Annotated in this window: 45 protein-coding genes and 1 pseudogene; 30 read left to right on the forward strand and 16 right to left on the reverse strand. The window is 74.9% G+C overall.

All coding sequences use genetic code 11. The annotated features are described in order from the left end of the window. Positions 1-462 precede the first annotated feature (462 nt). The 15 genes from ACFUK0_RS20265 (at position 463) to hypE (ending at position 15,530) form a co-directional block, all read left to right on the forward strand. Positions 463-2,184 carry a hydrogenase maturation protein gene (locus ACFUK0_RS20265; RefSeq protein WP_380252066.1) on the forward strand — a complete coding sequence of 574 codons (1,722 nt, stop codon included), beginning with the start codon at positions 463-465 and terminating at the stop codon, positions 2,182-2,184. 140 nt (positions 2,185-2,324) lie between these two features. Further along, the gene (locus tag ACFUK0_RS20270) at positions 2,325-3,407 is read left to right on the forward strand and encodes a hydrogenase expression protein HypE (protein ID WP_380252068.1); all 1,083 of its coding nucleotides are present in this window, start codon (positions 2,325-2,327) and stop codon (positions 3,405-3,407) included. 75 nt (positions 3,408-3,482) lie between these two features. Further along, on the forward strand, positions 3,483-5,267 hold the full coding sequence (locus ACFUK0_RS20275; protein WP_380252070.1) for a nickel-dependent hydrogenase large subunit: 1,785 nt from the start codon (positions 3,483-3,485) through the stop codon (positions 5,265-5,267). Beyond that, a complete protein-coding gene (locus ACFUK0_RS20280) occupies positions 5,264-5,824 on the forward strand; it encodes a hypothetical protein (RefSeq protein WP_380252072.1) in 561 nt (186 codons plus the stop codon). The genes ACFUK0_RS20275 and ACFUK0_RS20280 overlap by 4 nt, the downstream gene beginning before the upstream one ends. Beyond that, on the forward strand, positions 5,821-6,468 hold the full coding sequence (locus tag ACFUK0_RS20285; RefSeq protein ID WP_380252074.1) for a DUF5947 family protein: 648 nt from the start codon (positions 5,821-5,823) through the stop codon (positions 6,466-6,468). Before ACFUK0_RS20280 ends, ACFUK0_RS20285 begins: the two co-directional genes overlap by 4 nt. Continuing rightward, complete coding sequence (locus tag ACFUK0_RS20290) at positions 6,465-7,181, forward strand: DUF6084 family protein (RefSeq protein ID WP_380252076.1); 717 nt, start codon at positions 6,465-6,467, stop codon at positions 7,179-7,181. Before ACFUK0_RS20285 ends, ACFUK0_RS20290 begins: the two co-directional genes overlap by 4 nt. Then, a complete protein-coding gene (locus ACFUK0_RS20295; RefSeq protein WP_380252078.1) occupies positions 7,178-8,578 on the forward strand; it encodes a hypothetical protein in 1,401 nt (466 codons plus the stop codon). Before ACFUK0_RS20290 ends, ACFUK0_RS20295 begins: the two co-directional genes overlap by 4 nt. Further along, positions 8,575-9,168 (forward strand): hydrogenase maturation protease, encoded by a 594-nt coding sequence (locus ACFUK0_RS20300; RefSeq protein WP_380252080.1) that lies wholly within the window; start codon positions 8,575-8,577, stop codon positions 9,166-9,168. The genes ACFUK0_RS20295 and ACFUK0_RS20300 overlap by 4 nt, the downstream gene beginning before the upstream one ends. After that, the gene (locus ACFUK0_RS20305; protein ID WP_380252082.1) at positions 9,153-9,254 is read left to right on the forward strand and encodes a DUF6893 family small protein; all 102 of its coding nucleotides are present in this window, start codon (positions 9,153-9,155) and stop codon (positions 9,252-9,254) included. The genes ACFUK0_RS20300 and ACFUK0_RS20305 overlap by 16 nt, the downstream gene beginning before the upstream one ends. 177 nt (positions 9,255-9,431) lie before the next feature. Beyond that, positions 9,432-9,812: a hydrogenase maturation nickel metallochaperone HypA gene (gene hypA, locus ACFUK0_RS20310; protein ID WP_380252084.1), complete on the forward strand. Its 381-nt coding sequence runs from the start codon at positions 9,432-9,434 to the stop codon at positions 9,810-9,812. Between the two features lie 4 nt (positions 9,813-9,816). Continuing rightward, positions 9,817-10,563 (forward strand): hydrogenase nickel incorporation protein HypB, encoded by a 747-nt coding sequence (hypB, locus tag ACFUK0_RS20315; RefSeq protein ID WP_380252086.1) that lies wholly within the window; start codon positions 9,817-9,819, stop codon positions 10,561-10,563. Next, positions 10,560-12,986: a carbamoyltransferase HypF gene (gene hypF / locus ACFUK0_RS20320; protein WP_380252088.1), complete on the forward strand. Its 2,427-nt coding sequence runs from the start codon at positions 10,560-10,562 to the stop codon at positions 12,984-12,986. The genes hypB and hypF overlap by 4 nt, the downstream gene beginning before the upstream one ends. A gap of 39 nt (positions 12,987-13,025) precedes the next feature. Beyond that, the gene (locus tag ACFUK0_RS20325) at positions 13,026-13,325 is read left to right on the forward strand and encodes a HypC/HybG/HupF family hydrogenase formation chaperone (RefSeq protein WP_380252090.1); all 300 of its coding nucleotides are present in this window, start codon (positions 13,026-13,028) and stop codon (positions 13,323-13,325) included. Further along, the gene (hypD, locus tag ACFUK0_RS20330; RefSeq protein ID WP_380252092.1) at positions 13,322-14,449 is read left to right on the forward strand and encodes a hydrogenase formation protein HypD; all 1,128 of its coding nucleotides are present in this window, start codon (positions 13,322-13,324) and stop codon (positions 14,447-14,449) included. The genes ACFUK0_RS20325 and hypD overlap by 4 nt, the downstream gene beginning before the upstream one ends. After that, complete coding sequence (gene hypE, locus ACFUK0_RS20335; protein WP_380252094.1) at positions 14,442-15,530, forward strand: hydrogenase expression/formation protein HypE; 1,089 nt, start codon at positions 14,442-14,444, stop codon at positions 15,528-15,530. Before hypD ends, hypE begins: the two co-directional genes overlap by 8 nt. 103 nt (positions 15,531-15,633) lie before the next feature. Here the strand turns inward: hypE and ACFUK0_RS20340 are convergent, their stop codons facing one another. Beyond that, on the reverse strand, positions 15,634-16,254 hold the full coding sequence (locus tag ACFUK0_RS20340; protein WP_380252096.1) for a sigma-70 family RNA polymerase sigma factor: 621 nt from the start codon (positions 16,252-16,254) through the stop codon (positions 15,634-15,636). A gap of 125 nt (positions 16,255-16,379) precedes the next feature. Continuing rightward, complete coding sequence (locus tag ACFUK0_RS20345; protein WP_380252098.1) at positions 16,380-17,144, reverse strand: hypothetical protein; 765 nt, start codon at positions 17,142-17,144, stop codon at positions 16,380-16,382. 279 nt (positions 17,145-17,423) lie between these two features. On the opposite strand from ACFUK0_RS20345, the gene ACFUK0_RS20350 reads away from it, so the two are divergent. From ACFUK0_RS20350 to ACFUK0_RS20360, 3 genes are all read left to right on the forward strand, one after another. Further along, positions 17,424-18,170, forward strand: a complete 747-nt coding sequence (locus ACFUK0_RS20350; RefSeq protein WP_380252100.1) for a DUF1775 domain-containing protein — start codon at positions 17,424-17,426, stop codon at positions 18,168-18,170. Between the two features lie 152 nt (positions 18,171-18,322). After that, positions 18,323-19,210, forward strand: a complete 888-nt coding sequence (locus ACFUK0_RS20355) for a GNAT family N-acetyltransferase (protein ID WP_380252102.1) — start codon at positions 18,323-18,325, stop codon at positions 19,208-19,210. Between the two features lie 100 nt (positions 19,211-19,310). Further along, positions 19,311-19,970: an NADPH-dependent F420 reductase gene (locus ACFUK0_RS20360; protein ID WP_380252104.1), complete on the forward strand. Its 660-nt coding sequence runs from the start codon at positions 19,311-19,313 to the stop codon at positions 19,968-19,970. A 279-nt stretch (positions 19,971-20,249) separates the two neighbouring features. On the opposite strand, the gene ACFUK0_RS20365 is transcribed toward ACFUK0_RS20360, so the two are convergent. Beyond that, positions 20,250-20,852, reverse strand: a complete 603-nt coding sequence (locus ACFUK0_RS20365) for a signal peptidase II (RefSeq protein ID WP_380252105.1) — start codon at positions 20,850-20,852, stop codon at positions 20,250-20,252. A gap of 285 nt (positions 20,853-21,137) precedes the next feature. Between ACFUK0_RS20365 and ACFUK0_RS20370 the strand changes: the two genes are divergently transcribed. From ACFUK0_RS20370 to ACFUK0_RS20385, 4 genes and pseudogenes are all read left to right on the forward strand, one after another. Then, positions 21,138-21,629 (forward strand): HPP family protein, encoded by a 492-nt coding sequence (locus ACFUK0_RS20370; RefSeq protein WP_380252107.1) that lies wholly within the window; start codon positions 21,138-21,140, stop codon positions 21,627-21,629. A gap of 193 nt (positions 21,630-21,822) precedes the next feature. After that, positions 21,823-21,978: pseudogene (locus ACFUK0_RS20375) on the forward strand (IS701 family transposase); the annotation flags it as partial. Positions 21,979-22,234: 256 nt separating this feature from the next. After that, positions 22,235-22,936: a YciI family protein gene (locus ACFUK0_RS20380; protein ID WP_380252109.1), complete on the forward strand. Its 702-nt coding sequence runs from the start codon at positions 22,235-22,237 to the stop codon at positions 22,934-22,936. Next, entirely contained in the window at positions 22,933-24,165 is a 1,233-nt protein-coding gene (locus tag ACFUK0_RS20385) for an RNA polymerase sigma factor (RefSeq protein ID WP_380252111.1), read from the forward strand. The genes ACFUK0_RS20380 and ACFUK0_RS20385 overlap by 4 nt, the downstream gene beginning before the upstream one ends. A 106-nt stretch (positions 24,166-24,271) precedes the next feature. Here the strand turns inward: ACFUK0_RS20385 and ACFUK0_RS20390 are convergent, their stop codons facing one another. From ACFUK0_RS20390 to ACFUK0_RS20405, 4 genes are all read right to left on the reverse strand, one after another. Beyond that, a complete protein-coding gene (locus ACFUK0_RS20390; protein ID WP_380252113.1) occupies positions 24,272-25,315 on the reverse strand; it encodes an NAD(P)-dependent alcohol dehydrogenase in 1,044 nt (347 codons plus the stop codon). After that, the gene (locus tag ACFUK0_RS20395) at positions 25,312-26,232 is read right to left on the reverse strand and encodes a helix-turn-helix transcriptional regulator (protein WP_380252115.1); all 921 of its coding nucleotides are present in this window, start codon (positions 26,230-26,232) and stop codon (positions 25,312-25,314) included. The genes ACFUK0_RS20390 and ACFUK0_RS20395 overlap by 4 nt, the downstream gene beginning before the upstream one ends. A 117-nt stretch (positions 26,233-26,349) precedes the next feature. Then, positions 26,350-28,407: a TerD family protein gene (locus tag ACFUK0_RS20400; RefSeq protein ID WP_380252117.1), complete on the reverse strand. Its 2,058-nt coding sequence runs from the start codon at positions 28,405-28,407 to the stop codon at positions 26,350-26,352. 213 nt (positions 28,408-28,620) lie between these two features. Beyond that, on the reverse strand, positions 28,621-29,658 hold the full coding sequence (locus ACFUK0_RS20405) for an NUDIX domain-containing protein (RefSeq protein WP_380252119.1): 1,038 nt from the start codon (positions 29,656-29,658) through the stop codon (positions 28,621-28,623). A gap of 296 nt (positions 29,659-29,954) precedes the next feature. Here ACFUK0_RS20405 and ACFUK0_RS20410 point away from each other — a divergent pair, with 296 nt between their 5' ends. The 4 genes from ACFUK0_RS20410 (at position 29,955) to ACFUK0_RS20425 (ending at position 33,924) form a co-directional block, all read left to right on the forward strand. Next, complete coding sequence (locus tag ACFUK0_RS20410; protein WP_380252121.1) at positions 29,955-30,932, forward strand: ATP-binding cassette domain-containing protein; 978 nt, start codon at positions 29,955-29,957, stop codon at positions 30,930-30,932. Beyond that, the gene (locus tag ACFUK0_RS20415) at positions 30,929-31,777 is read left to right on the forward strand and encodes an ABC transporter permease (protein WP_380252123.1); all 849 of its coding nucleotides are present in this window, start codon (positions 30,929-30,931) and stop codon (positions 31,775-31,777) included. The genes ACFUK0_RS20410 and ACFUK0_RS20415 overlap by 4 nt, the downstream gene beginning before the upstream one ends. 84 nt (positions 31,778-31,861) lie before the next feature. Then, positions 31,862-33,250 (forward strand): sensor histidine kinase, encoded by a 1,389-nt coding sequence (locus ACFUK0_RS20420; RefSeq protein ID WP_380252125.1) that lies wholly within the window; start codon positions 31,862-31,864, stop codon positions 33,248-33,250. Beyond that, positions 33,247-33,924: a response regulator gene (locus ACFUK0_RS20425; RefSeq protein ID WP_380252127.1), complete on the forward strand. Its 678-nt coding sequence runs from the start codon at positions 33,247-33,249 to the stop codon at positions 33,922-33,924. Before ACFUK0_RS20420 ends, ACFUK0_RS20425 begins: the two co-directional genes overlap by 4 nt. Positions 33,925-33,982: 58 nt before the next feature. Here the strand turns inward: ACFUK0_RS20425 and ACFUK0_RS20430 are convergent, their stop codons facing one another. From ACFUK0_RS20430 to ACFUK0_RS20460, 7 genes are all read right to left on the reverse strand, one after another. Next, positions 33,983-34,900 carry a glutathione S-transferase C-terminal domain-containing protein gene (locus ACFUK0_RS20430; RefSeq protein WP_380252129.1) on the reverse strand — a complete coding sequence of 306 codons (918 nt, stop codon included), beginning with the start codon at positions 34,898-34,900 and terminating at the stop codon, positions 33,983-33,985. A gap of 41 nt (positions 34,901-34,941) precedes the next feature. Further along, complete coding sequence (locus ACFUK0_RS20435) at positions 34,942-36,246, reverse strand: M20/M25/M40 family metallo-hydrolase (RefSeq protein ID WP_380252131.1); 1,305 nt, start codon at positions 36,244-36,246, stop codon at positions 34,942-34,944. Then, positions 36,243-36,995 (reverse strand): GNAT family N-acetyltransferase, encoded by a 753-nt coding sequence (locus ACFUK0_RS20440; RefSeq protein ID WP_380252133.1) that lies wholly within the window; start codon positions 36,993-36,995, stop codon positions 36,243-36,245. The genes ACFUK0_RS20435 and ACFUK0_RS20440 overlap by 4 nt, the downstream gene beginning before the upstream one ends. A gap of 485 nt (positions 36,996-37,480) precedes the next feature. Continuing rightward, a complete protein-coding gene (locus ACFUK0_RS20445) occupies positions 37,481-38,464 on the reverse strand; it encodes a hypothetical protein (RefSeq protein WP_380252135.1) in 984 nt (327 codons plus the stop codon). Further along, positions 38,461-40,362 (reverse strand): ferritin-like domain-containing protein, encoded by a 1,902-nt coding sequence (locus ACFUK0_RS20450; protein WP_380252137.1) that lies wholly within the window; start codon positions 40,360-40,362, stop codon positions 38,461-38,463. The genes ACFUK0_RS20445 and ACFUK0_RS20450 overlap by 4 nt, the downstream gene beginning before the upstream one ends. A 29-nt stretch (positions 40,363-40,391) precedes the next feature. After that, positions 40,392-41,837: a radical SAM protein gene (locus ACFUK0_RS20455; protein WP_380252139.1), complete on the reverse strand. Its 1,446-nt coding sequence runs from the start codon at positions 41,835-41,837 to the stop codon at positions 40,392-40,394. After that, the gene (locus ACFUK0_RS20460) at positions 41,834-43,234 is read right to left on the reverse strand and encodes a hypothetical protein (protein WP_380252141.1); all 1,401 of its coding nucleotides are present in this window, start codon (positions 43,232-43,234) and stop codon (positions 41,834-41,836) included. Before ACFUK0_RS20460 ends, ACFUK0_RS20455 begins: the two co-directional genes overlap by 4 nt. A gap of 352 nt (positions 43,235-43,586) precedes the next feature. Between ACFUK0_RS20460 and ACFUK0_RS20465 the strand changes: the two genes are divergently transcribed. Then, entirely contained in the window at positions 43,587-44,708 is a 1,122-nt protein-coding gene (locus ACFUK0_RS20465) for an MFS transporter (protein WP_380252153.1), read from the forward strand. Beyond that, the gene (locus tag ACFUK0_RS20470) at positions 44,705-45,925 is read left to right on the forward strand and encodes a sugar ABC transporter permease (RefSeq protein WP_380252143.1); all 1,221 of its coding nucleotides are present in this window, start codon (positions 44,705-44,707) and stop codon (positions 45,923-45,925) included. Before ACFUK0_RS20465 ends, ACFUK0_RS20470 begins: the two co-directional genes overlap by 4 nt. Before the next feature lie 30 nt (positions 45,926-45,955). Here ACFUK0_RS20470 and ACFUK0_RS20475 read toward each other — a convergent pair whose 3' ends face one another. Beyond that, positions 45,956-47,146, reverse strand: coding sequence for an acyl-CoA dehydrogenase family protein (locus tag ACFUK0_RS20475; protein WP_380252145.1), 1,191 nt, complete (start codon positions 47,144-47,146; stop codon positions 45,956-45,958). 205 nt (positions 47,147-47,351) lie between these two features. Here ACFUK0_RS20475 and ACFUK0_RS20480 point away from each other — a divergent pair, with 205 nt between their 5' ends. After that, complete coding sequence (locus ACFUK0_RS20480) at positions 47,352-49,139, forward strand: CoA transferase (RefSeq protein ID WP_380252147.1); 1,788 nt, start codon at positions 47,352-47,354, stop codon at positions 49,137-49,139. Further along, positions 49,136-50,770, forward strand: a complete 1,635-nt coding sequence (locus ACFUK0_RS20485) for a class I adenylate-forming enzyme family protein (RefSeq protein WP_380252149.1) — start codon at positions 49,136-49,138, stop codon at positions 50,768-50,770. Before ACFUK0_RS20480 ends, ACFUK0_RS20485 begins: the two co-directional genes overlap by 4 nt. A gap of 68 nt (positions 50,771-50,838) precedes the next feature. Here the strand turns inward: ACFUK0_RS20485 and ACFUK0_RS20490 are convergent, their stop codons facing one another. Further along, complete coding sequence (locus ACFUK0_RS20490) at positions 50,839-51,768, reverse strand: sigma-70 family RNA polymerase sigma factor (protein WP_380252151.1); 930 nt, start codon at positions 51,766-51,768, stop codon at positions 50,839-50,841. Positions 51,769-51,953 lie beyond the last annotated feature (185 nt).

Here is a 51,953-nt window from a genome sequence, read left to right on the forward strand (position 1 = left end):
GCCCCGGCCGCCGGTGCCGGCGCCGTAGCCGAGGCGAGCGCCGCCGCGGCGACCGCCGCCACCGCGACCGCGCGGCGGCCGGCCGGCCGCCTGGTCCGTCGTGATCCGTTCATCGAGTCCTCCCCTGGTGGAGCTCCCCCCGACGGGCCCGGACCGGTGGAACGGCCGGTGCCCACCGTCGGCGAGCCGTCCCCTCGGCCGCCTGATCGGCCTCGGCTCCCCTCCAGCTTCGGGGCAACTCCGCTTCTCCGTACCGGATTTCGAAAGAGTGGCCGAAAGAGCGGCGGCCGGCCGCCGCCGTCCGTCCGGGCGCCCCGCGGGCGCGACGCCTCCGGGCGGGTGCGGGAGCCGACCGGGTGACCTCCGGGGTATGGCTGCGCGCCGCACGCCGGTTCGTGGGGGACGATCGCTGCCGGCGGGGCCGGCGCTCGGGCACCGGCCCGGACGGCTCCGGAGGTCGAGATGCGGATCCTGCTCGTGGCGAGCGCGTTCAACAGCCTGACGCAGCGCGTGTTCGTCGAACTGCGCGACGCCGGGCATCATCTGACGGTGCATCTGGCGCACGGTGACGACCCGCTGCGGGAGGCCGTCCGCTCGCACGCGCCCGAGCTGATCGTCGCGCCGATGCTGAAGGCCGTGATCCCCCGGGACGTCTGGTCGCAGCATACCTGCCTCGTCGTCCACCCCGGCCCGCCCGGCGACCGCGGGCCCTCCTCGCTGGACTGGGCGATCCACGAGGGGGCGGAGCACTGGGGTGTGACGGTGCTCCGGGCGGACGAGCGGATGGACGCCGGCGACATCTGGGCCGACGAGCCCTTCCCGGTGCCGCCGGTCGGCAAGAGCGACCTGTACCGCAACGAGGCCTCTGACGCGGCCGTCCGGGCCGTCCTGCTCGCGGTCGGCCGGTTCGCCTCCGGGACGTACCTGCCGCGCCCGCAGCACGGGCCGGGCTGGGACGTCCCCGATCACACCCGGCCCTCCTTCGGCCAGGACCTGCGCCGGATCGACTGGGCGGCGGACCGGACCGAGACCGTCCTGCGCAAGCTGCGGGCGGCGGACTCCCGGCCCGGCGTCCTGGACGAGCTCCTCGGCCAGGAGTGGTACCTGCACGGCGGCCACCCGGAGGACGAGCTGCGCGGGCGGCCCGGCGAGCTGCTGGCGACGCGGGCCGGGGCACTGTGCCGGGCGACGGCCGACGGCGCGGTGTGGATCCCGGAACTGCGCGCGCGGCGCCGGCCCGGCGGCCCGCCGACGTTCAAACTGCCGGCCGTCCTGGCCCTGGGCGGGCTGCTGCCCCCGCTGCCCGAGGTGCCCGCGCCGGCGGAGCCGTCCGCGCACCGGCGGACCTGGACGGACATCGACTACCGGGAGGACGGCCCGGTCGGCCTGCTCCGGTTCTCCTTCCCCGGCGGCGCGATGAGCACCGGCCACTGCCGCCGCCTGCTGGACGCCTACCGCCTCGCCTGCGCCCGGCCGACCTCCGTCCTGGTGCTGGGCGGTGGCCGTGACTTCTTCTCCAACGGCATCCACCTCAACGTGATCGAGGCCTCGGCCTGCCCCGCCGAGGAGTCCTGGGCCAACATCAACGCCATGGACGACCTGGTCGAGACCGTCCTGACCACCACCGACCGGCTGGTGGTGGCCGCCGTCGGCGGCAACGCCTCGGCGGGCGGGGTGGCCCTCGCGCTGGCGGCGGACGAGGTGTGGTGCCGGGCCGGTGCCGTGCTGAACCCGCACTACCGGCTGATGGGCCTGTACGGCTCCGAGTACTGGACGTACACCCTGCCCCGGCGGGTCGGCGCGGCGACCGCGCAGGAGCTCACCCGGGCCGCCCTGCCGGTGAGCTCGGCGACGGCGGCCCGGCTCGGCCTGGCCGACCGGGTGATCGAGGCCGCCCCGGAGGCCTTCGGACGGGAGGCGGAGCGCCTCGCCGCGCTGCTGGCCGCCGGCCCGCTACTGCAGCAGCGGATCGCCGCGAAGAAGGCCGCCCGTGAGCGGGACGAGGAGATCCGGCCGCTCGCGGACCACCGGGAGCAGGAGCTGGCCCGGATGCACCGGAACTTCTTCGGACCGCAGGAGCCGTACCACGCCCTGCGGTCCGCGTTCGTCGGCAAGAGCCCCGCACCGGGAACGCCGCCGCAGCTGCTCCCCGAGGCACTCGATCCGGTGCGGCGCCGGGCCTGACCCGCCGGCCGCCCGCTCCGGTTGCGATCAGCGCCGCCACCGCTTCGGCCGCGCCCGGCGGCATGTACCGGCCGAGGTGCTGCTATCAAGAATTGAGTCCGTCATGTCGGACTTGTCCCAGTAGTTGAGGAGGCATCCTCATGGGTGCAACGGATACCACCAGCACGGGCCGCCCCGCACCGCCGGGCGGCCAGGACCTGCCGCTCGTGCACATCCTCTGGATCAACGCGGGCCTGAGCTGCGATGGCGACTCCGTGTCGCTGACCGCCGCGATGCAGCCCAGCATCGAGGAGATCGTCACCGGTGCGCTGCCCGGCCTGCCGCCGGTCGCCGTCCACTGGCCGCTGATCGACTTCGAGTGCGGGCCCGTCCAGGGCGCCGACAACTTCGTCGAGTGGTTCTTCAAGGCGGAGCGCGGCGAACTCGAACCCTTCGTCCTCGTGGTCGAGGGCTCGATCCCCAACGAGAAGATCAAAGAGGAGGGCTACTGGTGCGGTTTCGGCGACGACCCCGCCACCGGCCAGCCCATCACCACCAGTGAATGGCTCGACCGGCTCGCGCCCCGGGCGACCGCCGTCGTCGCCATCGGCACCTGTGCCACGTACGGCGGCATCCACGCCATGGCGGGCAATCCGACCGGCGCGATGGGCGTGCCCGACTACCTCGGCTGGGACTGGACCTCCAAGGCGGGCCTGCCGATCGTCTGCGTGCCCGGCTGCCCGATCCAGCCCGACAACTTCTCCGAGACCCTGGTCTACCTGCTCTACCAGCTGGCCGGCTCCGCGCCGATGATCCCGCTGGACGACAAGCTGCGCCCCACCTGGCTGTTCGGTGCGACCGTGCACGAGGGCTGCGACCGGGCGGGCTACTACGAGCAGGGCCAGTTCGCCACCGAGTACGGCTCGCCGCAGTGCCTGGTCAAACTGGGCTGCTGGGGCCCGGTGGTGAAGTGCAACGTCCCCAAGCGGGGCTGGATCAACGGTGTCGGCGGCTGCCCGAACGTCGGCGGCATCTGCATCGCCTGCACCATGCCCGGGTTCCCCGACAAGTTCATGCCGTTCATGGACGAGCCGCCGGGCGGCAAGGTCTCCAGCACCGCGAGCACCGCGTACGGCGTGGTGATCCGCAAGCTGCGGTCCATCACCGCGAAGACCGTCGACAAGGAGCCCAGGTGGCGCCACGGCGGCGAGAAGCTGACGACCGGCTACCGCCCGCCCTGGTGACGCCCTGACGCCGTACCAGCCGGCCGGCTTCTCCGCCCGGTGACCACCCGACCCACGGAAGGCACGAGACAGACGATGGCACCGACGACGAAGACGGCCGGCGACGGCAGCGGCCTGACCGAGATGTCCTGGGATCCGATCACCCGGATCGTGGGCAGTCTCGGGATCCACACGAAGATCGACTTCAAGCAGAAGAAGGTCGCCGAGTGCTACAGCACCTCGTCGGTCTTCCGCGGCTACAGCGTCTTCATGCGCGGCAAGGACCCGCGTGACGCGCACTTCATCACCAGCCGGATCTGCGGCATCTGCGGCGACAACCACGCGACCTGTTCGGTGTACGCGCAGAACATGGCGTACGGCGTGAAGCCGCCGCACCTGGCCGAGTGGATCATCAACCTCGGCGAGGCCGCCGAGTACATGTTCGACCACAACATCTTCCAGGAGAACCTGGTCGGGGTGGACTACTGCGAGAAGATGGTCCGCGAGACCAACCCCGGCGTGCTGGACCTGGCCGAGCGCACCGAGGCCCCGCACGCGGGCGACCACGGTTACAGGACCATCGCCGACATCATGCGCTCGCTGAACCCGATCGAGGGCGAGTTCTACCGCGAGGCCCTCCAGGTCAGCCGCTACACCCGGGAGATGTTCTGCCTGATGGAGGGCCGCCACGTGCACCCCTCCACGCTCTACCCGGGCGGCGTCGGCACCGTCGCCAGCGTCCAGCTGTTCACCGACTACCTCAGCCGGCTGATGCGCTACGTGGAGTTCATGAAGCGCGTCGTCCCGCTCCACGACGACCTGTTCGACTTCTTCTACCAGGCGCTGCCCGGGTACGAGGAGGTCGGCCGGCGCCGCATCATGCTCGGCTGCTGGGGCAGCCTCAACGACCCCGACCACTGCGACTTCACCTACCGCAACATGACGGACTGGGGCCGGCGGATGTTCGTCACCCCCGGCATCGTGGTGGACGGCAAGCTCGTCACCAACGACCTCACCGAGATCAACCTCGGCATCCGGATCCTGCTCGGCAGCTCCTACTACCAGGACTGGGAGGGCCAGGAGCAGTTCGTCACCCACGACCCGCTCGGCAACCCCGTCGACCCGCGCCACCCGTGGAACCAGCACACCATCCCGGCCCCGCAGAAGCGCAACTTCGAGGACAAGTACAGCTGGGTGATGTCCCCGCGCTGGTTCGACGGCAAGGACTACCTCGCGCTGGACACCGGCGGCGGCCCGCTCGCCCGGCTCTGGTCCACGGCGCTGTCCGGCCTGGTCGACTTCGGGTACGTCAAGGCCACCGGCCACAGCGTGCGGATCAACCTGCCGCGCACCATGACCAAGCCGGAGACCACCTTCGAGTGGAAGATCCCGCAGTGGAGCAACGCGATCGAGCGCAACCGCGCCCGGACGTACTTCCAGGCCTACGCGGCCGGCGCCGCCCTGCACTTCGCCGAGAAGGCGCTCGCCGAGGTCCGCGCCGGGCGCACCCAGACCTGGGAGAAGTTCGAGGTGCCGGACGAGGGGCTGGGCTGCGGCTTCACCGAAGCCGTGCGCGGCGTGCTCTCGCACCACATGGTGATCCGCGACGGCAAGATCGCCAACTACCACCCGTACCCGCCGACCCCGTGGAACGCCAGCGTCCGCGACACCTACGGTACCCCCGGCCCGTACGAGGACGCCGTCCAGAACACCCCGATCTTCGAGGAGAACTCCCCGGAGAACTTCAAGGGCATCGACATCATGCGCGCCGTCCGCAGCTTCGACCCCTGCCTGCCCTGCGGCGTGCACATGTACGTCGGCGACGGGCGGACCGTGCAGAAGATGCACGTGCCCACCGGGCTGAGCGGGATGGGCGGATGAGCACGGCGACCGAGCCCGGCCGGGTGAACGCCGAGCAGACCGGACGCCGGGTCGAGGAGCTGCTCGACCGGCTGGCGGCCACCGGGGACGGAGCGGCCCACGCGGCCGCCGAGGACCTCGTCCGCGCCCTGATGGACTTCTACGGTGCCGGACTCGCCCGCACCCTCGCCCTGCTCACCGAGCAGGCCGGCCCCGGCTCGCCCGTCCTCGGCCGGCTGCTGGAGGACGAGCTGGTGGCCGGCCTGCTGGTGCTGCACGACCTGCACCCGTGGGACGTCACCGCCCGCATCGACCGGGCGCTCAGCACCGTCCGGGCCCACCCCGCCGAGGTACTGGCCTTCGATCCGGACACCGGCGTGCTCCGGCTGCGGCTCGCCGCCGACCCGGGCGGCGGCTGCGGCTGCGGGAGCGGCGACGCCGGCGCGCAGCAGGCCGTCGAAGGCGCCCTCGCCTGCTTCGCGCCCGAGGTCACGGCCGTCGAGCTGGAGCAGCCCGAACCGCGCGCCGCCGCACCGGTGCTGCTGCAGATCGGCCCCCGACCGGTGGAGGCCGGATGAACGCGCCCGCGCCGGCCCGGCCCGGCACGGCCGCCCTGCGCCGGCTGCGCGCGCCCGCACCGCCGCAACCCGAACGCTGCGAACTGTGCGGCCGGCAGGTGCCGCCCGGCCACCGCCACCTGGTCGAGACCGAGCAGCGCACGCTGGCCTGCGCCTGCCAGGCCTGCACCCTGCTGTTCGAGCACGGCGGCGCCGGCCACGGCCGCTACCGAGCCGTCCCCGACCGCTACCTGGCCGACCCCGGCCACCGGCTGGACGACGGCGCCTGGGAGCAGCTCCAGATCCCGGTCAGCACCGCGTTCTTCTTCCGCAACGCGGCCCTTGAGCGCCTGGTCGCCCTCTACCCGAGCCCGGCCGGTGCGACCGAGAGCGAACTCGACCCGCAGACCTGGGAGGCCGTGCTCGGCCGCAGCGCCCTCGCGGCCCGGCTGGAGCCGGACGTCGAGGCACTGCTGCTCCGGCGCGAACCCGGCGGCAGCGAGTGCTACCTGGTGCCGATCGACGTCTGCTACGAACTGGTGGGGCGGATGCGCCTGCACTGGCAGGGCTTCGACGGCGGCGCCGAGGCGCGCTCCGACCTCGACGCGTTCTTCCAACGCGTCCGGAGCCGGGCCCGTACGGTCGAGGGCGGTGCACTGCCGTGACCGAACTGACCTTCACCTGCACCGGGGTGCGCGCCGACCCGTACGCGGCCGGCCCGACCCTGGTCTTCCGGCTGCGGATCACCGCCGCCGACGACGCCCGGGTGCACGCCCTCGCGCTGCGCTGCCAGCTGCGGATCGAACCCGCCCGGCGGCGCTACGGCGACGGCGAGGGGGAGCGGCTCGCCGACCTGTTCGGCGAACGCTCCCGCTGGGGCAGCACGCTGAACCCGGTGCAGTTCGCCCAGGTCTCGCTGACCGTCCCCGGGTTCACCGGTGAGACCGAGGCCGACCTCGTGGTGCCCTGCACCTACGACATGGACATCGCCGCGTCCCGCTACCTCGGCGCCCTGGAGGACGGCGAGGCGCCACTGCTGCTGCTGTTCTCCGGCACCGCGTTCACCGGCGCCGCCGGGTTCCGGGTCGAACCGGTGCCCTGGGACCGCGAGGCGCGCTGTGCGATGCCCGTCGGCGTCTGGCACCAGATGATCGAGCAGCACTTCCCCGGCTGCGGCTGGATCCGGCTGCCGCACGACACCATGGACGCCCTGCTCGGCTACCGCTCCCGGCACGCCCTGCCCTCCTGGGAGGCGACCGTCGAGGCCCTGCTGGCGGCTTCCGCCGCGCCCTCCGGGCCGCGCCGTGCGCGGGTGTTCGCCAGACCCGTGCCCGCCGGACCCGTCGCACCCCTGCCGACCGAAGGGACCACACGGTGACCACCAGTACGGCCGGGCCCGAGGCGGACTCACGCTTCGCCGCCGCCCGCAAGATCGCCGACGCCGTCCTCTTCGAGGGCTACGTGCTCTACCCGTACCGCGCCTCGGCCGCCAAGAACCGGCTGCGCTGGCAGTTCGGCGTGCTCGTCCCGCCGTCCTGGGGGGCCGACAGCGCCGAACACTCCGCGCAGCGCACCGAGTGCCTGATGGAACCGCGCCGGGGGGCCCGCCTGATGGTCGAGGTGCGGTTCCTGCGCGCCTGCCGGCGCACCGTGGAACGCGCCCTCCCGGGCTGGGCGTTCGAGGCGACCGACGCGCTGGAACTGCCCGACCGGGTGCTCGTCCCCTGGGACGAGGGCGTCGAGGAGCGCATCGAACTCAGCCTGCCGGTCGACGAACTGGCCGGCGAGGGGGTGAGCGTCCCGTTCAGCCGGCCGGCCACGGAGGAAACCGAGATCGTCCACACCGAGGAGGGGCAGGTGACCGGACGCCTGCTGCGCCGCTGCGAGCAGGTGGACGGCCTGCTGCGGGTGCGGACCACCGAAGTGCCCGGCCCCTACGCGGTGCTGAGGCTCACCGCCGAACTGGCGAACGCCTCCGGCTGGGCCCCGCCGGAGGGCGCCGGCCGCGACGCCGCGCTGCCGCACTCGCTCGTCTCGGCCCACCTGCTGCTCGGCCTCACCGACGGGGCGTTCCTCTCGATGACCGACCCGCCCGAGTGGGCCAGGGGCGCGAGCGCCGAGTGCCGCAACGAGCACACCTGGCCCGTCCTGGCCGGCGAGCAGGGCCGCAGCGACGTGCTGCTCTCCTCCCCGATCATCCTGGAGGACCACCCGATGATCGCGCCCGAGAGCGTCGGCACGCTCTACGACGCCACCGAGATCGACGAGATCCTCGCCCTGCGCACAGCAACCCTGACCGAGCAGGAGAAACGCGAGGCCCGGGGCACCGACGCCCGGGCGGGCGCCGTGATCGACCTCGCCGACTCGATGCCCCCCGAGGTGTGGGAGCGGCTGCACGGCGCCGTCCGGGCCCTGCGCGAGATCACCGGGCCCGACGAGCCCGGCCCGGCGCCCGGCGCACCGCCCGGGACCCCCTGGTGGGACCCGGGCGCCGACCGCAGCGTCGACCCGGACAACGACCGGGTGCAGATCGGCGCGGTCTCGGTCGGCGCGGGCAGCCGCGTCCTGCTGAAGCCGGGGCTGCGCCGCACCGACGCCCAGGACCTCTTCCTGCACGGACGCGGCGCCCTGGTCGAGGCGGTCCTGCACGACGTGGACGGCTCCGTGCACCTGGCGGTGACCGTCGAGGACGACCCGGGCGCGGACCTCTGGCGCGAACAGGGCAGGTTCCTGTACTTCCAGCCCGACGAGGTCGTGCCGCTGGAGGCGACGTGAGCGGCCTGCGGGCACCCGGCGACGGGAGGATCCTGGTGGCCGGCGTCGGCAACATCTTCCTCGGCGACGACGGCTTCGGCGTGGAGACGGTCGGCCGGCTCGCCGGCCACGAGCTGCCCGAGCAGGTCGAGGTGGCCGACTTCGGCGTCCGCGGCGTCCACCTGGCCTACCAGCTCCTGGACGGCTACCGGATGCTCGTCCTGGTCGACGCCACCGCGCGCGGCGGCGAGCCGGGCACCGTCTACCTGATCGAGGCGGCGGCCCCCGGCGAGGTGGAGCCGCAGGCCCCGGTGCTCGACGGGCACCGGATGGGCCCGGACGCGGTACTGGCCCTGCTGGACACGCTCAGCGCCGGGACCGGCGGCACACCGCCCGGGCGCGTGCTCGTGGTCGGCTGCGAACCGCGGTCGCTGGAGGAGGGCATCGGGCTCAGCGAGCCGGTCGCCGCCGCCGTCGACGAAGCCGTCCGGGTGGTGCTGCGCCTGGTACGGGACGAAGTCGGGAACACCGCGGCGGCCGCCGCGGACCGGCCGGCCGCCCTGGCCGGCGACCGGGATGAGAGAAGGGCACCAGCATGCGGAAAATCCTGATCATCGGCCTGGCCGGAGCCGTCGGCTTCGTCCTCGTGCAGAGCCTGCCCGACATCAGGCGCTACCTGCGGATCCGCGCCATGTAGCCGTGCGGCCGCCCGGGCCGGCCCGCGGCCGGCCGAGTTGCGGCGAATGGCGTAGCTGCGGGCGGGGTGACGGCGCGGCTGCCGGAGCGCGCGGTCACCCCGCCCTGTAATGAGCCCGTACGGAGCGTCCGCCGCGAGGCGGGCCCGGGCCGGCGACCACGCGCGGGAAAGAGGCCGATGCACGAGATGTCGATCGCCATGGCCGTGGTGGAACAGGTGGAGGAGGCCGCGCGGGCAGCCGGCGTCACCGCCGTCGAAGCCGTCCACCTCCAGGTCGGCCAACTCGCCGGAGTCGTCCCGGAGGCACTCGCGTTCTGCTTCGAACTCGCCTGCTCCGGCAGCGTGCTGGAGGGCGCCGAGCTGGTCGCCGAACCCGTCGAGGCCCGGGCCCGGTGCGCGCCGTGCGCCGTCGAATGGCCGCCCGGCATGCCACCGGACCTGGTCTGCCCGCAGTGCGGCGGAGCCCGCGCCGAACTGCTGGCGGGGCGCGAACTCCAGATCACCGGCGTGCGGTGGGCCGACGGCCCGGCGCTCGCCCGAGCCCACCAGGAAGGCTGAGCCCATGTGCCGAGTCGTCGACCTGCAACAGGCCGTGCTCGCCAAGAACGACCGGAGCGCCCAGGACCTGCGCGCCGAACTCGCGGCGCGCGGCACCGTCGCCGTCAACCTGCTGTCCAGCCCGGGGAGCGGCAAGACCGCGCTGCTGGAGACCGAGCTCGCGCTCGCCCGGCAGCGGGGGATCCCGGTCGCCGCCCTCACCGCCGACCTGGCCACCGAGAACGACGCGCTGCGGCTCGCCCGCTCCGGGGTGCCCGTCAAACAGGTGCTCACCGACGGGCTCTGCCACCTGGAGGCCGGGATGCTCCGCGGCCACCTGGCGGGCTGGCTGCCCGAGGACACCCGGCTGCTGTTCGTCGAGAACGTCGGCAACCTCGTCTGCCCCGCCTCCTACGACCTCGGCGAGTCCCTCCGGGTCGCCCTCGCCTCGGTCACCGAGGGCGAGGACAAGCCGCTGAAGTACCCGACGGCGTTCGGGCTGGCGAGCCTGGTCGTGGTGACCAAGACCGACATCGCCGACGCCGTCGGCTTCGACGAGGCCGCCTTCCGCGCCAACGTCGAGCAGGTCAACCCCGGGGTGGAGGTGCTGTTCACCTCCGCCCGCACCGGCGCCGGCACCGGCCGGCTGCTCGACCGCGCGCTCGCCGTCCTGGACGGACAGCCGGTGCACCGGCCGGTGATGGCCGGGCAGCCCGTCGCCCACGCCCACCCGCACCCGCACCCGCACGCTCCGGTGGGGAAGCCGTCTTGACGGTCCGGCAGGACCTCGCCACCCGGCAGCGGCGGCGGGTCGCCGTCCGAGGGGTCGTGCAGGGCGTCGGGTTCCGGCCGTTCGTCTTCACCCTCGCCACCGGCCTCGGGCTGCACGGACAGGTGACCAACACCGGTGAGGGCGTGACTGTCGAGGTCGAGGGCCACCCGGCCGCCCTCGACGACTTCTGCCGGCGGATCGCCGCCGAGGCGCCGCCGCTGGCCGTGGTCGAGTCCGTGGCCCACGAGGCGCTGGCACCCACCGGCGGCCAGGGCTTCGCCATCACCGTCTCCCGTCCCGGCGGCGCCGCCCGCGCCCTGATCCCGCCCGACATCGCGACCTGCGCGGACTGCCTCGCCGAGCTGACCGACCCGGCCGACCGCCGTTACCGCCACCCGTTCATCACCTGTACCAACTGCGGCCCGCGCTTCACCATCGTCACCGCCCTGCCCTACGACCGGGCCGCCACCACCATGGCCGGCTTCCCGATGTGCCCGGCCTGCGCGCGGGAGTACGGCGACCCGGCCGACCGCCGCTTCCACGCCCAGCCCGTCGCCTGCCACGACTGCGGCCCCCGGCTCGGCCTGGCCGTACCGGGCGAGCCCGGCCGCACCGGCGCCGACGCCCTGACCCGGGCCCGGCGACTGCTCGCCGACGGCGCGATCCTCGCCGTCAAGGGCATCGGCGGTTACCACCTGGCCTGCGACGCCGCGAACCCGGCGGCGGTCGCCCTGCTGCGCCGCCGCAAGGGCCGGGGCGACAAGCCGTTCGCGCTGATGGCCCGGGAGCTGTCCGACATCGAACCGCTGGCCCGGATGGGCACCGAGGAGCGGGAGTTGCTCACCGGGCCGGTGCGGCCCGTCGTGCTGCTGCGCCGCCGCCCCGGCGGCTCCGCGGTCGCCGACAGCGTCGCCCCGCGCAGCCCCGACCTGGGCGTGATGCTCCCCTACACGCCGCTGCACACCCTGCTGCTCGGCCTCCCCGGGGACCCCGGGGGCCCCCGGCTGATCGTCCTGACCAGCGCCAACCGCTCCGGCGAGCCGATCGTCACCGACGACGAGGAGGCCCGCGAACTGCTGGCCCCGCTCGCCGACGGCCTGCTGGCCCACGACCGCCCGATCCACGTGCCGTGCGACGACTCGGTCGTCCGGGTCTGCGACGGCGAACCCCTGCCGGTACGCCGCTCACGCGGGTACGCGCCGCTGCCGCTGGCGCTCCCGCTGCCCGTCCGGCCCGCGCTCGCGGTCGGCGGGGACCTCAAGAACGTGTTCTGCCTCGCCGCCGGCCGCCGCGCCTGGCTGTCCGGGCACCTCGGCGACATGGGCGACCTGGCCACGCTGCGCGCCTTCGACCGCGCCGTGGGCCAGTTGGGAGCCGTCACCGGCGTCGAGCCCGACCTGCTCGTCGCCGACCGCCACCCCCGCTACCGCTCGGCGCAGTGGGCGCGGCGCGCCGCCGCCGGGCGCCCGGTGGTCCGCGTGCAGCACCACCACGCCCACGTCGCCGCCGCGATGGCCGAACACGGCCTGGACGGAAGCGGGCCGGTGATCGGGGTCGCCTTCGACGGCACCGGCTACGGGGACGACGGAGCGGTGTGGGGCGGCGAGATCCTGCTCGCCGACTACGACGGGTTCCGCCGGTTCGCCCGGCTCGGGTACGTGCCGCTGCCCGGCGGGGACGCCACGGTCGAGCGCCCGTACCGGATGGCGCTCGCCCACCTGCACGCCGCCGGGCTCGGATGGGATGCTGACCTGCCCTGCGTGGCGCACTGCCCGCCGGACGAACGCCGCCTGCTCGCGCGGCAGTTGGAACGCGACCTGAACTGCGTGCCGACCTCCAGCATGGGCCGGATGTTCGACGCGGTGGCCTCCCTCGCCGGTGTCTGCCAGCTCGCCGGCTACGAGGCCCAGGCGGCGATCGAGCTCGAAGCCGCCGCCGTGCAGCACGGCGACACCGGTGGCGGGTACGCGTTCGCGCTGCGGCCGGGCGCGGACGGCCCGGACGGCTTGGACGGCTTGGAGGGCCTGGGGGGCTTGGGGGGCGCCGAGCTGGTCGCCGACCCGGCGCCGGTCCTGGCCGCCGTGGTCGCCGACCTGCGGGCGGGCACCGCCGCCGGCGCGATCGCGGCGCGGTTCCACCACGCGGTGGCCGGCCTGGTCGGGGAGGCCTGCCGGCGGGCGCGGGAGCGGCACGGGCTGGAGACGGTGGCGCTGACCGGCGGTGTCTTCGCCAACACGCTGCTCTCCTCGGCCTGCGCCCGGAGCCTGCGCGCCGACGGGTTCACCGTGCTGCGCCACCGCCTGGTGCCACCGAACGACGGCGGGCTGGCGCTCGGCCAGCTGATGGTCGCCGCCCGCACCGGGCCGACGGCGGTGCGCGCCGGGAGCAGCCGGCAGCGGGACGGACAACCCGGCCGGTCGTGAGCCCGGCCGTGAGGCCCTGGAGAGGAAGAGGAGATCCCGATGTGCCTGGCAGTACCCGGAAAAGTGCTGGAGATCGAGGAGCGGGACGGCACGCGCATGGCCGTCGTCGACTTCGGCGGTGTGCTCAAGGACGTCTGTCTGGAGTACCTGCCGGACCTGAAGGTGGGGGAGTACGCCGTCGTCCACGTCGGGTTCGCCCTGCAGAAGCTGGACGAGGAGTCGGCCCTGAAGACCCTCGAACTGTTCAGCGAACTCGGCCTGCTCCAGGAGGAGTTCGGTGATCCGTGGGAGGCGGCGGCCGGTGCCGGTGCGGTGCCCGTGAAGGAGGGCCAGGAGTGAAGTACCTGGAGGAGTTCCAGAACCCGGAGCTGGCCCGGCGGCTGCTCGACGACATCCGCGCCACGGTGACCAGGCCGTGGGCGCTGATGGAGGTGTGCGGCGGGCAGACGCACACCATCATCCGGCACGGAATCGACCAGCTGCTGCCCGATGGGGTCGAGTTGATCCACGGGCCGGGCTGCCCGGTGTGCGTGACCCCGCTGGAGGTGATCGACAAGGCGCTGGAGATCGCCTCCCGGCCGGGGGTGATCTTCTGCTCCTTCGGCGACATGCTGCGGGTGCCCGGCACCGACCGCGACCTCTTCCGGGTGCGCGGCGAGGGCGGGGACGTCCGGGTCGTGTACTCGCCGCTGGACGCGCTCAAGGTCGCCCGGGACAACCCGGACCGCGAGGTGGTGTTCTTCGGCATCGGCTTCGAGACCACCGCCCCGCCCAACGCCATGACCGTCCACCAGGCGCGCAGGCTGGGCATCCGCAACTTCAGCCTGCTGGTCTCGCACGTGCGGGTACCGCCCGCGATCGAGGCCATCATGACCTCGCCGGACTGCCGGGTCCAGGGCTTCCTCGCGGCCGGCCACGTGTGCAGCGTGATGGGCGTCGAGGAGTACCCGGAGCTGGCCGAGCGCCACCGGGTGCCGATCGTGGTGACCGGCTTCGAGCCGCTGGACATCCTGGAGGGGATCCGCCGCACCGTCCGCCAGCTGGAGCGCGGCGAACACCGCGTGGAGAACGCCTACCCGCGCGCGGTACGGCCGGAGGGCAACCCCGCCGCCAAGGCGATGCTGGCGGACGTCTTCGAGGTCACCGACCGCGCCTGGCGCGGCATCGGGGTGATCCCGCGCAGCGGCTGGCGGCTCTCGCCGCGCTACCGCGAGTTCGACGCCGAGCACCGTTTCGAGGTCACCGGCATCACCACCTGCGAACCGGCCGAGTGCCGCAGCGGGGAAGTGCTCCAGGGCCTGCTGAAGCCGAACCAGTGCGAGGCGTTCGGCACCACCTGCACCCCGCGCAGCCCGCTCGGCGCCACCATGGTCTCCAGCGAGGGTGCCTGCGCGGCCTACTACCTGTACCGGCGGCTCGGCATGCCGGCCGCAGCACCCCTGGAGGCGAGCCCCGTTGCCTGACACCACCGACGTGCGCGAGACCGGAGCGCAGGCGCCCGACTTCTCCGGCTGGAGCTGCCCGCTGCCGCTGCGCGACCACCCGAGAGTCGTGATGGGCCACGGCGGCGGCGGGGCGATGTCCGCCGAACTGGTCGAGCACATCTTCGCGCCGGCCTTCGGCGGGCAGGTGCTCGCCTCGCTCGGCGACTCGGCCGCGCTCACCCTGGGCGGCGCGCGGCTCGCCTTCTCCACCGACTCGTTCGTCGTGCGGCCGCTGTTCTTCCCCGGCGGCAGCATCGGCGACCTCGCGGTCAACGGCACCGTCAACGACCTCGCCATGAGCGGCGCCCGCCCGGCCTACCTCTCCTGTGCGTTCATCCTGGAGGAGGGCGTCGAGATGTCGGTGGTCGCCCGCGTCGCCCAGGCGCTCGGCGAGGCCGCCCGGCGGGCCGGCGTCGAGGTGGTGACCGGCGACACCAAGGTCGTCGAGGCCGGTCACGGGGACGGCATCTACCTCAACACCGCGGGCATCGGGCTGATCCCGGCCGGCGTGGACATCCGCGCGCAGCGGGCCGCCCCGGGCGACGTGGTGATCGTCAGCGGCGACATCGGCGTGCACGGTGTGGCGGTGATGAGCGTGCGCGAGGGCCTGGAGTTCGGCGTGGCCGTCGAGAGCGACTGCGCGGCGCTCGGCGGCCTGGTCGAGACGATGCTCGCGGTCACCCCCGACCTGCACGTGCTGCGCGACCCCACCCGGGGCGGCCTCGGCGCCGCGCTGAACGAGATCGCGGTCGCCGCCGGGGTGGGGGTCGTCGTCCAGGAGCGGAGCATCCCGGTGCCGCCGGCGGTGGCGAACGCCTGCGCCCTGCTCGGCCTCGACCCGATGTACGTCGCGAACGAGGGCAAACTCGTCGCCTTCGTCCCGCGCGAGCACGCCGACGCCGTCCTCGACGCGATGCGGGCCCACCCGCTCGGCGCCCGGGCCGCGGTGATCGGCGAGTGCGTCCCCGACCACCCCGGCATGGTGGTCGCCCGCACCGGGCTGGGCGGCACCCGGGTGGTGGACCTGCCGATCGGTGAGCAACTGCCGCGGATCTGCTGAGCGGCAGCGCCCGGCCGTGCGGCGTCGGCGCCGTCGGTGCGGACGGCCGGCGGGGCGCGGGGACAACCAGGACCCCGTGCCCCGCCGGCCGGTTCACCGGCGGTCAGGCCGCGCAGCCCACCAGTGACGGCGGCCGCTCCGCGTCCGCGAGCAGCTCGATCAGGGCCGTACGCGCCCGGAACACCCGGGAGCGCACCGTCCCGATCGGGCAGCCCGCCAGCACCGCCGCCTCCTCGTACGGCAGCCCCAGCATGGTGGTCAGCACGAATGCCTCCAGCCGCTCCGAGGGCAGCGTGGCCAGCAGATCCGTCAGTACCACGCCCTCGTCGAAGCCGGGCAGTCCGCGCGGCTGGGCGCCCTCGACCACCGTCTGCCAGTCGTCGGTGTCCAGCAGCCGGGGCCGGGTGGCCGCGAAGCGGAAGCGGTCCGCGACGGTGCGGCGGGCGATCGACAGCAGCCACGTCCGTGCGGACGACCGGCCCTCGAACCCCGGCAGGCTGCGCAGCGCCCGCAGGTAGGTGTCCTGCGTCAGGTCGTCGGCGGCCTGCGGGTCCGCACTCAGGTGCGCCACGTACCGCCAGACGTCCTGGCGGGTGGCGCGTACGAAGGTGTCCACGGCGGCCGGGTCGCCGTCACGGGCGGCCAGCGCCCAGGACGTCACCGTCGCGTCGTCGTACAGGGACCGGTGGCGGGAGGAACGCGCGCGTGGCAGGGCATGAGTCATCGCCAGGAGTCCTTCTCGGGAGGTGGAGGCGGCCCTCGGCCGCGGGACCGTGCCGGAGCACGCGCAAGCGCCGCCGCACCCGGCAGGGCACGGCGTCGGCGGACGCGAGTCCGGGGGGAGAGCCGTCAGACGGCTGCGACCCCGGCGGGCGGTCCCCGAGAAGTGACGGCGTGGATGAGCAGCAGCTGCCGCAGCGGGCGCGCGGAGTCGGCGCGCAGCGGGCGCAGGGGAGGCCGGTGCGGCGGGTGCGCGGCCCGGAGCAGCAGGAGCACGGGTGCGAACAGCCGGCCGGCGACGGTGCGGCCGAGCCCGAACACGGCCCGCTCGCCGGCCGACAGCCACAGGCCGCACAGCAGCGCCGCGAGCAGGTGGACCGCCAGCATGCCCGCCGCCCCGCCGCCGTGGTGGGACGGCGGGGCCGACACGGTGGTGGTCAACAGGGTGGCGGCATGGTGCACATGGGAGCCCATCGCCATGCCCGGGTCCATGTCCATCCCCGGCATGTCGGCCGGTTCGACGGTCAGACCGCCGCCGCCGAGGCCCGCCGCGGCCACCAGCTGCGCGGTGGCGGCGGGCGAGGCGGGGTGCGGGCCGCACAGCAGCAGCTGCGCCCACTGCCCGGCCAGGCCGGTGCCGTCCGGAGTCGGAGCGGCGGCGGCCTGGCCCAGCGAGAACAGGACGTGCAGCGCCACCTGCGCCCCGACGGTCGAGGCGGTCACCGGCAGCGGACCGCGCTCGCGCCCGGCGAGCCACCAGGCGCCGCCCACGGCGCCGGCGAACGCGGCGGCCAGCGGCCACCAGGGCACGGCCGTACCGGACATCAGCACGTGGCCGAGGGATGCGAGCAGCACGCAGATGGCCGCGAACACCGCGGCCCGTCCCGTGCGCATACCTCGTCCCACAACCATGGCCGGTTCATCGTTGCACCCGGCGTGCGCCGGTCACAGAGTCGGGTCGGACAAAAATCCCGGGCATCGACAGGTTCGATAGCATGTGACGCAGATCACTTCGAACGCGTGGAACCCGGAGCCGTTCCCGACCGACAAACAGCGAGCACCACGCCGAGCGCATCCCCGCCCCCGCGGATCGGAACCGCCAACGCCGCCACCCACCCAGCGGTGCCGGGCCGGCCACGGCCCGAGCCCGCCCGCCACCTGGAGCACGGTCCCATGAACACCTCCCGACCGCTCGGACGCGCCGCCACCGTCGCGGCCGTCCTCGCCGGATCGCTGGCCCTTGCCGTGCCCGCTCTCGCCCACGTCGAGGTCGAATCCGAGACTGCCCGGGCCCTTGCCGTGAACGCCACGATCACCTTCACCGCCGAGGCCGAGTCGACGACCGCCGGACTCGCCAGGTTCCAGGTCGTCCTGCCCGAGGGCATCACCGCCGCCGACGTGGTCCTCGCCGAAGCGCCCCAGGGCTGGACCTTCGCGGCCACCGCGGACGGGTACACCGTCGGCGGCCCCGCGCTCGCGCCGGGCAAGGACGCCGTCCACAAGGTGACCGTCCGACAGCTCCCCGACGCGGGGGAACTGGTCTTCAAGACCCTGGAGACCTACAGCGACGGCGAGATCGTCCGTTGGATCGAGCTCCCGCAGGGCGGCGCCGAGCCCCAGCATCCCGCGCCCGTCCTCAGACTCGCGGCCGCCGCCCCCGGCGCCGCCCCGCTCAGTCCCTCCGCGTCCGCTTCGCCGGCGTCCCCGTCGGCGTCCGCTTCGTCGGCATCCCCCTCCTCCCCGGCGCCGGCCGCTCCCTCCCCGACCACGGGCGTCACGGCCTCGGTGGCACCCGCCGCCAGTAGTACCGGTGACGACTCGTCGCCCGCGGTCCCGATCGCCGTCGGTGCGGCGGTCGTCGCCGCCCTCGCGGTGGTGGGCGCATGGTGGCGCCGCCGGCGTCAGGTGCCCGGCCGTTGATCCGGCGACGGGCAGATCGGGCCGATCGGGTCGGACGCGCCGACGCCGTGCCGGTCCGTGCGGCATGCCGGGCGGTGCCGGGGCCCGCCCTTCTGCCGGGCCCGGGTCTCCCTGCGGGCGTCGTCGAGGTCGTGGAGGAGGCGGGCGGCACGGTGACCGCGACGTGCGGTCCGGCCACGGGCCTGGCGGCGCGGCCGTACGAGGCCGGTGACGAGCCGGCGGTGCTGGCGCTGGTCAACGCCGACCGCGTCACCGGGCAGCCCGCGGCGAGTGCGGAGATGCTCGCCGAGGCGCTGACCGGACGGCCTGCGGCGGACCGGGGGTGGTGCGCCGATCTCGGCCCGCCGGCCACCGACGTCGTGCTCGACCCGGCGGGACGGGTACTCGGCGTCGTCTCCTACGCGGTGCGCCGCTCGGACGGGGCCGGGTTCGTCCTGTGGCTGCACGGGCGTGAGGAACCGTCGGTCCTGGCCGCACTCCTCCTCCACGCCCTGGGCGTACTGGGTGACCGCCCGGTGCACGCCTTCGAGTTCGCCTCCGTACTGTCACCGGCTCTGGAGGGGCTGCCCGCGCGGCACCGGACGGCCACCAGGCTGGTACTGGAGGCGGCCGGGTTCACCGGCCGCGACCTGTGGCGCTACCTGCACGCCGCGCTGCCGCTCGCCGGGCTGCCGCAGGTCGCGGACCACCGCACCGCCGACAGTACGGATCCGCCCGGACTCCGGCTGGAGGTCCGCGGCGGACAGGCGCCCGCCGAGTTGCGAGCCGAGGCACTGATCGGCCGGCCGGTCGCCGGGGTCGGCGTGCTCTGGTGGATCGACGTCGGGCCCGCCCACCGAAACCGGGGCCTCGGCACGGCCCTGCTCGGCTCGGCACTCGACCTGCTCCGGAGCGCCGGGGCGAGCGAGGTGGTCGTGTCCGTCGACGACGACCCCGACGACGACGATCCGCAGTGGGGCCGGACCGCCGCCAACCGGTTCTTCGACCGGGCCGGATTCGCGGAGGTCGACCGGCTGTGGAGCTTCACCCGCCGCCGCTGACTGCCGGTCACCGAACTTCGTCCGCCCAGCCGAAATAGGGCGGGTGCGATCAGGGTTGGAGGTGACGGCGGTCGAAGCCGCCGGTCACTCTGGAGGGTTCATGAAGATCGGAATCATCGGCGCCGGACAGATCGGCGGCAACCTGACCCGCCGCCTCACCGCCCTGGGACACGAAGTCCGGGTGGCCAACTCGCGCGGGCCCGAGACCCTCGGCGACCTCGCGGAGGAGACCGGTGCCACCGCGGTCGCCGCGAGCGAGGCGGCCCGGGGCGCGGAGCTGGTCGTGGTGACCGTCCCGCTGAAGCGGGTCCCGGATCTTCCGTCGGACCTGTTCGCGGGCGCTGCGGAGGGGTTCGCCGTGCTCGACACCGGCAACTACTACCCGCAGCAGCGCGACGGGCGCATCGACGGTATCGAGGAGGGTCTGACCGAGAGCCGGTGGACGGAGCAGCAGATCGGCCACCCCGTGGTCAAGGCCTTCAACGGCACCTACGCCCAGGACATCCTGGACCGGCCGCTCCCCGCGGGCGACCCCGAGCGCATCGCCCTGCCGGTCGCCGGTGACGACGCGGCGGCCAAGCAGCTGGTCCGCGACCTGATCGACGAGCTCGGCTTCGACACCGTCGACTCCGGCGGGATCGACGAGTCCTGGCGGCAGCAGCCCGACACCCCGGTCTACGGGCTGCGGGCCGGTGTGGCCGAGGTGGAGAAGGCGCTCGCAGCGGCGTCGAAGGAACGCCCGGAGGCTTTCCGCGCCTAGTCCTGCAAGGGTGCTCGCTGTGATGAGGCTTCAGCTCCTGGGCTGTGGCCTCGTCGCTTGTGGTGGCTGGTCCGGGCCTGGTACCGGCGTCGCCGGCGCCGTCGGGACCCGTGCAGGACGTGGTCGATGCTGCGGCGGACAGGCGGACAGGCGGACAGGCGGGGTCAGCCGGGTGAGCATCCGGCCGGCACCGACTGGTGACCCTGCTGCGGCCCACCCGCCGGCCCGCCGGGGGCTGAAGTCCGTTCGGGCCGAAGGTCGTTCGGGGTTCGGGTTCGTTCAGGAGCCGCTGCCGGCGGCTTCGGCCTCCGGGGCGGTGGCGGTGGCGGGGGTCAGGCTCGGGGAGGTGCCGCGGAAGGACAGGACGACGGCGAGGGCGCCGCCGCAGGTGATGGTCCAGTCGGCGAGGTTCATCACGCTGAAGTCGCGGACCGCGATGAAGTCGACCACCGCGCCCTGCGCGCCGCCGGGGGAGCGGAACAGCCGGTCGGTGAGGTTGCCGAGGGCGCCGCCGAGCAGCAGACCGAGCGAGAGCGCCCACGAGGTGCTGGCCAGTCGGAGGGAGAGCCGGACCACCACGACGACGAAGGCCGAGGCGACCAGGGTGAAGACGATCGTCGTCGCCTCGCCGATGCCGAACGCGGCGCCGGGGTTGCGCTGCACCCGCAGTTCCAGCCGGCTGCCGATCAGCTGCACGGATGAGCGTCCCTCCAGCAGGGCGACCACCGCCAGCTTGCTGCCCAGGTCGACGAGGTACGCGGCGGCGGCGACCGCCCACAGCAGCCACGTCCGCCGGAGCACGGTGGAGGCGCGGTTCTTCTTCGTGTCCTCCGGCGTCGGGTCGCTCTCGTCGCTCGGGTCGCTCGGGTCGCTCGTCGTCATGTTCGCTCTCCTCGCGCTCGCGGCCCCCGTGGGCTACGGGCGGGGACCTCCCCACAGGAACGTACCGGGAGCGATTTCCGCCCGTCGCCCCGGGCCCGTTCGGTGTTCCGCGCGGTCCGTGCGGGGTCCGTGCGGGTCCGTGCGTTCCGGGTGTGTCGGACGGGTGGGAGGGGCAGGATCGGGTCCGGATGCGCTTCCTTGCCTCAGAGGCAAAAGGATTTTTGAAGCGTCAACAGTCTGTTTAGGATCCTGGGGTCGCATACTGCCTGATCAGGGAGCCTTCGCATGTCCGTCACCGCCAACGCCGCCACGCCGGCAAGCCGCGCCTGGCACGCGATGCGCGCCGGAAGCTTTGCCACGATGGCACTGGTGATGCTGGTCGCGGTCGGCGTGGCCCTGCACCAGCCGGTGCTGATCCCGCCGCTGGCGGCCAGCGCCGCCCTGGTGCACGGCGCGCCCGGGCTGCCGATCTCGCAGCCGCGCAACCTGGTCGGCGGCCAGCTGCTGTCCGCCGCGGTGGGCTTCCTGGTGCTCGCGGTGGCCGGGCCCGGCCCGTGGGCGGCGGCCGTCGCCGGCGGACTCGCCCTGGTCGCGATGCTGATCGCGCACGTGCCGCACTCCCCGGCGGCGGCGACCGCCGTCATCGTGGTGCTGCAGTCCCCGCACCCGGCGGTCTTCCTGCCGCTGCTGGCCCTGGCCACCGCCGTCCTGGTCCTGTTCGGTCTGCTCCCGCACCGGATCGGCGGCCACCCCGTCCGCTACCCCGTCGCCTGGTGACGCCCGCCCGCCCGGACGCGGTTGACCCCGGGGTGTCGTCGAGCGGCCCGGGCGAGCCGACACCGGGTACGTTCCTCCGGGGCACACGCGGGTCAGCCGGGTCGGGGCGTTCACCCCGCCGATCCGCTCGTCGCGCAGCGGCGCGGCGATCACCAGGTTGAGCAGCACCGGCAGCAGGAACCCGGTGAAGGGTGCGAAGGGCCAGTGCGGCCTGGATGACTACCAGGTCCGCCGCCACCAGGGCCGGTACCGGCACATCACCCTCGCCATGGCCGCCCACGCCTGCCCAACCGTCCTGCGGGCCCAGCACCTCGAAAGGGGGCAGGACCTGCTCGAACGCCAGACCTGATACCCCTCACCGTCCCCGAGATCCGCCTGCTGCTCACCCCGCTGACCCGGCCTGTCCGCCGCAGCATCGACCACGTCCTGCACTGGTCTCGATGGCGCCGCCGACGCCGGCACCAGGCCCGGACCAGGCTTCGGAGTACGGGCCGTCGGGAAGGGGTCCTCGCCCGAGGATACGGTTGTCGAGATCTTTGGCCGTGTTGTCGGATTCCGCGGCGGCCCTTCGTCGTCTTCATGAAACGCCCGAGAGGAGAACGGTCATGAAGTACGTACTGTTCGTCGCCACCGACCCCGCTGGGGAGCCGACCGACGCGAACCCGCAGGCATGGGTCGAGAAGTGGAACGGCAGCGGCGTCCGGGTCGAGGGGATGCCGCTCAGGCCGGCGGCCGAGACCAGGACGGTCCGCGTCCGCGGCGATCGCCTGCTGGTCACCGACGGTCCCTTCGCCGAGACGGCCGAGTGGATCGCCGGGTACGACCTCATCGAGGCCGCCGACCTCGACGAGGCGATCGAGGTCGCCGCCTCCCACCCGATGGCGACCGCCGGACGCATCGAGATCCGACCGGTCGAACCACTCGGTTTCGGACCGGGCACCGGGGCCGTCCCCCACGAGGGCGACGCGCCCGCCTCCCGCTTCCTCGGGATCTTCCGGACGGACCCGAGCGCGCCGCCCTGCACCCCGGAGCCCGCCGCGGTGGCCGAGTGGGTCGCCGAGGGCCTCGACTCCGGCCGCTACCTCGGCGGCCTGGCCCTGCGTCCCGTCGAGGACGCCACGCTCGTGCGACGCCGGGCGGGAGAGCTGCTGATCACCGACGGCCCGTACACGGACGTGCCGCAGTGGGTGTCCGGGATCGTGTTCGTCGACGGCGACCGGCAGGAGGTGGTCGACTACCTCGCCCGGTCCCCCATGGCACGGTCGGGGGCAGCCGAGGTGCGCGAGTTCTGGAGGGACTTCTCGTGACGACCGGGCCGGCGGAGGTGCGGGCGGCGCTGGCCGAGGCGCACCGCGGCGAGTGGGGCGTGGTGTTCGGCACGATCGTGCGCCAGACCGGCGACTGGGAGCTGGCCGAGGACTGCGCGCAGGAGGCGTTCGCCCGCGCGCTGCCGGCCTGGGAACAGGAGGGGGTGCCGCGCAGGCCGGGGGCATGGCTGGTGACCGCCGCGCGGCACCGCGCCCTCGACGTGCTGCGGCGCAGGGCGACCGAGCGCGGCAAGCTCGCCGAGGTCGCCGCGATCGAGGCGGTCCGCGAGCCGCCGCCGCCCGGCGACGAGCGGCTGCGGCTGGTGTTCACCTGCTGCCACCCGGCGCTTCCCCTCGAATCCCGGGTCGCGCTGACCCTGCGGGCGGTCAGCGGCCTGACCACGCGTGAGATCGCCCGCGCCTTCCTGGTCGGCGAGGACACCGTGTCGCAGCGGATCCTGCGGGCGAAACGCAAGATCGCCGCTGCCGGGATCCCGTACCGGGTGCCGCCACCCGGGGCGCGCGCCGAACGGCTGGACGCCGTACTCGCCGTCATCTACCTCGTGTTCACCGAGGGTTACGCCCCGAGCGACGGCAGCACCGTCCGCGACAACCTCGCCGAGGAGGCCGTCCGGCTTGCCCGGCTCGTCGCCGCCGAGGCACCCGACGAGCCGGAGGCGCGGGCGCTCCTCGCGCTGCTGCTGCTCCAGCACTCGCGGCGGGCCGCCCGGCTGGACGCCGACGGCGGGCTGGTCACGCTGGAGCGGCAGGACCGGACGCGATGGGACCACGCGCTCATCGCCGAGGGCGCGACGCTCGCCCGGGAGGCGGCCGTGGCGGGCGGCCCGTACGCCCTCCAGGCGGCGATCGCGGCGGAGCACGCCCTCGCCCCGGCCGCGGCGGCGACCGACTGGGCCGCGATCGTGGCCTTGTACGACCGCCTCCTCACCCTGCGTGCGAACCCGGTCGTGGCGCTCAACCGCGCCGTCGCCATCGGGATGCGCGACGGCCCGCAGGCGCAGCTGGACGCCGTTGACGCCCTCGGCTCACCCAAGGCGCTGGCCGGCAACCACGCCGTGCCCGCCGTCCGCGCGGACGCGCTGCGCCGCCTCGGTCGCGCCCACGAGGCCGCGGCGGCGTACCGGGCGGCGGAGGCGATCGCCCCGAACGCGGCGATCGCGCGGGAGTACGCGCTGCGGGCCGCCGAACCGGGACGCCCACGGCCTTGATCCACTTTCGCCGGCCGGGCCACGGCGCCGGCCCTGCCGCCCCGCTCGTTCGGCGGGGTGGCAGGGCCGTGATACCGGATCGGACGGCGACTTCGTGAGGTCGGCGTCAGATGGTTGCCGTGTCGATGACGAAGCGGTACCGGACGTCGCTGGCGACGACGCGCTCGTACGCCTCGTTGATCCGGTCGGCGGGGATCACCTCGATCTCGGCGCCCAGCTCGTGCTCGGCGCAGAAGTCCAGCATCTCCTGGGTCTCCCGGATGCCGCCGATCATCGAGCCGGCCAGCGTGCGGCGGCCGCCGATCAGGGAGAAGACGCTCAGCGAGACGGGGTGCTCGGGGGCGCCCACGTTGACCAGCGTGCCGTCCACCCGGAGCAGCGAGAGGTAGGCGTCCAGGTCGAGGTTGGCCGAGACGGTGTTCACTATCAGGTCGAACCGGCCGGCCAGCTGCTGGAAGGTGCTCTCGTCGCTGGTGGCGTAGTAGTGGTCGGCGCCGAACCGCTTGGCGTCGTCCTGCTTGCGCAGGCTCTGGCTGAGCACGGTGACCTCGGCGCCCAGGGCGGCGGCTATCTTGACGCCCATGTGGCCGAGGCCGCCGAGGCCGACGACGGCGACCTTCTTGCCGGGGCCCGCGTTCCAGCGCCTGAGCGGCGAGTACAGGGTGATCCCGGCGCAGAGCAGCGGGGCGGCGACGTCCAGCGCGAGGCTCTCCGGGATGCGCAGCACGTAGTTCTCGTCCACCACGACGTGGGTGCTGTAGCCGCCGTGGGTGCGCTCGCCGTCCCGGCCGGTGGCGTTGTAGGTGCCGGTCATGCCGTTCAGGCAGTACTGCTCGTCGCCGGCCAGGCAGTTCTCGCACTCCCGGCAGGAGTCGACGAAGCAGCCGACGCCGACCCGGTCGCCGACGGCGTACCGGGTGACACCCGGTCCGACCTCGGTGACCACACCGGCGATCTCGTGGCCCGGCACCATCGGGAAGACGGCGCCGCCCCACTCGTCGCGGGCCTGGTGGATGTCGGAGTGGCAGATTCCGGCGTACTTGATGTCGATCAGCACGTCGTGCTCGCGCACGGCGCGGCGGGTGATGGTGGTGCGCTCCAGCGGGGCCTTGGCGGCGGGAGCGGCGTATGCGGCGACGGTGGTCGTCATCGGGCGTGAGTCTCCAGGGAGTCATCGAGATCGTCGGTGCCGCCGAGTGCGGGCCGGGGAGCGGCCGGGCTCGGCGCCGTGAGGTTGGCCAGGAGCTGGAGCGCGGTCTCGGACGGCGAGCCCGGCTCGGTGGTGTAGACGAAGAGGGTCTGGTCGGCGTCGCCCGGCGGGGTGAGCGCCTCGTAGGCGACGGTGATCTCGCCGACCTGGGGGTGCCGGTAGCGCTTGCTGCCGTGCGAGCGGCGGCTGACGTCGTGGGCGGCCCAGCCGAGGCGGAACTGCTCGCTCTTGACGGCGAGTTCGCCGATCAGTTCGCAGAAGTTCCGGTCCTCGCAGTGCTGTCCGGCGTCCAGTCGCAGGACGGCCGCGGTCTCGGTCGCGATCCGCTCCCAGTCCGGGTACAGCTGCCGGGCGGACTCGTCCAGGAAGATGAACCGGGCCATGTTGCGCTCCCGGTACGGCAGCGCCTCGAAGTCGGTGATCAGTGCCCGGGCCAGCCGGTTCGCGGCCAGGACCTGGAGCCCGCGGCCGACCACGAACGCCGGGGTCCAGCCGTCGAGGGTCTCCAGCATCCGGTGCAGCCCGGGCCGCACCCGCTGGGGCCGGGCGGACACCCGCCGGGCGGCGCCGCTCTGCGGCCGGGCCAGCCGGACGAGGTACGAGTGCTCCACCTCGTCCAGCCGCAGGGCACGGGCGACGGAGTCCAGCACGCTGCCGGAGACGTTGCGGTGGCGCCCCTGCTCCAGCCGCGCGTAGTAGTCGGTGCTCACCCCCGCCAGCTGGGCCAGCTCCTCGCGGCGCAGCCCCGGCACCCGGCGGGCCGTCCCGTTCACGGAGAGCCCCGCCTGCTCGGGGCCCAGGCGGGCCCGGCGGGTGCGGAGGAACTCACCCAGTTCGACATTGTGGTCAAGACCCATGACTCAAGTATCGGGGCGGCCGGAGCCGGCCCACGGCCCCAGGGTAGGTCTGTCAGACCCACCCCGGCGGCGGCCCCGGGGCGTTCCCGTTGACCGGACCGATCCGCGAGGCAAGCCCTACGAGGCCGTCCGACGGGCCGGGCGCTGGTCGAGCTGGGCCACCACCGTCGACTGGAACCGCTCCACGGCGGCATCGACACTGCGAATGAACCCGGACTCGGCATTGCCGCGCGTGCTGCCGACGCTCTTCGAGAGTGACAGTCGGAAGCCGGTGATCTTCGAAGCATCCTTCGGCAGCAGGTCGCCCGGTTCGGGGCGCAGCTTCTCCAGGGTGCCGCGGGGCCCTGGGCCGGATCCGTCGGTCAGCGTCTCCACGTGCAGATCCGCGGGCGCCTCGGCGAGCTGCTTGACCAGGCGCTTCACCCAGCTCAGCGGGTACCCCTGCTCCGGGGCGGGGATCTCGACGGAGGTGCGCAGTTTCCCGACCCGCAGATCGGCCACGACCGCGATGTTGCCGACGGTGTCGTCGATTCTGAGCTCGGCGTGCAGACGCCCTTCCGTGCAGAGCCGGTCGGCGAGGGCCGCCCGGCGCGCCCGGGGATCGTCACCGCGCCGGGCGCGCTGGACGGGCAGTACCCGTACGCCCAGCTCGCCGCCGAGCTGGAGGCAGACCTGGCGGATCAGCCGCTCCCAGCTCTCGATGACCTGGGTGGCCCGCTCGTCCCCCTGGCAGAGCGTCTCATCGTCGATCCCGTTGCGGACGGGTACCCAGGCCGGGCCCATGTTCTGGAAGCCGTGGCAGCCGGAGTTCTCGTGCTGGAGGTAGTGCAGGAGCTCCTGGAGGAGCCACGCGTGGGCAGGATTGGCCACTCCCTCGTGGCGGATCAGCATCTTCGCCTGGTATGCGACCTCTGCCCAGGACAGGTGCCACAGGACGACCTTGTGCTTGCGACGCCCGTCGACCTTGACCGGCACCAACGGACTTCCCTCCAGCGCCACGTCGTTGGAGAGCGTGATCACCACCTCGTAGGCGCGCCGGGCGGCGATGTCCATGTAGTCCTGGACCTGCTCGGCCTTCAGCGGGTTTCCGTTGGTCTTGCTCTCCACCAGGGCAGTCCACAGCCGTCCGGCGCGCTCCACCCGGATGACGCCGTCGGGGCGCTTGGGGGAGTCGCCGTGCGGGAGCGATACCTCGGTGAACGTCTCCATCCGCCCGGCGGGCGCGCCGAAGGCGGCGGTGAGCTTGCGGCCGAACTCCGGCACCTGCGCCATCACGGAGAGGAGGACGGAGGTCGCTCGGACTTCGCGCTCCCGGTCGCTCTTGAGCGTGGTCACCGGGAAGAGCCGCGCCGAACTCCAGGCGTCGTTCTCGGCCAGCGACTTCTTCGGCTCCTTCGGCAGCGTCACCTTCTTTTTGGCGGTGCGAAGCCGCTTCGCCGTCGCGGGCGTCGACGCGGCGGCCGTGACGGGGGCCGTCGCCTGTGCGGGCAGGAGCACCTTGGCGGGCCCGACCGGCTCGGGCCGGACCGGCTCGGTGACCGGAGTCGGCTCCTGAGGCTGCGCGTCCGCGGCACCGGGCTCATCCCCGGCGCTGCTCTCCGTGTCCGGAGCCGCGTCGGTCTCTGCTTCCGCCTCCGCGTCGTCGTCGATGTCGATGCCGAAATCAGTGGCCAGCCCGGCCAGGCCCGTGTCGTACCCCTGTCCGATGGCGCGGAACTTCCACTCCTCGTTGCGCCGGTAGATCTCGCCGAACACGAACGCGCTCTCCGTGCTCGCGTCGGCGATGGAGAAGCCGAGCAGCTGCTCGCCGGCACTGTCCGTGAGCACCAGCCGGAGGTTGTCCAACTGGCCGAAGGCCGCCCGCTGGTGGCGGCTCGCCGCGATCACGAGACGTCCGATGTCGCCGGGTACGGCGGTGAGGTCGAGCTGGATGCGGTCCTCGCTGCCGGCCTCCGTCAGGGTCTGGCCCAGTAGTTGTACGCTGCCGTCCTCGGCCGCCGGGTTGTTGTAGAAGAAGAAGTCGGCGTTGCTCCGGACCTTGCCGTCCTCGGTGACCAGGAGAACGGAGACGTCTGCGTCCCCGTCACCCGTGGGGCTGCTCCAGCCCAGGCCCACGATGAGGGAGCCCGCGTCCTCGCAGAGTGCGGCCAGCCCGACGTTCGCACCCTTGACCATTTCCCGCACTGACGTCCCCCACTGGAACAGGGCTGTACGCCGGAGCTCGACAGCCGCCTCACCTTGCCTTTTGCCACCGGCATGTGCCGGAGCGGCAGCACAGAGCCTAGCGTTTAGGTGGGAGTGAAGGAGAGACTACGGTCGGATTGTGTGCACGCAATCCGACTTGTGCTGCCCTGGGGTGTGCTCGAAGCGCCTGGCCGAATCCGTTGACTACCGGTCGGCCTTCGCCCCGCGCGCGGCCGGGACGTCGGCCGGCCGAGCCGGGACGCCCGCCTCCAGGTGGACGATGCCGCCGGTGGCGAGGGCGTCGAGTCCGGCCTGCACCCGGGCGGCGAGCCGGGGCGGGAGGCGGCGGACGGCCTCCTGGGGCTCCATCCAGTGGGCGGCGACGATCTCGCCGTCGGGGAACTCCAGGGCGCCGGCCTGCTGCGGTGTGAGCGGCGGCGTGGCGAAGACGGTGCAGGTCAGGGCGCGGCCGTGGGCGCCCGCCGAGCCGGGCGCGGTGTCCAGCACGAGCAGGCGCCCGAGCGGGACGGTCAGGGCCAGCTCCTCCGCCAGCTCGCGGGCGGCCGCCTGGGAAGGGGACTCGTGGGCCTCGACCATGCCGCCGGGCAGCTCCAGGGCGTCCGCGTACCCGGGTTGGAGCACCAGGACGCGCCCGGCCGTGTCGGTGACCAGGACGGTGGCGGCCATCATCGGTGCGGGCAGCTGCGCGTAGTGGTCGCGGGGGCGGGCCGGCAGCCGGTGGCCGTCGCGCAGCAGCGCGGTGTGCGGGCCGCGTTCGGCGCCGAGCGCGGCGGCCAGCCGGCGCCGGACGGCCTGCGGCAGCAGCGCCAGCGCCTCCGCCTCCGGGAAGAAGCCGGCCGCGCGGAGCTCGCTGTCCTGAAGGGTCAGCGCATCCGTGTCCACCTCGCCCGGGACGTGGCCGGCGTAGAGGAGGGCGAGGACGGTCCGCCCGTACACCGCGGCGGGGATCGTGTCGACGGCGAGCAGCCGGCCGACCTCGACGGCCAGCCCGAGCTCCTCGGCCAGTTCGCGTCCGAGCGCGAGCGCCGGCTCCTCGTCCTCCAGCATGCCGCCGGGCAGGTCCCAGCCGTCCTTGTAGGTCGGGTCGACCAGGAGGATCCGGCCCCGGCCGTCCCGGATCAGCGCGTCCGCGCAGGCGGCCGGCGCCGCGTGTGCGGCGAGGTAGCGGGCGAGCTCCGGATCGACGCCGGGGGCGCTGCCGTCGATGGCGGGTGCGTTCACCAGGATTCTCCAGGGGCTGGACGGGCGGGGACGGGCGTACTCGCACCGTAGGGGGTTCGTACGGCCCAGGGGCCCGGATCCGGCGAGGTCTCACCGGATCCGGTGACACCCGGCCGGATCCGTCGCGACGGTGACGGCGCGCACCCGGGCGACGGTGGGCCGGCGACGCGTAGTACCCCGGTACCACCCGGTCGCCGTAGTCGCCGCCGCAGTACCACGGAAGCGGCTCCTCCTGCGCCTAGCGTTACGGGTGAGGCGGACCGGGACGGCCGGCGCCCGAGGGCGAGGGAGCATCGATGATCGAGGCGCAGCAGCTGACGAAGCGGTACGGGGAGAAGACGGCGGTCGACCGGCTGGACTTCACCGTGCGGCCCGGGTCGGTGACGGGATTCCTGGGGCCGAACGGCGCGGGGAAGTCCACCACGATGCGGATGATCGTCGGCCTGGACGCCCCGAGCGGCGGGTCGGTGACGGTCAACGGCCGGCGCTACGCCGAGCACTCGTCCCCGCTCCAGGAGGTCGGCGCGCTGCTGGAGGCGAAGTCGATCCACCCGGGCCGCTCGGCCTTCGACCACCTGATGGCCCAGGCCTACACCCACGGAATTCCGCGCCGACGGGTGGAGGAGGTCATCGAGCTGACCGGCCTCCGGACGGTGGCGAGGAAGCGCGCCGGGGCGTTCTCGCTCGGCATGGGCCAGCGCCTGGGCATCGCGGCCGCGCTGCTCGGCGACCCCGCCACGGTGATGCTGGACGAGCCGGTCAACGGCCTCGACCCCGAGGGCGTGCTCTGGATCCGCAACCTGCTCACCGGGCTGGCCGCCGAGGGCCGTACGGTCTTCGTCTCCTCGCACCTGATGAGCGAGATGGCACTGGTCGCCGAGCACCTGATCGTCGTCGGCCGGGGCAGGCTGCTGGCCGACACGACCGTCGAGGACCTGGTCCGCCAGGCCGGCGGGGACACCGTGAAGGTGGCCAGTGCCGACCCGGCGCGGCTGCGCGAGCTGCTGTCCGCGCCCGGCGTCGAGATCACCGGCCGGGCCGGCTCGGAGGAGCTCCAGGTCACCGGCCTGACGGCCCGCGAGATCGGGCTGAAGGCGGCCGAGCACGGCATCGCGTTGTTCGAGCTGAGCGCCAGGTCCGTCTCGCTGGAGGAGGCGTTCATGGAGCTGACCAAGGACGCCGTCGAGTACCACGGCACCACCACCGGGATCGACACCACCGGCACCACCGGCACCACCGGCACCCGTACCGACACCCCCGGGAGGGCGGCATGAGCACCATCGCCCCGATCCACACCTCCGAGCCGCCCGCCGCCCCGGCCGCCCGCCCGGCCTACCGGGTGACCGGCCGCCGGGTGCTGCGCGCCGAGTGGGCCAAGCTCTGGTCCCTCCGGTCCACCTGGATCACGCTGGGCCTGGCCCTGCTGTTCGTGGTGGCGTTCGGCCTCATCGCGTGCGCCCACTACAAGTCCCGGATCACCGAGGGCGGCCGGCTGGACCGCGACTTCGCCGACGCCACCGCCGTGCAGCTCTCGCTGTTCGGCACCGGGTTCGGCCAGCTCGCGCTGGGCGTCCTCGGCGTCCTGGTCACCGCCGGCGAGTACTCGACCGGCATGATCCGCTCCACGCTGGCGGCCGTCCCGCGCCGGCTGCCGGTGCTGTGGTCCAAGGCCGCCGTGTACGGCGCGGTCGCCCTGGTGGTCGGTACGGTCGGCGCCTTCACCGCCTTCCTGGTCGGCAGCGGCATCGTCTCCGGTACGCCCGCCGCGCTGTCGCTCTCCGACCCGGGCGTGGTGCGCAGCCTGCTCGGCGCCGGGCTCTACCTCGCCCTGGTCGGCGTGATCGGTGCGGCGCTGGGCGCGCTGCTGCGCTCGGTGGCGGGCGGCATCTCCGTCCTGGTCGCCTCGCTGATGCTGATCCCCGGCCTGGTCGGCCTGCTGCCGACCTCGTGGCAGGATCACATCAGCCCGTACCTGCCGAGCAGCGCGGGCGAGTCGATGTTCGCCCTGCACCACACCGCACCGGCGCTGGCGCCCGGTGCGGGCCTGGCGGTCTTCCTGGCCTGGACGGCCCTGGCGCTGGCCGGCGCGGCCTGGCGGCTGGTGCGCACCGACGCCTGACCGGGCGTCCGGGCGGGCCGGCGGGGAGTCCGGGCGATCCGGGCGGCCCCGCCGGCCGTCACCCCTTACGAACAGGTGAAATCCGTGACCACAGACGGCAGCGCAGCCGCCGGGGCCTCCCCGGAGCTCACCCTTCCGGGCCTCGAACCGCTCTGGGGGCATCCGCTGGTCGCCAGGCTGGCCCGGGCCGGGCAGCGCCTGCGGCAGTTCGACGCGGACCGTCCGTGGGTCCTCGACACCCTGACGGTTGCCGCGGCCTTCCTGCTGTTCTGTCTCCCTGACCTGGTCCACGGCGGCGGCGCGCGCGAACACCGCGGCCAGCTCCGGCTCGCGCGGCTCGGTACGGCCGGCACGCTGGCCTGGCAGCTCGCGCTGATCCTGCCGCTGTGGTGGCGGCGCCGGGCGCCGTCCGCCACCTTCGCGGTCGTCGTCGCCGTCTTCACCGCGCAGTGGATCATGGTGGTCTGGCTGCGCGCCGACGTCGCCCTGCTGATCGCCCTCTACAGCCTGGCGCTGCACGGCCGGCTGCGGCACCTGCCCTGGGCCTGCGCCGCGATGGCCGGCGCGCTGAGCGTGGTCGCCGTCCGGGTGTCGGCCGCACTGTACTTCGGGGACGCGCTGTTCTTCCTGGCCAGCGCCGCCACGGCGTCCGTCGCGCTCGGGCTCGTCCTGCGGATCCGCCGGGCCCACCTGCTGGCGCTGCGCGAGCGCGCGGTACGCCTGGAGATCGAACGCGACCAGCGCACCGAGCTGGCCGCCGCGGCCGAGCGGGCCCGGGTGGCCCGCGAGATGCACGACATCATCGGCCACAACCTGTCCGTGATCATCGGCCTCGCCGACGGCGGGGCCTACGCGGCCGAGGCCAACCCCGGGCGCGCCAGGGAGGCCCTCCAGCTCATCGCCGGCACCGGCCGCCAGGCGCTCGGCGAGATGCGCCGGATGCTCGGCGTCCTGCGCGAGCAGCGGGACGGCCCCGCGTTCAGCCCGCAGCCGGGCACCGCAGACCTCGACGGCCTGTGCGAACGGATCCGGGCCGCCGGGCCGGAAGTCCGCTACCGCACGGTCGGCGATCTGGAGTCGCTCGACCCGGCGGCGCAGTTGGCGGTCTACCGGATCGCGCAGGAGGCGCTCACCAACAGCCTCAAGCACGCCGGCACCGGCACCAGGACCGACCTGCGGGTGGAGGTCGCCGGCGTGCTCGTCCGGATCGGCGTCCAGGACACCGGCCCGCCGGACGGCGGACCGCCCGCCCCGCGGCCCCACGGGGACGGCCACGGCCTGGCCGGCATGCGCGAGCGCGCCGCGCTGTTCGACGGGACGGTCACCGCCGGCCCGCGACCGGGCGGCGGCTGGACGGTCGAAGCCCTGCTCAACCTCACCCCGCCCGCCACCTCACCCGCTTCCTCGCCCGCCATCTCACCTACTCCCTCGCCCGCCACTTCGCCCGCCGCCCCGGAAGGCCCCGCCTCGTGACCACCGTGCTGATCGTGGACGACCAGCCCCTCCAGCGGCTGGGCTTTCGCATGCTGCTCGAAAGCACCCCGGAGACCGACGTCGTCGGCGAGGCTTCCCACGGCGCCGACGCCGTCCGCCGGGCCGCCGAGCTGAGCCCCGACGTGGTGCTGATGGACGTCCGGATGCCCGGCATGGACGGCATCGAGGCGACCCGGCGGATCGTGGCGGCCGGCGGGCGCTGCCGCGTCCTGGTGCTCACCACCTTCGACATGGACGAGTACGCCCACGCGGCGCTGCGCGCCGGAGCGAGCGGCTTCCTGCTCAAGGACGCGCTGCCGGAGGAACTGCTGGCCGGCATCCGCGCCGTCGCCTCCGGCGACGCGGTGATCGCCCCCGGGCTCACCCGGCGCCTGCTCGACGCGTACGCCCAGCACCTGCCGGCCCGCGGCCCGGGCCAGGACGCGGCCGACGACCCCCGGCTCAAGGCCCTCACCGACCGCGAACGGGAGATCCTGGTCGCTATCGCCCGGGGCTGGACGAACGGCGAGATCGCCCGGCGGCTGGTGCTCGCCGAGTCCACCGTCAAGACCCACGTGGGCCGCGTCCTCGCCAAGATCGGCGCCCGCGACCGGGTGCAGGCCGTGATCCTCGCCTACGACCTCGGCCTCACCCGCGCCGCCGGACCGGGCTGACGGCAGCCGTCCGTGCCACGCTCCCGCCGGGCCCGGCGGGAGCGTGGCACGCACGGGCTCACGGGGCCGTCAGGGCCTCGCGCCCGTGCGGGGCCGTCCAGTCGGGCAGCGTGGCGCCCGGTGCGGTGAAGGTCGAGAAGTCCGTGGTGTCGGTGAAGGCCGGCTGCTGGTACAGGTCGCGGGCGTAGGCCCACAGGTTCGGGTACTCGGCCAGGCCCGGGTTGATCGCCCGGCCGGCGTTGCTCCCCACGTCGTAGCGCGCCAGCGTCACCCAGAGCCGGACGTCCGCCTCGGTGAGCCGGTCACCGAGCAGGTAGCGGCTGCCCTTCAGCCGCGCGTCCAGTTCGGTGAAGGCCGCCAGCAGGTCGGCGCGGGCCGTGGCCGCACCGGGGCCGGCACCCGCGGCGGCGGAGACGCCGTGGTTGACGGCCGGGCCCAGCCGGCCGTTCAGCTCCTCGATCTCCGCCCGCAGCCGCGCCGGGTACAGGTCCGCGCCGTTGCTCCACCCGCCGAACTCGGTGGCCAGGTCGATGCCGATGGTCGTGAAGTCGTTGCTCACCACCCGGCCGGTCTCCCGGTCCCACAGGGTCGGCACCGAGATGTGCCCGTCGAAGCCCGCCTCGGTCACCTCGTACGCCTCGCGGAGCAGGGTGAAACCGTTGACCGGGTCCGCGCCGTGGGTCTCCCGGAAGGCCCAGCCGCGCCCGTCGCGGCGGCCGTCGACGTAGGACACCGAGACGACGTCCTCCAGGCCGTTCAGGGCGCGCTGGATCGTCACCCGCTGCGCCCACGGGCAGAACCAGCCCGCGTAGAGGTGGTAGCGGCCGGGCTCGGCGCGGAAGCCGCTGGAGCCGTCGGCGGTGATCCGGCCGGTGAAGCGGTAGAGCGGGCGGGTGTCGTCCGGCGCCCGGTTGATCCGGTACTCGCCGTGGGCGGTGGTGTCGACGGCGCTCGCGTAGTTCGGTATCCGGCTCATCGTCAGAACCTCTCTGGATCCTCTGGAGTGGTGGTGGTCGGTCAGCAGGTGCGCAGGAAGCGGTCCAGCACCCGGGTGCCGAATTCGAGGGCGTCGACGGGCACCCGCTCGTCCACGCCGTGGAACAGTGCGGTGAAGTCCAGCCCGGCGGGCAGTCTCAGCGGGGCGAAGCCGAAGTGGCGGATGCCCAGCCGGTCGAACGACTTCGCGTCGGTGCCCGCCGAGAGCATGTAGGGCAGCACCCGCGCGCCCGGGTCCTCGGCGCCGATCGCCAGGGCCATCGCGTCGACGAGCGCGCCGTCGAAGGTGGTCCGGACGGGCGGCAGGCTGTCCCACTCGCGTTCGACGTCGGGCCCCAGGATCTCCGCGAGTTCGGCCTCGAAGGCCTTCTCCCGGCCGGGCAGGACGCGGGCGTCGACGGTCGCCCGCGCGACCGAGGGGACGACGTTGGCCTTGTACCCGGCGTCGAACATGGTGACGTTGGCGGTGTCGCGCAGGGTCGCGCCGATCATGCGCGACAGGTTCCCCAGGCGGGCCACCGCCGCCTCCGGGTCCCGCTCGTCGAACGGGACGCCGGTGAGGTCGGCCACGCCCTCCAGGAACTCCCGCACCGGGTCGGTGAGGATCAGCGGGAAGCGGTGCTCCTGGAGCCGGGTGACGGCCGCGGCGAGCTTGGCGACCGCGTTGTCGGTGTGCAGCATCGAACCGTGCCCCGCCGTGCCGGTGGTCTTCAGCCGCAGCCACATCACCCCCTTCTCGGCCGTCTCGACCAGGTAGGCCCGGGTGCCGCCGTCGAAGGACACGGAGAAGCCGCCGACCTCGCTGATCGCCTCGGTGGCGCCCTCGAACAGCTCCGGCCGGTTGTCCACCAGCCAGCGCGCGCCGTAGAACCCGCCGGCCTCCTCGTCGGCGACGAACGCGAAGATCAGGTCCCGCGGTGGCACCACGCCGTCGCGCTTGAACTGCCGGGCGACGGCCAGCGTCATCGCGACCATGCCCTTCATGTCGACCGCGCCGCGCCCCCACACGTAGCCGTCGTGCACCTCGCCCGAGAACGGCGGGATCGTCCACTCGCCCGCGTCCGCGGGGACGACGTCGAGGTGGCCGTGCACCAGCAGCGCGCCGCGCGACGGGTCGGCGCCGGGGAGGCGGGCGACCACGTTGCCCCGGCCGGGAGCGCCGGACTCGACGTACGTCGTCTCGTAGCCGACCTCGGCCAGCTTGGCGGCGACGTACTCGGCGGCCGCCCGCTCGGTGCCGCGCCCGCTCCGGTCGCCGGTGTTGCTGGTGTCGATCGCGATCAGCTCGGCGGCCAGGGTGACGACCTCCGCCACCGCCGAGGTCATGCGCCGGATCCGGCGTCGGGCACCCGGACGGCGAGGAAGCTGGTCCGGCGGCGCAGTCGGAAGCCCAGCGACTCGTACAGCCGGATCGCGTTGGTGTTGCTCGCGGCGGCGTGCAGGAAGGGCGTCTCGCCGCGATCGCGGATGCCGGCCGCGACGGCGTGCACCAGCCGGGTGGCCAGGCCCTGCCCGCGGTGGCCGTCGGCGGTGCAGACCGCGCTGATCTCCGTCCAGCCCGGCGGGTGCAGCCGCTCGCCGGCCATCGCGACCAGCGCGCCGTCACGTCTGATGCCCAGGTAGGTGCCGAGTTCGATGGTGCGGGGCAGGAACGGGCCCGGCTTGGCGTGCTCCACCAGCGCGAGCATCTCGGGCACGTCGGCGGGCCCCAGGCGGACGGCCTCCTCGTCGTGCGCGGCGGCCACACCGTCGTCCACCAGCTGTACTCCGCCGGCGTTCATGACGACCTCCCAGTGCGCGGGAGCGGCGGCCGCGCCGCCGGCCACCGGCACGATGGCGCCCGGCCCGAAGAGGGCGGCGACGTCGCGCCAGGTCGTCTCGTCGGGCTGGTCCGGCAGCCCGACCCAGGGGGACACGTCGGCCGGGTAGCGGAGCACGTCCCCGAGCCGCTCGGCGAGGTGCGCATGCGGCCCGAGCAGGGCCGACCGGGCGGGGTTGTCCAGCGGATGCGCCTCGACGGGCCGGGCCGGGGCCTGCGGCGCGCTGTCCGCTGTGTACACGTACGAATTGGGCATGGTGAAACCGTTCCTCGATTTCTGCGGCTCTGAACTCATGGACGGCCGACGGCAGGCAACGGCGGACGGCCGCGCCGCGACGGGGCACGGCGGGCCCGGGACGCGGTGCTGCGCGCTAGCGGGAGTACGTGGAGAAGGCGGGCCGGACGGTCACGGTCGACAGAGACCGGTCGGCGAGCCGACCCCGTCGATCCAGCGGCGCCGCACGAGCCGGGCGCCGGCGCCCGGACGGGGGAGCGCGTGCGACAGCGGCCGGCGACCCAGAGGTGCCCGCCCGGAACGCAGTTGGCGTGTGCGCATGCCCAACCTGTCTCGACTGTCGTTACAGCGAAGGCCAACACTACCGCCCCGGCCGGTCGCGGTCGCCTGCGATCTCCGCCACATTCGCCGCATACGCCCGACCGGCAGGGCGGGTCGCCGTCGTGCAGGTCGGCGGCGCCGAGGGCGGAGTGACGCCCCGTCGGCCGGCCGGGGGAGCCGGAGCCTCACCCCGTGCCGGAGCCGGCCACCCGCGCGGCGTCGATCTCGTCCTGCCAGGCCGGCCAGGGGAAGGCCTCGCCGTACAGGGCGGCGCACCGGTCGAGGTGCTCGCGGAAGGCGGCCGCCAGGCGGGCGGTGTAGTGCGTGCAGAGGGGGCCCGGCGGGGTGCCGCGGGCGGCCGAGTCGATCACGGCGGCGGCCAGGATCGCGGTGCGCAGGGCCTGCGCGGTGCCCGTGCCGCTGAGCGGGTCGTAGCGGATCGCCCCGGCGCCGACCACCAGCCGGCCCGGTGCGGGGCCGGCCGCCGCTGCGGCGGGTGCGGTGGCCGGGGCCGGATGGAGCCGGGGCGCCGCCTCGACGGCCGCCGCGGAGTTCGGGGCGCGGCGCAGCAGCGGCGCCAGCCGGGAGCCGGCCAGCAGCCGGGCCAGCAGCGCGGCCGGCCGCTCGACCGGGCCGGGCACCATCGCCTGGAGCAGGGCCCGGCCGTCGCCGAGCGGGGTGAGCTGGAGCCAGCCGAGGGTGGTGCACTCCAGCCGGGCCGTCCGCTCGTCCACGCCGCGGGCGAGCAGGGCCTCACCCGCGAGCAGCCGGCGGCGCCCGGCCGCCGGCTGTCCGCCGGGGGCGGCGGTGACCAGCCAGTCGTGCGGGCCCGCGCCCGAGCACCGGTCGGCGAGCAGCGCAGCCAGGCGCGCTGCCAGCGCCGTCCCGTCCACCAGCAGGGCGGGCTGGGCCAGCCGGCGGGGCGCCGTGCCGGCGCCCCAGCCGACCAGGCGCCCGGTCAGCCGGACGGCGCCGGGCAGCAGGGCCGCCGGGTCCTCCGGCCAGAGTGAGCGGAACAGTTCCAGGGTGGGGGCGTTGAGCAGCAGCGGCCGCGGGCCCGCGGGTTCCCGCGCCGGCAGCCGGATCCGGTGGCCGCGCTCGGCCAGCAGCCGGGCGCAGGTGAGTTCGGCCAGTCCGGATCCGGCGAGGGTGACGGTGACGCGGGTCAAGGCTGTCCGCCGATGCCGCTCAGCGCGGCCAGCAGGGCCTCCATGTCCGCCCGGTGGCGGGTGACGACGGCCCGGGTGCTGAGGGCAGCCGGGTCGGTGAGCGCGCCGATCTCCGTCAGGGCCCGGATCGCGGCCTCGGCGGCGGCGCGCGTCGCCTGGCCGTTCGTGAGCGCGGGGTCGGCGCCGGGCGCCGCCGGGGCGACGGCGGCGGGCAGGGTGAAGCGCGGTGCCAGGCCGCGTCCGGCGAGCAGGTGGTTGATCTCGTGCAGGTTGGTCATGGCCCGCCGGGCCTGTTCGATGAGCACGCCGCCGGCCCGGTCGTGCAGCCCGAAGGTGACGTCGAGCAGGCCGAGCAGCACGGCGTAGTTCTGGTCGCCGAGGTCGAGCAGGTGCTGGTCCAGCGGGGCCTGGGCGGTGGCGGCGAGCGGGCGCAGGTACTGTGCGGGCGTCAGGCCCGCCAGGTGGCCCTTGACGGCGGTGAAGCGGTGGAAGTGGTCCTCGCCCTCGTCGATGATCAGCTTGATCAGGTGCGCCAGGCGGTCGGCCCCGGGGTAGAGCTGCGGATCGCGGATCAGCGCCTGGTGCAGCCGGACGTACATGCCGTCCACGCCGGTGCCGACCTGCTGGCTGGGCCGTTCGACGTCGATGAACCAGTCGAGCTGTTCGGCGGTCAGCGGCTTGAGCTCGAAGGGCTGGTCGAGCTGGCGGTGGATGGCGGTGGCCCGGCCGAGCCGGGGCGGGCGGCCGAGGGTGCCGAGGGCTTCGTTCACCCAGCGCAGGTGGCGCATCTCGTCGACGGCGACCGAGAACACCTCGTCCGCGGCGGCGAAGACCCGTCGGGTGACGGCGTCCGCGCCGTCGGGCAGCGTCATCGGCGCGGCGAGCGAGTAGTGGGCGTACAGGTACTCCACGCACAGGGCGTGCTCGACGGTGGCCAGGTACTCCAGTTCGGCGATCACCTCCGCGGGGGTGAGCGGCTCGGTGACGGGTGTGGCCGGCAGGCCGAGGCTGTCGTCCTCCCGGCCGTTGAGCACGACGGGCAGCACGTTCCAGTCGGCGATCAGCTGCGGGTGGGTGAGCTCCTTCGCCGTCCGGCCGGCGAAGACCTTGAGGTCGGGCTCCGGCGGCACGGTGGTGCGGTCCCTGCGCAGGAAGTTGAGATCGTGGAACCGCCCGTCCGAACTGGTGGCGATGTCGGGCTTGGAGGCGGCCCAGTAGTAGCAGCCGCAGTCCCGGAAGTCGTACTGCCAGGGGGCGCAGAGACTGCGGGTGAGGTCCCCGGGCTCGTACACCTCGGGGTCGATCACGCCGTTCTCGTTGAGGAAGCGGGCCCGGTCGGCGACCAGCACGGCGTGGTCGAGGGTGCCGTCCGGTGCCCGGACGACGGAGCTCGCGCCGTCCCGCCGGGCTCGGTTCAGGCCACCGTCCACCACGTCCTGGCCGGGGGCGATCACGCCGGGCACCGGGCCGACCACCACGGCGACCGCGCCGGGGAGCAGGTCGTGCACCCGCCGCCAGACGTCCAGCCCGCCCAAGTCCCGGCAGAGCACCACGGGGGCCTGCGCCTCGGTCTGGTCGACGGTGGTGCGGCCGCACACCTCCCACAGGTACAGCGGCAGGTCGGCCCCGGTCAGGCCCCGGGCGGCGGCGACGCCGCCGGTGACCGCGATCACCTGCGAGCCCTCGCCGCGGTGGAAGTCGACGGTCAGGCCCGGGAAGAAGTGCTTCTCCAGGTTGCGCTGGTCGAACTCCAGCCCGGGGAAGCAGTTGTCGACCCCGCTCTCCGGGCGGGTGCCCGGCGGGTTGCCGCGCACCACGAAGTCGGCCCGGGCGGTGAGGTTGCGGGGGAAGATCTTCCCCTCGGGGACGGGCAGGTCGGGGCTCTCCGGGTCGGGCATGGACGGCTCCTTGCTGGGATCGGTGCGCCCTACCGGGCGATGGTGGTGGGGTCGCTGACGGCGGCGGGCCCCGCCTGCTGCTGCTCGAAGAAGTCTGGTGCGGCCTGGAGGAGTTCGACGTAGGCGCGCAGGCAGAAGGCCAGCCAGCCGCGGATGTAGTCGCAGCCGGGGCGGCCCCGGCGGGCGACCTCGTGGTAGCAGCCGCCGCCGCAGAGGTAGCGGGCCCAGCAGCCCCGGCAGGGCTGCATCCGGTCGACGTGGCTGTTCGCCAGGTGCCGTTCGCGGGCCGCCCGGTCGGGGCCCTCACCGACCGTGCCCATCGCGAAGGCGGGGTCGTCGACCAGCCGGTGGCAGGCGTAGAGGCCGCCCTCGGCGGAGGCGCTGAGGTAGCCGGCCCCGGCGCCGCAGGGGTAGGGGCGGTGGCTGCCGAGGTGCAGTTGCCGCATCGCGGTCTGGAAGTTGCCGAACGGGTACGACCGCCCGGCCGCCAGCTCCCGCAGTGCGGTCCCGCCGCACTCCAGCATCCCGTCCAGGAAGCCGGCGAAGGCGGCCGGGCCGATCTCGAACGCCGGGTCGGGGGCGCTGACCACGGCCGCGAAGCCCACCTCGTCGAAACCCAGGCCGATGCCGTGCTCCAGGATGTCCGGCAGCCGCCCGGTGTGCGGGGTGACGCTGACCCGGGCGGACAGGTGGCGCGGGCGCCCGTGCCGGCGCAGCACGTCCAGGCCGGCGCGCAGCTGGTCGTACGCGCTGCCTCCGCCGGGCGCGCGCCGCAGGGCGTCGTGCCCGGCCCGGTCGCCGTCCAGGCTGACGGCGACGGTGAACGGGTGCCCGGCGAACAGCCGGGCGTCCTCGGGCCGGACGGTCGTCAGGTTGGTGGTGAGCGAGAACCGGACCCGGTGGCCGGCCGCCTCCCCGGCCCGGGTGGCGTAGGCGGTCACCTCGTGCACCAGCTCGCGGGCGAGCAGCGGCTCGCCGCCCATGAAGCCGACCACCACGTCCGCGCCGGGGCCGGCCTCGGCGAGCAGCCGGTCGACGGCGGCGAAGGCGGTGTGCCGGGGCATCCGGCGGGCCGGACCGCCGAACCGGCCCTCGTCCGCGTAGCAGTGCCCGCAGCTGAGGTTGCAGGCCTGCATGACGTTGAGCGAGAGCGCGGAGAGCGGCGGCACCTCGGCGGGCGTGCCGTCGATCCGCGGGGCCGGTGCGCCGGCGCCGCCCCACAGCGGCAGGCCGAGCCCGGCGGCCAGCTCGGCGTCCTCGGCGCGGGTGTGCGCGGCGGCCGTCCAGCTCTCCAGCCGGTCGGCGCTCTCCGCCGTCAGGTCGTAGATCCGGCTGCCGTCCGCGACGAACAGGTGGGCGCCGTGCGCGCTGCGGAACACCCGGGCCTCCGCCGCCAGGCCGGGCGGCGCGGCCGGTCCGGCGGGCTCGCGGGCCGGCTCCTCGGGGCGGCGCCCGATCTGGACCAGGACGCTCACGTGCCCGCCTCGATCTCGGTCCGCAGCGAGTGGGCCCAGCCCACCAGCAGGTCGTACTGACGCCGGGTCAGGTGCATCGGGAACGCGTCGGAGCCGCGCATCGAGACCGGCATCCGGCGGTCGTACATCCGCTCGTCGGTCACGGGTCCGCGGATCACCCGCTCGATCAGCTCCGGCTGCTCGCGCATCAGGTCCTCCAGTACCTCCAGCGCGACGAACCGGCGGTGCCGGCGGCGGGCGCGCTCGGTGAGCCCGAGCAGCACGCCTAGCAGCGGTTCGGGCGGTGCGAAGGTCCTGGACCTGGCCTCGGCCGGGTCGACGCCGAGCGGGCCGGCCAGGCCGGCGTTCTCCAGCGTGGCCCGGTCGTTCTGGACGTCCACGTTGACGGCGGACATCGCCTCCAGGACGCGCTCGAACAGGTCGCGGACCTCCAGCGCCGTCCGCCGTACGTCGCCGAGGTAGGCGGGTTCGCGGACGTCCCCGCGGCGGACCCGGTCGGTCAGGCCGTCGGCGAGCGAGACGAACGGCCGGCGGTCCGGCGCGAAGTCGGGCGGGCTGACCACGATCCGGGCGGTGGCGACCAGCCCGCCGGGCAGCGTGACGGTGACCAGGCCGTCGCAGACGTCGTCCACCAGGCCGAGGCCCCGCTGGCTCTCGGCGCCCGCGAACAGCTCCTGCGGAACGGTGCGCGGGTCGTCCGGGTCCATCTCGTAGCTGCACCACCGCGCGTCCGGGTTCAGCACGAGCCGCCCGGCCGGGAGGGTGTACCGGCTGGTCTTCTGCGCCAGGTCGGTCGGCCCGTACACCGCGCCCACGGCGGGCGTGAACCGCAGCCGCAGTTCGGGGAACGTACTGTCGGGTGCGGGCAGTTGGACGGAGCCCAGCGGCACCTCGGCCCCGGGCGGCACCAACGGGACGAGGCCGGTGCCCTGCGGCGAGCGGCCGGCCAGCCCGTGCCGCCGGTGGTCGTCGCCGCGCACCTGGACGCGGGCCTCGACGCGGTCGCCGTCCACCTGGGTGTACTGGTGCGGTTTGAGGTTGGCGACCGCCACCTCCCAGCGCACGTCGGCCGGGCCGAGGCCGAAGCCGGCCAGCACCTCGGTGGTGACCGGGCCGGTGCGGCGCTGCCCGTCGGCCGTCCAGGTGCCGTGCAGTTCGAAGAACGGACAGACCGGGCGGAAGCCCCGGTCGTCCTTGAACCGCACCTGCTCCGGCATCCGTTCGGTCAGCGTGCCGTCGGCGGCGACATCGAGCGTCGGCGCCGGGACGACGGTGGTCTTTCCGGTGCCGCGCGGCGAGAGGTCGCTCGGCCCCCAGCGGTAGTTGTCGCAGGGCACGGGGGACGGACCGAGCCGGGCGAAGGCGAGCGGCGGGTGGAGCCAGAGCTGTTCGATCACGGGTGTCTCCAGTTCCGTGGAGGGGCCTGTCGATCAGGGGCACGTCGGTCGCTCACAGTATGTGATCAGTAACACTGTGCGACTGCTCGACGCCTGTTCGTGTCGCGGGGCGCATTGCCCACCGGCAGGCGCTGATGCCTCGCGGGGGAGTGCGCCGGTGCGCGCCCGGAGCCCGGGAACTCGGCGGGCCGCCCGCCCGACTGCCTGTGGGGGCCGCGCAGACGACGTATCCGGAGGGACGCCAGTGCAGACGACCAGAGGTGACGAGGCTTCGCGGACCACAGGCGCGGTCGGAGCGGCCGGACCGCCCGCCGCCGCGGGCACGCCGGTGGCCGCCCTGCTGACCGGGGCGATGGCGTTCTCGATGATGCAGCTGTTCCTGGTCGGGGCGCTCGGACCCCGGCTGGTCGGGGAGCTGGGAGTCTCCCGGACCGAACTCGGGCTCACCACCACCGCGGGCTTCGGGGTCGCGGCGCTGCTCTCGCCCGTCGCCGGCCGGCTGGTGGACCGGGTCGGGCCCCGGCGGTGCGTGGTGGCACTGCTGCTCCTCGCCGCCGTGTCGCTGACGCTGATCGGCGCCGCACCCGGCGCCGCCTGGCTGCTCGCCGCCGTCGCGCTCGGCGGCCTGCCGCAGGCGCTGGCCAACCCGGCCACCAACAAGGTGATCCTGGCGGCCTTCCCGGCCGAGCGGCGCGGCGCGGTCACCGGCTGGAAGCAGTCGGGCGTGCAGTTCGGCGCGTTCGCGGCCGGGCTGCCGCTCTCGCTGCTGGCGGCGGGTGTCGGCTGGCGGGGCGCGGTGTGGACGGCGGCGGCGGCCGCCGCCGGCGCGGCGGTCTGGGCGGCCCGGACGCTGCCCGCCGACCCGCTCCGGCTCCCGGGCGCCGGCGGCCGGGCCGGAGCGGCGGGCAGCGTGGTGCGCAGGCTCGCGGGGTTCTCGGTCCTGCTCGGTTGCGGGATCTCCTCCGTCAACACCTACCTGGCGCTGTTCGGCAGTCAGCGGCTCGGCCTGTCGGCGACGGTGGCGGCGCTGCCGGTGGCCGTGCTGGGCCTCTCCGGGATAGCCGGCCGGGTCGGCTGGTCGCGCGCGGCGGACGGGGAGGGCCGGGCCGAGGCACTGCCCACCCTGCTGGCGCTCGGCGCGGTCGGCGCCGCGCTGCTGCTGGCCGCCGCCGTGCTGCTGCACCTGCTGGTCTGGCCGGGAGTGGTGGCGGTGGGGGCGTTCGCGGTGTCGGCGAACGCCGTGTCGATGGTGCTGGTGATGCGCCGCTCCGCGCCCGGCCGGGCGGGGCAGGACTCGGCGCTGGTCGCGGCGGGCTTCTTCGCCGGGTTCGCGGTCGGGCCGCCGGCCTTCGGCGCGGTGGTGTCGCTGGCCGGCTACGGGCCGGGCTGGCTGCTGGTCGCCTGCGAGTTCGCGGGCGCGGCGGCGGTCACGGCGCCGCTGGCCCTGCGCCGGGTCAGGGCGGTGCGCGCGTGATCCCGGCCGGGCGGGTGGACCAGGCGGACCGGGGCGGCGGGCCGGTGAGCCGGGAGGACCAACGCGACGGGCGGGTGGGCCAGGCGGACCAGGGCGGCGGAGGGATGGACTGGGCCGGGCAGGCGCTGACCGCCGTCCTGCGGCGGGTCACGGTCACCGCCGAGGAGGTCGGGCCGCGCTTTCCGCTGTACGCCGACCCGGCCAGCGGCCGGTGGACGACGACCGGTCGCGGGGCCTGGACGGGCGGCTTCTGGGCCGGCCTGCTGTGGCTGCGGGCGCTGGCCTCGGGCGGGCGCGCCGACCGGGCGGCCGCCCGGGAGTGCACCGCCGGGCTGGCCGGCTGGGCCGAGCGGGACACCGCCACCCGGGGCCTGATCCTCTGGTACGGCACCGCGCTGGCCGACGGCACGGCGGACGGCCTGCGCGAGCGGGCGGCGCAGGCCTGCCTGTCCGCCTTCGACCCCGAGCTGGGCCTGCTGCCGTGGGGCGACGCGTTCGGCGGTCCCCGGCTGCTGGCGCGGGCGGACGGCGTGCCGGGCCTGGCTCCGCTGCTCGCCCGGGCGGGGGACGCGGGTGTGGCGGCCGCCCGCTCGCACCTGACACGGCATCTGGACCTCTGCCTCGGCGAGGATCCGCCGCGCCCGGCCTGGGAGGCGGCGCCCGGTGGCGGCTGGCGGGGCTGCGCGGAGCCGGCCCCGGGCTGGAGCCGGACGGGCGCCTGGCTGCTGCTCGGGGTGGCCGACGGTCTGGCTCTCCCGGAGGCTCCGCCGCAGCCCGGCCCGCGATCCGGACCATCCGTCGGGCTGTCTGCCGGGCTGTCTGCCGGGCTGTGGTCGGCGGCCGGGCGGCTGGCCGCACTGCGGCTCGCCGAGCCCGCCCCGCCCGTCCCCCCGGCGGGGCCGCCCGGCGGCCCGGTGGACACCTCGGCGGCCGCCATCGAGGCGGTCGCCGCGCTGAAGCTGGCGGCGCTGGGGGCCTCGTCCGGGCGTCCGGACGAGGCCGGCCGGCTGCGGGCGCGGGCGGAGTCGGTGCTGCGACTGCTCTGCGAGCGGCACCTGTCGGAGCCGGGGGCCGCGAGGCCGGCCGGGATGCTGCTCGACGGCTGCTACGACGCGGATCGCGGCCTGGCGGTCCGCCACGAGCTGGTGTGGGGCGACTTCTTCCTGGCCCTGGGCCTGGCGGTGCTCACCGGCCTCACCGGGCCGCTCACGGTCTGAGGCCCGGCGGCGGCGCACCGCACGCGGGCCTCAGGCGGGCCGCAGCACGTGGCGGGCGACCGCCGAGACGTGCAGTTCGTCGGGGCCGTCCAGCAGCCTGGCGGCCCGCCCGGCCCGGAACAGGGCGGGCAGCGGGGTGTCGGGGCCGAGCCCGGCCGCGCCGTGCACCTGGATCGCGGCGTCGGTGACCTGCTGGAGCATGCGGGCCGCCGCGACCTTGGCCAGGCCGGTCTCGACCCGGGCGTCCTGCCCGCTCTCCAGCCGCGCCACCGCCTCGTGCACCAGCGGGCGGGTGCTCCGGATGGCGAGCAGCGAGTCGAACACGAACTGCTGGACGAGCTGGCGGTCGGCGAGCGGGCCGCCGGCCTGGGTGCGGGTGCGGGCGCGCTCGCACATCAGCCGGTAGGCGCGGGTGGCCTGGCCGAGCCAGCGCAGGCAGCGCAGCACCCGGCCGAGCCGGAGCCGCTCGCCGGCGATCGACAGGGCCCGGCCGCGCTCGCCCACCAGGTGGTCGGCGGGCACGGTGACGCCGTCGAGTTCGATCTCCCACTGGCCGCCCGCGCCGAGGACCGGCAGTTCGCGGACCACCCGGAAGCCGGGCGCCGAGGTCGGCACCAGCAGCAGGGACAGCGCCCGGGAGGCCGGGGCATCGTCCTCGGTGCGGGCCAGCACGGTGACCAGGTCGGCGTCCGCGGCCCCGGTCGTGAACCACTTGCGTCCGTGCAGCGTCCACCGGCCGTCGGCGCCGGCCACGGCCCGGGTGGCGGTCAGCGCGGGGTCGGTGCCGGGGGTGTCGGGTTCGGTCATCGCGTAGCAGGTGCGCAGTTCGCCGGCGGTGACGCGCTTGAGGAAGGCGTCCCGGACGGCCGGCGTGCCGTGCCGGGCGAGCATCAGCACGTCCAGCAGCGGGGCGGAGCCGAGCGCGGCCGGCCCGTGGTCGCTGGCGCCCTCGGCCTCGGCGAGGTGCGCGTAGCGGGTCAGCGGGAGGCCCTGGCCGCCCAGTTCGACGGGCAGCGGCAGGGCCCAGAGCCCGGCCGCCCGGGCCTCGCCCCGGAGCCGTGCCATGGTCGCGCGCGCGTCGGGGCCGCCCGCGTCGAGCACCGGTTCGCACGGCATGACCCGCTCCCGGACGAACGCGGTGACCTGCTCGCGGAGTCCGGTCAGGTCGGGCGGACAGTCCGGCAGTCCCTGCCCGGCGAAGGAGGCTTTCTGATCATTCATGACGATTCCTCCGGATTCATCGGGAACCCGATGAAGTGACGATCCGACTCTCTGGCTGTGGAGCTGGTCGGCTGCCGAGGCCGCCGAGTTCCCGGCGTCGTCCGGACAACCCGCCCCACTGCCCCTCCAGTGCCCGCCCAGCCCGACCACCCGTGCCCGTTCAGCAGTCCCGTGCGGCCGCCCGCGGCCGCCGGAGAGGAGTGACATGGCCCCCCTGGCCCCTGCCCTCGCGGCCCAGCCGCTCGACGCCGTCGAGGTGAGCGTCTGCGGGCCGGCCGCGCTCACCGCCCCCGCCGTGGCGCACCTGCGGGCCCTCGGCGCGAGACCGGTGGAGATACCCGGCCCGGCCGGCCCGGCCCGCTTCCAGGCGCCGGGCGGCGTCAGCGCCGAGCTGGCCTGGGCGGACCTGTGCACGGACGCGGACGCCGCCGAGGAGGCGACCGTGCAGGCCGTCGCCGGGATCATGCACGTCCACGGCCGGCGCGACGGCGAACCCCGCGGCCTCGCCACCGACTACGCCGCGACCTGTGCCTCCGTGCTCACCGTGCAGGGCCTGCTCGCCGCCCTGGTCGGGCAGGCCCGGGGCGGCAGCGGCGCGCACGTGCGCACCGGCGCCGACCGGGCCGCGCTGCTGACGGTGTCGCAGTACCTGGCGGCGGCCGGAGCGCCGGAGGACGAGGCCGTCCTGCTCGCGCCGGGCAGCAGCCCGCCGTTCACCGCCGCCGACGGCACCCGCTTCGAACTGGAGGCGCTGGATCCCGGTCTGTGGGCCGCGTTCTGGCGGGCCCTCGGTGCGCCGTCGGAGGCCGTCCGCAGCGGCTGGCGCCCGTTCCAGTTCCGCTACGCGACGGCCTGCGCCCCGCTGCCCGAGGCCCTGCACGCGGCCACCCGCGCCGCCTCCTGGGCGGCCGTCCGACGGGCCGCGGCGGCGGTCGGCGCCGACGTCTGCCGGGTCCGCACGCTGGCCGAGCGGGCCGGCGACCCGCCGCCCGGCGAGCCCTGGAGCTTCCGGACGGGCGAGCAGGCGGCCCGCACCCCGGCCGAGCCCGCCGCCCGGCCCGCCGCGGTCGCGCTGCCGCTCGCCGGGCTCACCGTGCTGGAGGCCGGCCGGCGCGTCCAGGCCCCGCTGGCCGCCCACCTGCTCGGCCTGCTCGGCGCGGACGTGATCCGGATCGAGCCGCCGGGCGGCGACCCGCTGCGCGGCATGCCGCCGTGCTGCGACGGCGTCTCGGCCCGCTGGCTCGCCCTCAACCGCGGCAAGCGCGCGGAGCAGATCGACATCAAGACCCCCGCCGGGCAGCACGAGCTGCGCGAACTCGCCGCCGGCGCAGACGTGTTCCTGCACAACTGGGCGCCCGGCAAGGCCGAGCAGCTCGGCCTGGACGCCGACGCGCTCGGCGCCGTCAACCCCGGCCTGGTGTACGCCTACACCGGCGGCTGGGCCGGCCGGCTGCCGGGAGCCCCGCTGGGCACCGACTTCATGGTGCAGGCCCGGACCGGCGTCGCCGACGCGGCCCGCCCGGCCGACGAGCCGCTCGCGCCGTCCCTGATGACCCTGCTCGACGTGCTCGGCGGTCTGCACGGCGCCGAGGCGGTCCTCGCGGCGCTGCTGCTGCGCGAGCGCACCGGGCGCGGCGTGCGCACCGAGTCCTCCCTGCTCGGCGCCGCCGAGACCCTCACCGGCGCGGCCCTGCGGCAGGCCGCCGCCGGCGGCGACCCGCGCCGGCCCGCCGGGTTCCGCCGGCCGCTGCCCACCGCTGACGGCTGGGTCGCCGTCGCGGACGACTCGGCCGCCGGAGCCCGCGCTCACACCGGACGCCTGCGGCACCTCGGCACCACGAGCGCCGTCGCCCTGCTGCGCGCCCGGGGTCTCACCGCCACCGCCGTGACCACCGACCTGCGCGCCCTGCCCGCCGACCGTCGGCTGCGCGGCGCCCTGACCCGCGACAGCCACGGCGCCCTCGCCGTACCCACGCCCTGGAGGTTCTCGTGACACCCCCGATCCCGATCCCCGACCTCGTTCCGCCCGCGCTACGACGGGCCTGGGCCGCCGACGGCAGCTACCCCGACCTCGACCTCTACAGCCTCTTCCGCGCCCACCGCGTCGCCGACCCGCGACGTACCGCCGTGATCGACGCCGACGGCGCGACCAGCTACGCCGAACTCGACCGCAAGGCCCGATGTCTGGCCGCCGCGCTGCGTACCGCCGGAATCCGGGCGGGTGACGTGGTGGGCGTCCAACTCCCCAACACCCACGAGGCGGTGGCCGCCGACCTGGCGCTGGCGGCGCTCGGCGCGGTCGCCCTGCCGTTCCCGGTCGGGCGCGGCAGCCGGGAGGCGCTCTCGCTGCTCGGCCGGTCCGGAGCGGGCGCGGTGATCGTCGCCACCCGGTACCGCGGCACCGAACCCGCCCGGGAGCTCGCCGCACTGGCCGCTGAACTGCCCGCCCTGCGGGTGGTGGTGGCGGCCGGGGACGGGCCGGTGCCGGACGGCTGCCTGGCACTGGGCGAGCTGCTGCGCACCGACGCGGCCGGTTTCACGCCGGAGCGTCCCGCCCCCGACTCGGCCGCCCGGATCCTGGTCTCCTCCGGCACCGAGGCGGAGCCCAAGATGGTGGCGTACTCGCACAACGCGCTGGCCGGCGGACGGGGCAACTTCCTGGCCGCCCTGCTGCCGCCGGGCACCAGACCGCACTGCCTCTTCCTGGTTCCGCTGGCCTCCGCCTTCGGCAGCAGCGGCACCGCCGTCACGCTGGCCCGGCACGGCGGCACGCTGGACCTGCTGGAGCGCTTCACCCCCGCCGAGGCCGTGGAGGCGATCCGCCGCCACCGCCCCAGCCACGTCCTGGGGGTGCCGACCATGGTGCGGATGATGCTCGACCTGGTGACGGAGCCGCTGCCCGGCCTCGCCGCACTCGTCCTGGGCGGCTCCCCGCTCGACGAGGCGACCCGGGCCGAGGCCGAACGCGCCTTCGGCTGCACGGTGGTGAACCTCTACGGCTCGGCCGACGGCGTCAACTGCCACAGCGGCCTCGACCCGAAACCGGACCGGGCCGGCGGCCCCGGCACCGCCATCGGCCGCCCCGACTCCTCGGTGGCCGAGATCCGCATCACCACCGCCGCCGGCGAACTCGACACCACGCCGGGCGAGGTCGGCGAGATCGTGGCACGCGGCCCGATGACGCCGCTGTGCTACGTCGGCGCGCCCGAACTGAACCGCCGCTACCGCACCCCCGACGGCTGGGTCCGCACCGGCGACCTCGGCATGTTCGACACCGACGGCATGCTGCGGCTGGTCGGCCGGCTCAAGGACATCGTCATCAGGGGCGGAGCGAACATCAGCCCGGCCGAGGTCGAGGGCGAGCTCTCCGCGCACCCGGACGTCCGGGACGTGCTCTGCACCGGAGTGCCCGACCCGCTGATGGGCGAGCGGCTCGCGGCCTGCCTGGTGCCGCGGCCGGGGCGTACCCCGACCCTGGAGGACCTCTCCGCGCACCTGGACGGGCGCGGCCTGGAACGGCGCAAGCACCCCGAGCGGCTGCTCCTGCTGGACGCGCTGCCGCTGACCCCGGCCGGGAAGCCGGACCGCAGGGCGCTGCGGCAACTGGCCGTCGAGGCCGTCTGACGGCCGGCCGGGCGGCCGGGAGAGCCCTGGAGAACGGGCTCCTCCGGCCACCCGGCGTCGAGGACGGCTCAGACCCGGCCGACCAGCGTCAGGCCGGCCCCGTCGACCGCACGGCGGACGCGTTCGTCGTCGACGGCCCGCTCGAAGGAGACGGTCACCCGCCCGGCCGGCACGCTGACCAGCACCTTCGTGACGCCGGGGATGGCCGCCAGCTCCGCGCTGACCGACTTCTCGCAGTGGCCGCAGCCCAGGCCCGCGACGCTGAAGGCGGTGACGGTACATCGGGATGCCGCCGTGCGCCTGAACGGGGGCAGTGCGGGGGCCGGGGCGCGCCCGGCACCCGCTCCGGCTCCGGCCCCGGTGCCGACGGTGGCCGGGGCGCCCGTCAGGGCCGGTGCGCCGGTGTGCCGTTCGGCGTCCGCGAGCAGCCGGACCAGTGCGGTACGGGCCCGGAACACCCGCGAGCGGACGGTGCCGATCGGCACGCCCGCCACCTGCGCGGCCTCCTCGTACGGCAACCCGAGCATGCTGGTCAGCACGAACGCCTCGCGTCGCTGCGCGGGCAGGAGGGCGAGCAGTTCGGCCAGCGCCACCCCCTCCTCGAAGCCGGGCAGGCCGCAGTGCTGCGCCCCCTCGGCCGCCGTCTGCCAGTCGTCGGTGTCCAGCAGCCGGGGCCGGGCGGCGGCGAACCGGAACCGGTCGGCCACCGTGCGGCGCGCGATCGACAGCAGCCAGGTGCGCGCCGACGAGCGGCCCTCGAACCCGGGCAGGCTGCGCAGCGCCCGGAGATAGGTGTCCTGGGTCAGGTCGTCGGCGGACTGCGGATCGGCGCTCAGATGGGCGACGTACCGCCAGACGTCCTTGTGCGTGGCGCGGACGAACGTCTCCACGGCGGTCGGGTCGCCGTCACGGGCGGCCAGCGCCCAGGAGGTCACCTTCGCGTCGTCGTGGGGTGAGCGGCCTCGTGCGGAACGCGGGCGCGGCAGGGCAGGAGTCATCGCCGAATGTCCTTCGCGGTTAGTCGCCGGATGGTCGCGGGACCGCGCGGGGATCGCGCGGGTGCGCCCGGGCACGGGCCCGGGCGGGGGATCCTGGGGACGCCGTCAGCGGACGGCGGCCGGGGCCGGCGGGCCCCGCGAGGTGATGGCGTGGACGAGCAGCAGCCGGCGCAGCCGCCGCGCAC

The organism is Kitasatospora sp. NPDC057223 (assembly GCF_042669755.1).
GTDB lineage: Bacteria > Actinomycetota > Actinomycetes > Streptomycetales > Streptomycetaceae > Kitasatospora.

Coding starts and splice junctions, on each gene's coding strand:
- ACFUK0_RS20275 (WP_380252070.1), top strand. CDS start 3,483: ATGGCACCGACGACGAAGACGGCCGGCGACGGCAGCGGCCTGACCGAG.
- ACFUK0_RS20340 (WP_380252096.1), bottom strand. CDS start 16,254: ATGACTCATGCCCTGCCACGCGCGCGTTCCTCCCGCCACCGGTCCCTG.
- hypA (WP_380252084.1), top strand. CDS start 9,432: ATGCACGAGATGTCGATCGCCATGGCCGTGGTGGAACAGGTGGAGGAG.
- ACFUK0_RS20390 (WP_380252113.1), bottom strand. CDS start 25,315: ATGACGACCACCGTCGCCGCATACGCCGCTCCCGCCGCCAAGGCCCCG.
- ACFUK0_RS20280 (WP_380252072.1), top strand. CDS start 5,264: ATGAGCACGGCGACCGAGCCCGGCCGGGTGAACGCCGAGCAGACCGGA.
- ACFUK0_RS20365 (WP_380252105.1), bottom strand. CDS start 20,852: ATGACGACGAGCGACCCGAGCGACCCGAGCGACGAGAGCGACCCGACG.
- ACFUK0_RS20430 (WP_380252129.1), bottom strand. CDS start 34,900: ATGAGCCGGATACCGAACTACGCGAGCGCCGTCGACACCACCGCCCAC.
- ACFUK0_RS20475 (WP_380252145.1), bottom strand. CDS start 47,146: ATGAATGATCAGAAAGCCTCCTTCGCCGGGCAGGGACTGCCGGACTGT.
- ACFUK0_RS20370 (WP_380252107.1), top strand. CDS start 21,138: ATGTCCGTCACCGCCAACGCCGCCACGCCGGCAAGCCGCGCCTGGCAC.
- ACFUK0_RS20395 (WP_380252115.1), bottom strand. CDS start 26,232: ATGGGTCTTGACCACAATGTCGAACTGGGTGAGTTCCTCCGCACCCGC.
- ACFUK0_RS20305 (WP_380252082.1), top strand. CDS start 9,153: ATGCGGAAAATCCTGATCATCGGCCTGGCCGGAGCCGTCGGCTTCGTC.
- ACFUK0_RS20345 (WP_380252098.1), bottom strand. CDS start 17,144: ATGCGCACGGGACGGGCCGCGGTGTTCGCGGCCATCTGCGTGCTGCTC.
- ACFUK0_RS20265 (WP_380252066.1), top strand. CDS start 463: ATGCGGATCCTGCTCGTGGCGAGCGCGTTCAACAGCCTGACGCAGCGC.
- ACFUK0_RS20465 (WP_380252153.1), top strand. CDS start 43,587: ATGGCGTTCTCGATGATGCAGCTGTTCCTGGTCGGGGCGCTCGGACCC.
- ACFUK0_RS20270 (WP_380252068.1), top strand. CDS start 2,325: ATGGGTGCAACGGATACCACCAGCACGGGCCGCCCCGCACCGCCGGGC.
- ACFUK0_RS20380 (WP_380252109.1), top strand. CDS start 22,235: ATGAAGTACGTACTGTTCGTCGCCACCGACCCCGCTGGGGAGCCGACC.
- ACFUK0_RS20450 (WP_380252137.1), bottom strand. CDS start 40,362: ATGCCCGACCCGGAGAGCCCCGACCTGCCCGTCCCCGAGGGGAAGATC.
- ACFUK0_RS20490 (WP_380252151.1), bottom strand. CDS start 51,768: ATGACTCCTGCCCTGCCGCGCCCGCGTTCCGCACGAGGCCGCTCACCC.
- hypB (WP_380252086.1), top strand. CDS start 9,817: ATGTGCCGAGTCGTCGACCTGCAACAGGCCGTGCTCGCCAAGAACGAC.
- ACFUK0_RS20440 (WP_380252133.1), bottom strand. CDS start 36,995: ATGCCCAATTCGTACGTGTACACAGCGGACAGCGCGCCGCAGGCCCCG.
- ACFUK0_RS20480 (WP_380252147.1), top strand. CDS start 47,352: ATGGCCCCCCTGGCCCCTGCCCTCGCGGCCCAGCCGCTCGACGCCGTC.
- ACFUK0_RS20415 (WP_380252123.1), top strand. CDS start 30,929: ATGAGCACCATCGCCCCGATCCACACCTCCGAGCCGCCCGCCGCCCCG.
- ACFUK0_RS20435 (WP_380252131.1), bottom strand. CDS start 36,246: ATGACCTCGGCGGTGGCGGAGGTCGTCACCCTGGCCGCCGAGCTGATC.
- ACFUK0_RS20400 (WP_380252117.1), bottom strand. CDS start 28,407: ATGGTCAAGGGTGCGAACGTCGGGCTGGCCGCACTCTGCGAGGACGCG.
- ACFUK0_RS20285 (WP_380252074.1), top strand. CDS start 5,821: ATGAACGCGCCCGCGCCGGCCCGGCCCGGCACGGCCGCCCTGCGCCGG.
- ACFUK0_RS20410 (WP_380252121.1), top strand. CDS start 29,955: ATGATCGAGGCGCAGCAGCTGACGAAGCGGTACGGGGAGAAGACGGCG.
- ACFUK0_RS20360 (WP_380252104.1), top strand. CDS start 19,311: ATGAAGATCGGAATCATCGGCGCCGGACAGATCGGCGGCAACCTGACC.
- ACFUK0_RS20325 (WP_380252090.1), top strand. CDS start 13,026: ATGTGCCTGGCAGTACCCGGAAAAGTGCTGGAGATCGAGGAGCGGGAC.
- ACFUK0_RS20350 (WP_380252100.1), top strand. CDS start 17,424: ATGAACACCTCCCGACCGCTCGGACGCGCCGCCACCGTCGCGGCCGTC.